The sequence below is a fragment of the Natrinema sp. LN54 genome, from assembly GCF_052439245.1.
Classification (GTDB): Archaea; Halobacteriota; Halobacteria; order Halobacteriales; family Natrialbaceae; genus Natrinema; species Natrinema versiforme_A.
The window spans coordinates 225,489-280,254 of record NZ_JBQVRP010000003.1 but is presented as its reverse complement, the minus strand read 5'-3'; the positions used below and the strand labels follow the sequence as shown (position 1 = coordinate 280,254).

Genomic DNA, 54,766 nt, shown 5'->3' with positions numbered 1-54,766 from the left:
GGCCGCCCCGTGAGACGAACGGTGAATCCCGAGCGGATCTTCGAGGAGTTTCCCGCGCCGAGTTACCGCGGGACCCAACAGCAGGCCCTCCGCGACATTCGCGACGCGTTCGCGGCCGGTAACGACGTCGTGCTCGTTCGCGCGCCGACGGGCAGCGGCAAGTCCCTGCTCGCCCGCGCCGTCGCCGGCTGCGCTCGCCGCGCGGACGAAGGCGACCCCAGCGACGCCACCGGAGCGTACTACACGACCCCGCAGGTCTCCCAGCTAGACGACGTGGCGGCCGACGACTTACTGGCCGATCTCAACGTCATCCGCGGGAAGTCGAACTACACCTGCATCCTACCGGAGGAACGCGACACGCCGGTCAATCAGGCCCCCTGCGTGCGAGAGCGGGGCTACGACTGTTCGGTCAAACACCGGTGTCCGTACTTCTCTGACCGGGCGATCGCGTCGAACCGCGAAATCGCGGCGATGACGCTGGCCTACTTCATGCAGACCGCCGGGAGCGAAGTCTTCCGCAAACGCGACGTCGTCGTCGTCGACGAGGCCCACGGCCTCGCCGAGTGGGCCGAGATGTACGCGACCATCCAGCTCGGCCCGCGGACCGTCCCCTTCTGGGACGACCTCCGCGTGCCCGAGATCGACGGCATCGAGCGCGCCGTCCGCTACGCCGAGAACCTCGCCGGCACCTGCGAGCGCCGCAAGGACGAACTGCTCGCACAGGACTCGCTGTCCCCCGGCGAGGTGCGCGAACGCGACCGCCTCCAGGAACTCATCGGCGAACTCGAGTGGTTCGTCTCCGATTACCGCGATCCCCAGAGCCCGACGACGTGGCTGGTCGACCAGTCCGAACTGCGGTCGGGGTCGCGCGATACCGATGATGAGGGCGACGAACCGCAGGGCGGCCCGCTGACGATCAAACCGATGAACCCCGAGAAGTACCTCCAGCACACCGTCTGGGACCGGGGCAACAAGTTCGCGCTCCTCTCGGCGACGATCCTCAACAAGGCCGCCTTCTGTCGACAGGTCGGGCTCGACCCCGACGATGTCGCACTGGTCGATGTCGAACACACCTTTCCCGTCGAGAACCGGCCGCTGTACGACGTGACACAGGGGAAGATGACCTACGAGGAGCGCGACGAAACGACGCCGAAGATCGCCCGCACCATCGTCCGCCTCATGCAACACCACCCCGACGAGAAGGGGTTGGTCCACGCCCACTCCTACGATATTCAGGAGCGCCTCGCCGACCTCCTCTCCGATTTCGGCGTCGGCGACCGGATTCGGCTCCACGACCGCGACGGCCGCGACGCCGCCCTCGAGGAGTGGAAAGCGAGCGACGACCCCGACGTCTTCCTCTCGGTGAAGATGGAGGAAGCGCTGGATCTCAAGGGCGATCTCTGTCGCTGGCAGGTCCTCTGTAAGGCCCCGTTCCTCAACACCGGTGACTCGCGGGTGGCCCACCGACTCGAGGAAGGCCAGTGGGCGTGGTACTACCGCACGGCGCTCAGAACCGTCATTCAGGGCTGTGGCCGGGTCGTCCGCGCGCCCGACGACTACGGGGCGACGTACCTCGCGGACTCGAGTCTGGTGGACCTGTTCGATCGCGCGAAGACGGACATGCCGGACTGGTTCGAGGCGCAGGTCGACCGCATGGAGCGGCCGGACCTGCCGGCGTTCGAGCCGCGGTCGGCGCTCGACGGGACGGCGTCGGGAACCGGCGGCCGATCCCGTTCGGGCTCCGGAACTGGAGCCACGAGCCGGGGACGAGCCGACGGCGCCGACTCCGGCGGCCGCGACGGGGGGTCGTCGTCGCGCTCGAGCCGGTCGGGATCGGGCCGCTCCTCCCGTTCGAGTCCGCTGGCGGACGTCTGGGACACGGACGAATAGCGGCGACCGGATAATCATTTTATTGATACTACGTCGGACTGCGTCGCGTCGGAGCCCGTGAGCCCGGCGGCCCGTTAGAAGATCGCCGTCGCGCCCCACGCGACCATCGAGGACACCATGAGGACCGCGAAGACGAGCGCGATGAGCTGATTCTTGTCCATAGACGACCGGATTCGCTCCGCGTGTATCAATCCCACGACCGCCGCCGCGAACCGTCGGGCCGCTTGCGACTCGCTACTCGAACCGGGCGTCGACGACGACGTGTGCGACGCCCGCGCTGTGGCTCTTCACTCGGCGCTTCTCGAGCACCTCGAGTTCGCGCCCGGCGGCGGTGCCGGCGGCCTCGAGCCGCTCGAGCGGCCGGTCCCAGAGCCGCGGCTCGGGGGTCGCCTCGTGGTAGTGGACGACGCCGCCGGGGACGAGCGCCGCGAGGGCGTCGTCGAGGAAGTCGTGCGCCTCGCCGGTTCGCGCGCCGTGGTCCGGGCTTCCGTCGTCGTCGCTCGAGCCGTCCGAACTGCCGTAGTAGCCCATGACGACCCGATCAGCTTCGATTTCCCCGGCGAGATCGCGGCAGTCGGTCATGTAGGCGTCGACCCGGTCGCCGACGTCGTTGAGCACGGCGTTCTCGAGCAGGTAGCGGAAGGCGGTCGGGTTGATCTCGGTCGCGGTCACCCGCGCGCCGGCCCGAGCCATCGGGAGGGTGAAGTAGCCGATCCCGGCGAACATGTCGAAGACGTGCTCGTCGTCGCTTCCGATGTCGCCCATCCGAGCGCGCTCGGCCTGATTCCCTGGCGAGAACATCACCGTCGCGGGGTCGAGTCCGTACCGCGTTCCGTGCTCGGTGTGGATCGTCTCCGTATCCTGCTGGCCCGCGATCAGCCGGGTCCGGGGCTCGCGGTAGGTGCCCGCCGGCCCGTCGTTCGCGATCCCCTCGTCGGCCAGCACGCTGTCGGCCTCGCCGTGGAGTTCGAGCAGGGCCTCGCCCAGTTCGGCCTCGTCGGGACAGCCCGCGGGCACCGTCACGAGGATCACCGACCCGATCACCGCCCACGATCCCGGCACCGACTCGAGGTCCTCTTCGCTCCAGCCCCGGTCGGCCAGCAGGTCTTCCAGATCGGGATTCCGCGGCTCGGGCTCGAGTTGCCGGACGACCTCGAGCACCCGCGTCTCGGTCGGCGGTTCCGTGATCGGCAGGGCGACGCTGTCGGGGTCGTCCTCACGATCACCTTCGGCTCGCGTTGCGGTGGCGTCCTCCCGGTCGCGTTCGCCTCGCGCCTCTCGGACGCGCCGCGTCTCGTCGTAGACCCCCTCGGCGCGCAGCGACTCGATGGCGGTCTCGGCCCGGTCTTTCGCGACGATCGCGGCCAGCGGGGCGTCGGCCTCCGCTCGCTCGAGGACCTCGTCGACCGCGGGCTCGAGGGCGTCGTCGGCCGACGGCTCCGGCGCGTCCTCGTCAGTCATCGCTCCCGTCGCTCTCGTCGGGCAGAATGTGCAGTCCGGCGCGGCTCTTCAGGACGGGCACGGTCTCGGCATCGGGGTCGAAGTAGTCCGGCCGCGAGACGGTCTTCGCCCGAAACGTCTCGGGGTCGAGTACCTGCACCGCGTTGTCGTCCTCGACGGTGACGACCGTCGCTTCGGCCGCGTCCTCGAGGTCGCCGAGCCTGCGCGCGTCGGGCGAATTGCCCTCTTCGTAACTCGCCTCGTAGCGCTTGCCGGTCGTCACGCGGACGCCCTTGAGGTTGCCGCGGGCGCTGCGGACGAGGACGGGGCCGCCGTCGTCGTCCGCGAGTTCGATGATCTCCCCGGGAGTGTAGGGCGGCAGGCGGACGGCGAAGGTGACCCGATAGACCTCGTTGCCGTCCTCGTCCTCCGTGACGAGGGTTTCGGCGTCGTTGACGGTGCCGCCGAACTCCTCGATCATCTTGTTCGAGATCTTCTTCCCGATCTTGTTGGTCGAGACCTTGACGTTCAGCCCGTCGTCGACCTCGCCGACCTCGGTGACGAAGGCGTTGCGGTCGCCCGTGGCCTCCATGTCCGCCACGATCTGGTTCGCGATCTCTTTGGCTCGCTCGGTCTCCTCGGTCGTCGGGGTCCGATCCTCGGCGCGGATCTGGACGATGCTGGCGTAGTAGTCGCCGGCGATCCGTCCACATCGGGTACAGGTCTGGCGGGCGATCTTGACCGGCACCGTCACCTGCTCCTCGACCGGCGTTCCCCGCACGACGCCCGTGAAGTAACAGTGCATCCGGATCGTGTTCTGGTCGACCTGCTCGGGGTCGATCTGCCACGCGACGTCCTCGACGTCGACGTGGACGGCCAGCGCCTCGCTGACCTCCTCGATCGCGATGTCCGTGTAATCCTCCGCACCGACGTCGACCCACCGGTTGCCCCGGTAGACCGCACCGCACCGGGAGCAGACGCGAACGTCGATCCGGTCCGGGGCGTCCACGAAGTCGAAGTCCTCGAAGTAACAGGCGTCACAGAGTTCGACCTCCGCACCGGGTCGCAACGGATCGTTCGCGTCGCTCGCCGACCGCTCGGGAACTGGGTCCCCGCACCGGGGACAGAACGCACGCGATTCACTCATTGGCCCCGCTTGGGGTCTCACGGAGTTAAGGAACCCGTTCTCCCGGCTCGAGCCAGTCGTCAGCACGGGCACCGTGTAGCGCAATCGCAAGCCACATATCACGTGCAGAGAGTATCACGCCGCGTAATGCAGATGCAGGACGCGACTGTCGCCCGATCGATGGCTCGCTCGAGTCGAACGCCTCGTCGTGAGGGTGAGCGCTGATCGATGGCTGACCTCGTCGCGATCTTCGGCTCCGCGGTCGGTCCGATCGTCGCCATCGCGGCCGTCGGCTACGTGCTGGCCACGGTCAAGGAGATCGATCCGGAGCCGTTGAACACGGCCGTCGTCTACGTGCTGGCACCCGCGCTGGTGTTTCACAGCCTCGCCGTCACGGAACTCGCGGCGTCGACGCTCCTGCGGGTGACGGTCGGCATCGCCGCCTTCACCGCGGCGATGTGGGGGATCGCGGAAGCCGTCGGTCGCACCGTCGGCGAGCGGGAGCCGGCGTTGAGCGGGCTCGTCCTCGTCGCTATCTTCTGTAACTCGGGGAACCTCGGCATCCCCGTCTCCGACTTCGCGTTCGGCGAGGTCGGCCGCCAGACCGCGGTCCTGTTCCTCTCGGTCCAGTCCGTGCTGATGTACACCGTCGGCGTCTACGTCGCCTCCCGGAGCAGCGGGTCGGCCGGCCTCGAGGGCGTCCGTCGGGTGTTCTACATCCCGCTGGCCTACGCCGTTATCGCGGCGCTGCTCGCGCGGGCGCTGGGTCTGGTGCCGCCCGCGGACGCGGCGGCGATGGAGACGATCCAACTCGTCGGCGACGCCTCGATCCCGCTCATGCTTTTGATTCTGGGCGTTCAGCTCGCGAGGGCCGATACCGCGTCCGCAGTCTCTCGAGCCTGGCCTGCGACGGCCCTCAAGATGGGCATCGCACCCGTCATCGGACTCGGCATCGCGCTCCTCATCGGCTTCGAGAATCCGACCGTCGCGCGCGTGTTCGTGCTCGAGACGGCGATGCCGGCCGCCGTGACGCCGCTGATTCTGGTCATCGAGTTCGCCGGCAGCGCCCGCACTGACGGGGTGCTCGTCTCCGAGTACGTCTCGACCTGCGTCTTCCTCACAACGCTGCTGGCGATTCCGGTGTTGACCGTGCTGATCGCGATCCTGCAGTCCGGGGTCGTCATCTGAGCACGTTGCGGATCCGTCCCAGATCAGAACGGAACGACCGGTCCACCGAGAGCTATTGATTCTCTCATTCGAAGACGTACTGTGTCATTCGTCGACGGCAGTACCTGTCATCCCGTGGTTATCCGTGCGATAGCCCGGTTTACCAGTAGTTGGTAAGACGGGCTCGTTATTCAGAGGTGGCCACACGACTCGCGTTCGATATAGACAAGACGTTTATCAGAGCCGAGTGACAGCTATCGTACGATGGGCAGACCGACGACGGCGTATGTCACCGCGACGATTGTCGCGGCTGTGATAGGAGTCGTTGGGGTGTGGCTCCCGTGGGTTCGAAAGCGCCCGGCCGGCTACAGAGATGGCCGACCGATCTATACCGCGGAATACGTGTCGGGCTTGGAAACCGGCCTTCGTGGTATCGACCCGTTCGTCATTGTGCTCGTCGTGGCCGTCGTCGGCGTCGCCGTACTAGCACGATACCGAACGTGGCGACCGGATATTGCACTCATCAGTGCCGGTTGTCTGTTACTCGTGGTATCCGGTAATACCCTTCGCAATTACTGGTCAGTTGAACGGTATGCGGTCGAACCGGGGCTATATCTCCTGCTTGCCAGCGGTCTCCTTTTCGTTCTCATCGGAGCAGGCGCACTGCTCAACCGGCGCGTTATACCCGGTACAGATGAGACCCCTGACCCACGAGTCGAGTAGTTCGAACACGTAGCTACCGGAAATCGAACGGCGAAAAATCGACGAAGCCGAAATCCGACTCGAGTCCGCTCCGATCAGTGACCGTCGTCGTGCGGGTTCAGCGTGGTCCCGTAGTTCTCGGCGTGGTCGGTGTACTCGATGAACCGCGGCGCGTCGGGGTCAAACGGTCGCTCGAGGCTCTCGAAGGCCTTCTTCTTGTCCCAGCCCTGCAGCTTGCCGACCGCGGACTTGTCCTCGAGGTCGTGGTAGTCGAGCTTGGGCTCGGTCAGTTCCCACGCGTCCATCCCCTGCTCGGTGCGGACGATGACGCTCGAGTACTCGTCGGAACTACCGACGGAGCCGACGGTGATGTCCGAACAGAAACCGGTGAAGTCGGCACACTCGTCACAGCCCTTGAGCGCGGCGTCGTGGAAGTTCTCGATGTCCTCCTCGACGATCATCTCGCCCTCGTGGTCGTAGACCATCATCTTGCCGTTGAGGACGTCCATCTTGCCGATTTCCGACGGCGAGATGCCGCGTTGCTCCTCGAGTTGCTCGCCCATGAGGCTGTGGTAGTTGAAGTTCTTCGTACACATCAGTGCGATGGTGTAGTCCACAGCCCGAATACCCTCGTTCTGGGCCTGATAGTCCCACTCGAAGTCCTGCAGGGCGCGGATGCCCTCGATCTCACACGGCGTGCCGACGATCGCGATGCTGAGCTCGTCCCAGGACTTGTCGGGGAGCTTGTGCTCCCACTGTCCGAGGTCGAGGTTGCCAAGTGCCATCGTCTGGTTGTAGACGGTGCCGGCGTTTGCGATGAGTTCCTCGGTCGTCGTCGCGAGGTAGCTCTCGGCCTTCCACTCCTGTTCGTCGCTCTCGGTCGCGACGAGCGCGCCGTCGATCTCGCCCTCCTCGAGCAGCGTCGAGAGGATGCCGGTGACGACGCCGCCGTCCTGGGCCTGATCGGTCCAGTCGTCCTCGACCTTCGCGGAGAACTCCGTGATCGGGTCGCCCGCGCCCTTGACGTTGTCCTCGCCGCCGGTGATCTTCCACTGGCGCTCGTAGCGCAGGCCGCCGCGGGGACAGAAGTCCCAACACATCGAACAGCCCGTACACATCTTGACCAGTTCCGGGTGGCCGTCGTCGCCGATGCCGATCGAGTCCGACGGGCAGGCGGCGACGCAGGTCCCACACTGGATACACCGGCCTTCGTCGATGACGGCCTCGTCCAGTTCCATGAACCAGGTCTTCTCGTCCGGCGTCTCGATGTCGTTCATCCGGGACCGGATCGAGTACTCCGGCGTCTCGAGTTCGACGCCGTCGGGTATCCCGACGCGTGCGTCGGGCGAGCCGTTGTCGACGTCCTGGCTGACGTTCTCGGCGGGCTCGGTGAACTCGAGGTCGCCGAGTTCGCCCATCTCGTCGACGTTCGCTGCGCCGGCGCCGTCCGTGGCGACGCGCTTGTCGCCGGTCGATTCGGCTGCGGGTTCAGCGGTCTTCTCACCGCAGGTACAGGTGTCGGGCGAGCAGCTGTCGCCCTCCGCGTTCGCGCCGCCGTCGGTCGCGATCGCGCCCTCTCGAGCGTGGTCCGTTCCCTCTCGGGAGCGAGACCCACCGCTGCCGGCTTCGGGGACCATGACCGCGTCGTCATCGTCGTCCGAGTCGGGAACGCGGGGGAAGCGACGCTCGTCCTCGCGGCTCGCGTATCGCTCCGCTCCCGCTCGCTTACTCGAGGACTCACTGCGTTCGTCCTCGCTATTAGTCCCCATGGGCAACACCTCGTGCGACCGGCGCATCGGCGTCTTGCATGATCGTCCGCAGTTCGCCGTTGTCGACGCCGCGACACCACTCGTAGAACTTCTCGCCCTCGTCGCGGTCCGCCGAGTAGGCCTCGAACAGTTGCTCGAGCGCCGGGATCACGGAATCGGCGGGGACGGCGTTCTCGACCCAATCGAGGAACTCGTTGTCGGCGCCGAGCGAGCCGCCGAGTCCGAAGTCCATGCCTTCGACGATGTTGTCGCCCTCGGCGTTGGTGGAATTCTCGTCCTCGAGTTTGACGGTCTCGCCGCGGAAGCCGATGTCCGCGATCTGCGGTTGGGCACAGGAGGCCGAGCAGCCGGACATGTGCATCCGGATGGCCTCGATGTCGTCGGGCACGTCGATGCGGTCGTCGAGTTGGCGGGCCCAGCGCTTGGTGCGCTTTTTGGTCTCGATGATGGCGTAGTTACAGAACTCGTTGCCCGTACAGCCGACCGCGCCACGGGAGAACGGCCCCGGATCGGGGCTGTACTCCTGTGCGAACGGCTCGGCCAGCAGGTCGTCGACGTTCTCGTCGGGGATGTGGGTGATCAGGAAGTTCTGATCGGTCGCCAGACGCACGGAGGCGTCTTCGGTCCCGTACTTCTTCGCGGCGCGGGCGGCCGCGGCGAACTCGTCGCCGCCCATGCGGCCGGCGATCACGTTGAAACCGACGTAGTTGAGCCCGTCCTGTTTCTGCTCGTGGACGCCGACGTGGTCGCCCTGATAGCCGACGGTCAGGTTGTCGCCGCCGGTCGGCAGGTCGATCGTACAGCGGTCGCGGACGGCCTCCTCGAACTTCTCGGGGCCCATCTGCTCGACGAGGTAGCGCATGCGGCAGACGCCGCGGTTGTTGCGGTCGCCGAGTTCCTTGAACGTCTGGGCGACGGCGCGGCAGAACTCGACGGCGTCTTCGGGTCGGATGAAGACGTCGAGTTCGGAGCCCATTCGCGGGCCGTCGGAGAGGCCGCCACCGACGCGGGCGTGGAAGCCGTAGAGGTACTCGCCGTCGATCTCTTTCTTCGCGGGGACGAGTCCGACGTCGTTGATCTGGGACTGCGCGCAGTCGTGGGCGCAGCCGGTGATCGTGATCTTGAACTTCCGCGGGAGGTTGGCGTACTCGCGGTTCTCGGTGAAGAAGTCCGAGACGGCCTCGATGACCGGCTGTGCGTTGAAACACTCGTGGTCGTCGAGTCCGGCCGCGGGGCAGCCCAGCACGTTCCGGGCCGAGTCACCGCAGCCCTGGACCGTCGTCAGGCCGACCTCGTCGTAGCGCTCCCACATCTCGGGTACGTCCTCGACGCGGATCCAGTGTTTCTGGATGTCCTGTCGGGTCGTGATGTCGAGGTAGGCGTCGCCCCAGAGTTCGTTCTGTTCCTCGCCGCCGTACTCCTCGGGGGCGACGGCGTAGTCCTCGGTGACTTCGCCGATCACTTCGGCCTGCTCCGGCGTGAGCTTCCCGCCGGGAACCTTCGTCCGGATCATGAAGTAGCCCTCCTGCTTCTGGGCGTACATGCCGGCCCACTTCAGGCGCTCCCACTCGCCGCCGCCAGCGCGCTCCTCGATCTCCTCGAAGGAAAGCTCCTCGTCGGCGTAGTCGTAGACGTCGTCGATAACGTCGAGCGGGTGCTTGTTCTGTTTGTATTGTTCCGTCGTATTCACGCGAACCACCTCGTGGTTCGTGCGGAGCCAGAAGTACCTACGCTTTCGGCATCCTGCATGCTCTTTTGAAGGACCATTGTTTAGCGGCTAATACCACCCCACACCTATACACCCCCGTAACTCGGCGAATCATGACGTTGGTCGTTTTCACCAGAAAATATTACCGCATTATCCAACCACCGACGACGGTGCCGGCGAAAAACCGCCGGCAGTACGTCGAAACGCGCCCTCGAGAACGACTGTCGGTACCATACGTGTCGGGGATACCGGCAACTGTGTCCGGTAACGGCGGAGCGCAGCGAGCGCACAAGCGCCGCTCTCGTCGGATGATTGATCGGTCTCGAGAACTGTGAGACGATATCGATCAGTCGAAACACGCGACGAGTTCGCCCCGCGTTCGCGGGTCGGGATCGAACGCCAGACCCTCGGCGACGCCGTTGTACCGCGCTCGGAGCACGACTCGTTCGTCGATATAGTAGGTGACGCGGACGCCCCACTCGTCGCGCGGAGCCACGTCAGCCGGCCGTGTCGCCATCGCCATGTTGTACTGGATCGCCACTAACACGGCGTCTCCCGTCGCGTCCGAGTCGATCGGGGCCGTTCGATACGCCGTTCGGTGAAGGTCGACGGTTCGCGCTGCGGACTGATATCGGTCGAGAAACGCGTTCCGTCGATACGCCCGTTCAAACGCCGTGACGTACCGGCTCGCACCGTACACTATCGACGAAGGGGTGTCGTCCGATGGATCACCGTCCGCATCGGTGCTCGTCTCCCACGGCGGTGACGGGTACTCCTGTGGCTCGAGCGCGTCCTCGTCGGCCGGCGGCTCCGGGTCGGGGCGATCCACATCGCTGCACTCGTATCGGTCTGCGGGGACGATTCCGTCCTCGAGATTCGTCCCGGTCGCGCCGCTCGAGTCGTACTCGAACCCGCCCGTCCCGACCGCTGCGGTCGTCGCTATCGACGCGAGAAGCGTTCGCCGAGAGCGGGGGCGGTTCATACGCTAACTTCTCAAACGGATAATAAGTGTCTTCTGAAATCGCGGACCGTTGACGGGACGACGGGCGCTAGTCCTCCTCGGCCAGCAGGCGGTCGACCATCTCGTCGGGATCGAACCGCTCTAAGTCGTCGTACCCCTGCCCGACACCGAGGAACAGAATGGGTTTCCCGGTGACGTGGGCGACCGAGATGGCCGCACCGCCGTTGGAGTCGGCGTCGGCCTTCGTCAGGATCGCGCCGTCGATCTCGGCGGCCTCGTTGAACTCGCGGGCGCGATTGACCGCGTCCTGTCCGGCGACGGCCTCGTCGACGAACAGCGTCATATCGGGGTCGACGACGCGGCCGATCTTCTCGAGTTGGTCCATCAGCCCCTCGTCGGTGTGGAGCCGCCCCGCCGTATCGCCGAGGACGACGTCGATGTCGTTGGCCTCGGCGTACTCGACGGCGTCGTACAGCACCGCCGCGGGATCGCCGCCCTGCTCGTGGCTAATACACTTCGTGTCCAGGGCGTCGGCGTGTTCTTGGATCTGCTCGTTGGCCCCGGCGCGGTAGGTGTCGCCGTTTGCCATCACCGTCGAGTAGCCCCGCTCCTCGAAGTAGCGGCTCATCTTGGCGATCGAGGTGGTCTTCCCGACGCCGTTGACGCCGGTGAAGATGATGGTGACGGGCTTGTCTTCGACGGCGATGCGCTCGTCGAAGTCGAACTGTCCGACGCTGATCACGTCGTAGATCGCGTTGTGCAGCGCCTCCTCGACGACCTCGCCGGTCGAGGTCGTGAAGGTACGGGTCTCGCCGACCAGTTCGTCGCGGATGTTGTCGAGGATCTCCTCGGCGACGCCCATCTCGACGTCGCTGGATAGCAGCGCCATCTCGAGTTCGTGCAGCGGGTCCTCGAGGTCCTCCTCCTCGATGACGAACTTCCCCTTGACGAGGGATTTGGCTTTGGCGCCGAAGCCGGTGCCGCCGTCGTCGGCTTCCTCGGTCACGTCGTCAGCCGCTGTGTCGGACGACGCCTCGTCGTCGACTGCGACATCGTCGAGTTCTCCGTCGCCAGTCGCCGAATCGACTTCCTCCGTCTCGGGAGCCGCCGCGCCGGCCGACGCGTCGTCCGGGGTCGCCGTCTCGGCGGCCGCCTCGTCGACGGCGGGCGTCTCGGCCGGCTCCTCGTCCGGAGTCTCGTCGTCCGATTCCGGCTCCGTATCGCCGGACGAACTCGAAAAGAGGGACCGCGCTCGAGCACCGAGCCCGGTCCGACCGCCATCATCGTCGTCCTCGGTCTCGTCGACTTCCTCAGCCTCGTCGGCTTCGTCGGCCGATTCGTCGTCGGGAATCGTCGGGTCGGCTTCCTCCTCGGCGGAGACCTCCGCTGCCGACGGCTCCGGTTCGTCGGACTCGAGGAAATCGGGTTCGGACTCGGCCGCCGGCTCCTGCCCGGCGGATTCGGCCGCGTCCGCGGTCGCAGAGTCGGTCGTCGTCCCCGTCTCCGATTCCGGTTCGGGCTCCGGCTCTAACTCCGCGTCCGGCTCCACGTCGGCCGATGCCGGGGCTGCCGATTCGGCGGTCTCAGCCGCCGCCGGTTCGGGGGTAGTATCGGTCGCTTCCGCGTCCGTCGAGGCCGCCGCTGCGTCCGGATCGACTGTCTCGAGATCCTCGTCCTCGAGGTCGTCCTCGTCGACTTCCTCGACGTTCTCCTCGGCGGCTTCTTCCGCGTCTTCGCGGAAGCTACCGAGCTTGTCCTTCAGGTTGTCGAACATGGGTATCGATGGGAGTCCCTACGCCGCGTTATTCGTCGGGCTGACCCTGGCCCATGCCCTGCATCTGCTGTTGCATCGCCTGCTGCTGGAGCTGCTGGGCCTGCTGCTCGAGCTCGCTGCTCTCGGTCTCGAGTTCGGCGATCTCCTCGTTGAGTTCGTCGATCTGGTCGTCGAGGTTCTCCTTCTTGTTCTCGAGGGCGTCGACGGCGTCGTCTTCCTCGAACTCCGCGGCGTAGTCGGCACCGAGATCGACGATGACCTCGTCGATGTCCTCGATCGTCGTTCGGAGGTACGCGCCGCCGCCGAGGGGCATCTGTACCGTCGAACCGGTCTCGAGCGAGCCGAGCGCCTCGATGGCCTCGTCGACTTCGGTCTTCTCCTGCTGGACGGCCTCGACGTTCGCCTGAAGGCCTTCGATCTGTTCTTCGATCTCCTGAAGCTCCTGGGACAGTTGCTGAAGTTGCTGCTGACTCATTGTTGGGTTACCTCCTCGAGTTCGATTTCGCTACGCTTGAGCCCGTGCTGGCTGCCGAGCTGGGTGTAGGTGTGTTCGCGGGCGACGTTCTCGTTTTCGGCGTCGATCGACGTCTCGAACTCCGCGAAGCCGTCGCGGCTCTTGAACCGACCACTGACCGTAAATTGACTCATGTCTGTCCTTCCGGCAGGCAGTCGGAAGAATCTTCCCTTCCCATTCGGACGGCCACAGTCCCCGCAGGACGTCGGGAGAACCGCTCCGGTCGCCGGTTTCCCGACGAGCGGAGGGTCAAGGATTTTACCGCGCCGAATCGAAGCCGCGGCCATGAGCGAACTCGAGCCCGGCGAGTTGTTGCCCAGCGATCGGATGCAGAATCAGGTCCTCGAGGGTGAGGTCACCCAGATCCACCGCGGTCACCGGTACGCCGAGGAGGGGGACACCTTCGAGATCGACGGGACGACCTTCGAGGTGACCGACGTAACCGAACGGACGCTCGGCGACCTGACTGACGAAGACGCACAGGCCGAAGGGATGGAGAATCTGGACGCATACGAGCGCCTGCTCGAGCGGGCCCACGAAAATTTCGAGTGGGACGACGATAGCGAGGTCGTGTTACACCGGTTCGAGCGTCAGTAAGCGAAGCGGCGTCGACCCCCTCAGTCGTCGAGCGCGAGGGGCGGTTGGCCCTCGTGGGACATCGAAACGGAGCGCCGAGTGCGCGGTGACGCTGCCGCCCGCGGCGAGCGGTACGCCGCGAGGAGGCCCCACATGACGCCGGTGGCGAGGAGCCCGATCGCGGCGAGATCCATCTCCATCGTCGCGAACGTCGCCGCGTAGACGGCCCCCAGCGCCATCTTGGGCAGGCTCGTCGCGACGGGGATCCGCGCAGTCGCGTCTCGGAGCGCGGGCACGAGAAAGACGACTGAGAGCAGACTACCGGCCATGAAAACCACGTCCTGCCAGATCATACACTATATACTCGGTATAGAGTAAATATAGATGCCGGTCGGAGATCGGTTCAGTGGGGTGATTTTCACGATTCCGACTGAATCTCTGGCCAGTGCCGTCACTCGAGTCGAAGTGCAGATCGCGCCGAGAAACGGCGGATGACGCCGAGAAATCGACCGTCGGCGAGTCAGTCGAGATAGCCCAGCGCGTCTTCGATCCGGCCCAGTTCGGGCCCGGTCGTGTCCTCGCCGACCACGTAGCCGGCCTCGTTGGCGATCAGGCCGGAGCCGACGAGCGGCGCGCCGTAGTTGACCGTGCCGACGTCCGCTCGGACGTCCAGCGCGTCTTCGAGGATATCGAGTTCCTCGTCGGTCGCCTTCGGATGGCAGAGCACGCCGGAATTCGTCGCCACCGCGGCGGTGCCGACGGTTCGAACGCCAGCGAGGTCGCCGCGTTCGACGGGCACCTCGAGCGTGTCCTTGACGATCTGGGTCGCCTCGCGGGGCAGGTCCGGATGGACGTAGGCCCCGTAGTCGTTCGCGAGCACGACGTTGCCGGCGGCGTTGATGTTGCCCGGTAACTCGTCGACGGGCACGTCGACCGCCTCTTCGAGGGCTTCGCGTTCGTACTCGAGGACGCGGGAACTGACGAGCAGCCCGTTCTCGTTACCCGTCGCTAGCGCGCCGACCGTCGAGGACCCGCCGACGGTCGTCTGGATGGCGGGCACCTCGAGTTCGTCGGACAGGTCGGCGGCAACGTCGTCGTCGACGTCGTGGCGAACGAGTACGCACGAGTCGGTCGCACGGGCGAAGACGCCGACGTAGGCCGACCCGGCGAAGGCGAGGCGCTGCAAGTTTAGTCTGCGACCTCGGCCTCGACGACGGCCTCACCTTCTTCGTCGAAGCGGGCCGCGCGAACGCGCAGCTTTCGCGGCGGGTTGGAGCGCCCGTTCGACCAGACCGTCTCGTTGATCGAGGGGTCCAGACGGATGGCGTCTTCCTCGACCGCGAAGTGTTTCGCGAGGTGCTCGCGGACGACTCGCATCGCGTAGTCGGCGGCCTCGTGGTTGGGTCCCTTCTTGACGTCTCGCAGGGGAACGGTGACGACGCGTTCCTCGAAATCACTTGCACTCATCGTTATTCGTCGGTGTCGTTACGCCGCCAGTTGCGTCGCTTCGGGTTCCGCTGGACTTCCATGTCCGTCTTCATCATAACCCAAGCCGGCACGCGGCTGTTCTGGTTCTCGAGTTTGGCAAGTCGCTTCTTCTTGCCCTTCGATTTCTTACCCATAGTAGCCCGACGTAGCCCGTGCTGGCTTAAAATCTTGTCCATCTTGCAGGGCAAGCGGGGCGAAACGGCGACCGATCGGGCCGAATCGCCGGCGAAATCGCGATCGGATCGCCTACGAGTGCGGTCTCAGGGCTCGAATCGCCGCTCGAGAAACCGGGTCACCCCCTCGCACGTGGCGTCGCTGAGTTCGGTCGTGTAGGTCCAGTTCTCGATACCGTCGGTGCCGTCGTGGCGAACGAACCGGCTCCGATCGCAGCAGCCGGTGCCGTGAAAGCGGGTGCCGCCGCCGATCCGGTCCGGGCCGGCGTAGGCGGTCGCGATCGGCGACACTTCCAGCGTCTCCGCGTCGGTCCGAACGGCCGTCCCGAGTTCGTGATCGCAGTACGCCTCGCCGATCGACTCGACGATAGCGTTCGAGAGAAACGTATGGATCGTCTCGTGGATCGCCATGTTCCGAGTCACCGCCCGGGAGTCCCAGACCTCGGTCGCGCCGACGTTGGCGACCGTCTGCGCGTCGCCGCCCGCCTGCTCGTCACCGCCGTCGCCGTCGGCGGCCGCGCCGGTGACTGAGTTCGGCGACAGCGTCCCCCCGTAGCCGATCCGGTAGTTCAGCGGCGACCAGCACAGGAGGACGTGGCAGGCCCGGCCAGTGAGTGCGTCGCGTTTCTGCAACCGCCCACGAAATCGGTCGAGCAGCCCCTCGAGCGAGGGAAGCACGGCGTCCGTCGACAGCGGCGTTTCCGAGGGCGGAAACCGGATCGGATCGCCGCGCTCGACGCTGATCTCGAGGGACTCGAGGCGGTCGTGCTCGCCGGCGTACGCGAGTACCTGCTCGAAGGCCGCGTCGATGGCCGAAAGCGCGTCGCGAAGCGGGGTCGGCCAGTCTCGACGCAGTTCGTCGAGTCCGTACCGCAGTCGGGCCTGCAGCGGCACGTCGCCGGGATAGACCCGGACGCGAACGGGTGCGTCGTCGCGGTCGGTCGCCGTCTTCGATGCGCCGACCGACGAGGCGAGCGCCGCGCCCCCGACCGCGGCGAGGGCTTCCCGCCGCGTAACCCGCCACCGACCGCCTGTGCGCTCGGTCGGTCGATCCTCGAGTCCGGAGACCATGCTATCGAATTCGCTACACCGAACGCCGTCTTGATACCCAGTTCTGTATTTCCTGACTATCGGCCGGAACGGCGGTCTAATGGTCAACTTCGGGAGACTGTCCCCTCGCTAGAAACGGCCGAGAATGAGAAGTACCGCTGTCACTCGAGCGGGAACGATTCGACCGTCGAGTAGACCGGCCCCTCGTCCGTGAGCGTGCTCTCGGTCAGGCGGATCTCCTCGACTCGCGTCTCGCCGACCGTCGGATCGCGCTCCCGGACGAGTTCTTGGACCAGTTCCTTCCCGCCGGCGTGTTCCATCCGCGCGAGCGTGACGTGAGGGGTGAAATCGTGATCCTCGGCGTCGAACCCCATCGCCGTCGTCCGATCCTCGATGGCTTCGTGGAGTCGCGTGAGTTCCTCGCCGCCGCGCTCGACGCCCAGCCAGACGACGCTGATGTAGTCGAGGTTCGGAAAGACGCCCAACCCTCCGTAGCGGACGGAAAAGGGGTCGATATCAGCATCCTCGACGGCGGCGGCGAGTTCCCGCTCGAGCGCGGGCAGTCGGTCCTCCTCGATGTCCCCGAGGAACTTCATCGTAATGTGGGCCTGCTCCGGGTCGGTGAAATTGAGCCCGCCGGCGTCGGCGAACTCGTCTTGCAGGTCGGCGACCGGTTCCGCGAGGTCGTCGGGCAGGTCGACGCTGACGAACAGTCGCATACGCGAGTGCTCGTGAGCGGCGTACTCAAGCGTGACGGGAGATGGTTCGTCTCCGACGAGGGTAATCGGAACTCGGTTCGTGGTTAGGGACGCCCGTTATCTCCGTGGCGCGCAGAGAGCAGTCAATGACCGACGTTGTCGTCCTCGGCGGCGGGATCGGCGGCCTCTCCGCGGCCCACGAACTCGCCGAACGCGGATTCAACGTAACCGTCTTCGAGGCGAACGACCGCTTCGGCGGGAAGGCCCGATCGATGCCGATCGCGGACGAGCCGGACGCGTTACACGGCGAACACGGCTTCCGGTTCTTCCCGGCGTTCTACCGGCACGTTATCGACACGATGGAGCGAATTCCGGACGGGACTGGGACCGTCGCGGACAACCTCGTCGAGACCGAGGCGACGCTGATCGCGAGTTCGACGGGGCCGAGCCGGATCGCCGAGACGCGCACGCCCGACACGGTGCGGGGCTGGCTCGAGGCGCTTCGGCCCGCGTTCGCCGAGGACCTGCCCCGGGAGGACGTTCGCTTCCTGCTCGAGCGACTCCTCTACCTGCTGACCGCCTGCGAGGACCGCCGTGAGGGCGAACTCGACGACGTCTCGTGGTGGGCGTTCATCGACGCCGAGCACCGCTCGCAGGAATTCCGCGACCGACTCGCCTACGCCACGCAGGCCCTCGTCGCGCTCCGGCCGCAGGTCGGCAGCGCCCGCACGGTCGGCGCGATCTACCTGCAGTTGCTGTTCGGCCAGCTCGATCCCGCGTCGCCGACCGAGCGCGTCCTGAACGCGCCGACGACCGAGGCGTGGATCGAGCCGTGGGTCGACCACCTCGAGCGCCTCGGCGTCGAGTTTCGGCCGAACACCCCAGCACGGGGGCTCGAGTTCGACGGCCGGCGGGTTACCGGGGCCGCGCTGGCCGACGGGCGGACGGTGGCCGCGGACGACTACGTCCTCGCGGTGCCGGTCGAGGTCGCCCCCGAGTTCGTCACGCCGGAACTGGGCCGGGCCGCGCCCGAACTGGCCCGGATCGACCGGCTCGAGACGGCGTGGATGAACGGGATCCAGTTCTATCTCACCGAGGACGTCGAACTGACCCGCGGCCATCAGGTCTACACCGACTCCCCGTGGGCGCTGACCTCGATCTCGCAGCGGCAGTTCTGGACGGGCTACGACCTCGAGAATCGCGGTCCCGACGCGGTGGAGGGCGTCCTCTCCGTGATCGCCTCGGACTGGGACACGCCGGGAATTCATCACGAGAAGCCGGCTCGAGCGTGTACGCGCGAGGAGATCGCCGAGGAGATCTGGGCGCAACTGACGGTCCACCTGAACGGGCCCGACGACCGATTGACCGACGACATGCTCGTCGAGTGGTTCCTCGACCCGTCGATCATCGAAACGGCGGCCGGCGTCGAAAACCGCTCGCCGCTGCTGATCAACACCGTGGGCTCGTTGCGCAACCGCCCGCCGGCCGACGTCGGCGTGCGGAATCTCGCGCTGGCGAGCGACTACGTGCGAACGAACTCGGATCTGGCCTCGATGGAGTCGGCCGCGGAGGCCGGCCGGCGCGCGGCGAACGCCGTCTTCGAGCGCCACGGGGTTCGGGACCGAGCGGCGATCTGGGACCTCGAGGAGCCCGCGGTGTTCGAGCCGCTCAAGCGGCAGGATCGGCTCCGATACCGACTCGGGCTCCCCCACCCGGCGGAAGTGACCCAGTCGTTGCGGGGCGTCACCAGACGACTCGGCGGACGGGTGTGAGTCGTCTCGGCCGCAATCCGAACGGCGACACAATGCGGTGCTACCCGGGTCGCAGGCCTTAACAGTCGTCACCGCCACATTCGGGTAATGACCGACCGAGACGACGACCGCGACCATCGCTTCTCCGAAGGAGAGGGGTTCGGCGATCCGTACGACGATTTCGATCTGGATCCGCCGGAGCTCGGCGTCGACCCGTCGAAGGTCGACCCCGTCGACTCCCGCGTCGTCACCGACACGCTCGACCAGCACAACATCGATCAGGACGCCGTCGACGCCAGTGAACTGCTCGATGTCGGCCTGAACTACATGCAAATCAACCGCTACGAGCAGGCCACCGACGCCTTCGAGCGGACCGCCCGCTACGCCGAGGACGAGAAACTCGAGCAAGAGGCGTGGGTGAACAAGGGCGTCGCCCACGGCGAACTCGAGGAGTGGGACGAGGCCATCGGGGCCCACCGCGAGGCACTGCGGATCGACGACTCCAGCGAACACGCCGCCACCGCCGAGACGAATCTCGCCTACGCCCTCTGGGAGTTCGGCGAGACGACTGAGGCCCTAGAGCATGCCGAGAAGGCCATCGAGATCGACGAGCGCTTCGCCGCGGGCTGGTTCAACCGCGCCTTCTTCCTCTCGGAGCGGGGCCTCTCCGAGGAGGCGCTGAACTGCGTCGACAACGCGATCCGGCTGGGGCTGCGCAACGCCAAGGTCCTCGAGACGAAAGCCGAGATCCTCGAGGAGCTCGGCGAGTTCGATCAGGCCGAAGAGATCGCCGACGAGGCAAACGAGATGCGCGAGCGGGCCGAACAGGAGATGATGGACGACCGCGAGGAGATGTACGGCCAAGGGCAGGGCGGTGCGGGTGCCGGCCGCGGTGGCGCTGGCGCTGGACGCGGCGGTGCGGGTGCCGGAGCCGGACGCGGCGGCCGCGGCATGGGCGGCCAGTCGCCGCCTCGAGGGGGTGACATCGGCTTGGACGACCTCGGTGTCGCCGACCTCGGCATCGAAACCGCCGACGACGAGGACGAGAGCGAGCGGGAACGCGAGTAATCGGATGATCGTCAACGAACGCGAGACACAGGAAGGGCTGCTGGTCGCCGTCTGCGACGAGGCCGTCCTCGGCGAGACCTTCGAGGAGGGCGAGCTCTCCCTGACCGTCACCGAGGAGTTCTACGGCGGCGATACGGTCGACGAGGACGCGGTGGTCGAGAGCCTCTCGCGGGCGGCCGTCGCCAACATCGTCGGCACCCGCGCCGTCGAACTCGCCGTCGAGGAGGGGTTCATCGACGAGGCGAACGTCCTCGAGGTGGGCCAGACGCTACACGCACAGTTGCTGCGGATGGCCTGAGCGGTCGACCACACCGCGAGCGCCGCGATCGATTTTCTGCGCTCGGCTCGAGCGGCCTACAGGTCCGTTCGCTGGAACCGGTAGTAGCCGATCGCGACGGGCACGACGAGCCAGCACAGCAGGACGACGACCCCGAACCAGTCCTGGAGGTAAAACGGCGCGTCGCCCGGATAGCGCTCGGCCGGGGTCATCCCGTAGGCCTCCATCGACTGCAGGCCGTACTGGAACTGGAAGGGGAAGATCGAGCCCTCGACGATGGCACTGGCGAGATTGGTGTAGGCGAAGATCGGATTGAACTGCTCGAGAACGAGATACCACGTTTCGGCCTCGACCGGCACTGACTCGTCGTAGATCAGGTAGTACGGCCCGGCGGTGAGCAGTTCCCACAGCGCGATGAGCACCATGTAGAGTCCGACGACGATGGCCATCGACTTGCCCCGCGTGGCGACGCCGGCGGAGACGCCGACGGCCAGCCCGACGAAGGTCGTTCCGAAGAGCAGCGACACCGCGGCGAAGCCGAGCCAGTCGAGGAACGGGACCGAGCCGAAGAAAACGGCCCCGAGGACGAGCGAGACGAGGAAGGCGAGGCCGACGGCGAGCCCGACGACGACCGTGCGGCCGAGCAGTTTGCCGAAGACGACGTCGGTCCGGTTCGGTGGGAGCCCCAACAGGAGCTTGATGCTCCCCGAGCGCCGTTCCCCGACGACGGCCATGTAGCCGGCGATCAGCGCGGCGACCGGGAGGATCACCTGCAGCGGCGTTCCGAGGAAACTCAACACTTCGGCCGCGGTCACGTCGTCGACCGTGTACCAGATCGCGACGTAGCCGACGACGACGAGGCCGACGAGCAGGCCGATCAGCCCCCAGAGGAGCTTCGACCGGCCGGCGTCGTCGAACTCCTTGCGGGCGACGGTCGGGATGTGCGAGGTCATCGCGCCGTCTCCGTCTCGGCCGTCAGAGCGGTCCCATCGGCCGTTTCCGTCTCATCCACGTCGCCGTCGGTCAACGCGGTAAACAGCGACTCGAGCGACACCTCCTCGATCCGCAGGTCCTCGATCGTCGCCCCCGCGCCTGCGAGCGCGGTCACGACCTCGGCTTTCGCCGCCGGATCGGTGATCGTACACTCGAGGGTGCGACCGGACGCGGTGACTTCGGTGACGCCCGGCACCGAGCCGGCTATCTCGCGCGCCTCGCCCGTCCCGTCCGCGAGCGCGAGGGTCATCGTCGCGCCGCCGCCGATCTCCTCGCGGAGGCCTTCGATCGTGTCGACGGCGACGAGTCGGCCCTCGTTCAACACGCCGACGCGGTCACAGACCGCCTCGACGTGCTCCAAGATGTGACTCGAGAAGAAGACGGTCGTGCCGCGTTCGGCCTCGCTGCGGACGAGGTCCTGCATCTCGCGGATGCCGTGGGGGTCGAGCCCGGTCGAGGGCTCGTCCATGATGAGCAGGTCGGGGTCGCCGACCAGCGCCATGCCGGTCGCGAGCCGCTGGCGCATCCCCTTGGAGTAGTCGCCGGCCGGGCGGTCGGCGTCGTCGGCAGAGAGCCCGACTCGCCGCAGGATCTCGTCGGGATCGTTGCTGGCGTCTTTCGTCTCGATTGCGAACTCGATATGCCGCCGACCGGACAGCCGCGGGTAGATGTCGAACCCCTCCGGGAGCACGCCGACTCGCGGGCTGATCGCGTCCGGTTCCGCCTGTGTATCGTAGCCGAGTACCGTCGCCGACCCCGCCGTCGGACGGGTGAAATCCAGCAGCATGTTGATCGTGGTCGACTTCCCCGCGCCGTTCGGGCCGAGAAAGCCGAACACCTCGCCGTCGGCGACGGTCAGATCGAGGTCGTCGACGGCCGTGAGATCGCCGTACTCCTTCGTTAACCCGGATATCTCGATTGCGGACATCTCGAGCACTGCTTCACCGGCCTGCTGTATAATCCACTGGCCAAGATTTCACCATCGGAAAATGTGGGGGGATTCACACTTTTCAGCAGACGAACGACGCGATGACCGACGATGAGAACCGAGCGGTGCCCGCTGCTCGAGGACGAGTATGCGCGTCGCACCCTCATCGCCGCCAGCGAGGGACCGCTGTACGTCGACCGACTCACCGAGCGCTGTGACGCCTCGCCGCCGTTCTACCGGCGGATCGAACGGCTCGCAGACCGGGGGCTCCCCGACGAGTATCAGGGTCACGTCTCGATGACGCGAGACCGCTCGCGTCTCACTTGTAGCGGCCATCACTTATTTGACCATCAATTCGGTGGATACCAAAATTGTTTGGAGATACTGGTTTCCCTGACACACTCCAATGAACAGTTGCGGCAGGGCACCCACCAGGGTACCCCCACCACTCCCCCTGCCGTTCACCTCCCGAAACCCCGTCCCCATCCTCCCCTCCCCACCTCCCCCCTTTCCGTTCTCACGCTCGAGCAGCCGTCGCTATTCGACTCGCCGCTCGCGGACCGGGATCGCCGCGACTCGGCAAGACAGTCCGGTTCGACGCGGTTCCGGAAAAATCGGCCACGTCCGGACCGAAGGAGTGTTTTGTGTGCGGTCCCTGGTAGCCACCAATGAGTCACCAGGACCTCGAGGCGCTCGACGTCGGAGCGATCCGAGAGGAGTTTCCGATCCTCCAGCGGGAGTTCGACGGCGAGCAACTCGTCTATCTCGACAACGCGGCGACGACGCAGACGCCCGATCCGGTTATCGACGCGATGAGCGACTACTACCGCGAGTCGAACGCCAACGTCCATCGGGGGATCCACCACCTGAGCCAGGAGGCCTCGATCGCCTACGAGGACGCCCACGACCGCGTCGCCGAGTTCATCGGCGCGAGCGGCGGCCGCGAGGAGGTCATCTTCACGAAGAACACGACCGAAGCGGAGAATCTGGTCGCCTACTCGTGGGGCCTGAACGAACTCGGCCCCGGCGACGAGGTCGTCCTCACGGAGATGGAACACCACGCCTCGCTGGTCACGTGGCAACAGATCGGCAAGCGAACCGGCGCCGACGTGAAGTACATCCGGGTCGACGAGGACGGCCGCCTCGACATGGACCACGCCCGCGAGCTCATCACGGACGACACGGCGATGCTCTCGGCGGTCCACGTCTCCAACACGCTCGGCACCGTCAACCCCGTCTCCGAACTGGTCGATATCGCCCACGACCGCGACGCGCTGGCCTTCATCGACGGCGCGCAGGCCGTCCCCAACCGGCCCGTCGACGTCGAGGCAATCGACGCCGACTTCTACGCCTTCTCCGGGCACAAGATGGCCGGCCCCACCGGCATCGGTGCCCTCTACGGCAAGAAAGCGCTCCTCGAGGAGATGCAGCCCTATCTTTACGGGGGCGGCATGATCCGCAAGGTCACCTTCGAGGACTCGACGTGGGACGACCTGCCGTGGAAGTTCGAGCCCGGGACGCCCCAGATCGCCGAGGCCGTCGGCCTCGTCGCCGCCATCGACTGGCTCGAGGAGATCGGCATGGACCGAGTTCAGGCCCACGAGGAGGAGATCGCCCGCTACGCCTACGACCGGCTGACCGCGGAACCGGACGTCGAGGTCTACGGCCCCGAACCGGGGCCGGAACGCGGCGGCCTCGTCGGGTTCAATCTCGAGAGCGTCCACGCCCACGACCTCGCCTCGATCATGAACGACCACGCGGTCGCGATCCGCGCCGGCGACCACTGTACCCAGCCGCTGCACGACAAGCTCGGGGTCGCAGCCTCCGCTCGAGCGTCCTTCTACGTCTACAACACGAAAGAGGAGGTCGACAAACTGGTCGACGCCATCGACGACGCACGGCAGCTCTTTAGCTGACGTGCGAGGGACGTCTTGGCGAGCAATGCGAGCCAAGGCTCGAAGCGGCGAAGCCGCTTCGTAGACGCACGTCAGTTGTTCGCGTGAGCGAACACTGACTGCGAGGAGATGTCGACGATATCGCAGTTTACCCCTAGAAAACGGACTGTTCACTGGGGCTTACCTCGATGTTTTATCCACGGATACGATAACTGGTTCAGATGACTACGGAAGACGAGCAGGTGAACGAGCCGATCGACATCCTTCTGGTCGAGCCAAATCCCGGCGACAGTCGACTCTTCGAAGAGAAGTTCACGGACGCGAAACTCCTGAATACCATCCACACCGTCTCCGACGGCGAGGCCGCGCTCGATTTCGTCCACCAGCGAAACGACCACGCGGACAAACCGCGCCCGGATATCATCCTCCTCGAGCCACAGCTCCCCGGTAAGAGCGGGATCGACGTCCTCTCGGAGCTGAAAAACGAGCCGGTGCTCGACGAGATTCCGGTCGTCGTGCTCACGAGTTCCGATGCCGGCGAGAAGGTCGTTCAGTCCCACGGGCTCGAGGCGGACACCTACATTCAGAAACCGGTCGAACCCGAGGACTTCGTCGAGTTCGTGCAGTCGATCGAGGACTTCTGGTTCGCGATCGTTCAGAAGCCGGCGTAGTACCCCTGTTCGGCTCGTCTTCCGTACTCGCTCGGACGCCGCTCGGCCGAACCGATTCTGTCTGCCATTCGTTCCCAGCTGCGTGATCGGGCTGTCGAATCTCGGCTCGCGTCTCCTCGGAAGAAACAAAAAACTAGAAAAGAGTTTTTAGCGTCGCGCTCCTACCGGCGTCCGCCGAGGTGAGAACGCATGTACGAGAACCGAACCGACCATCCCGGACGCGATCCGTTCGCGGCCCTGGCCGACGTTCTCACCGCGGCGAGCCGGTACGATCTCCTGTTAGGGGTCGTGCCGCTCGCGTTCGCGGTTGCGCTGGTCGCCGCGACCGTGCTGGGCGTGTCGGTGGTGCAGGCGCTGTCAGTCGCGGCGGGCGTCGGTGCGTTCGCCGTCATCGACGCCTGCTACCTGAACCCGCCCGTCGACCGCGGTTCAGCGTAGCGCCACCGATTTCTCCCCGTTCGCGAACGCGGCGGTCCCGCTGCACCGACACACCAGTAGCGGAGCACCGACCGGAGCGATTTTTGATGCAACCCGAGAACCGGCCGCAAGTCCGTCGAAGACGGACATGATCGCCGTGTCGCCCCCCGGAACCCTTTTACAACTCACTCACTTATCCGTATCCAACGATGGGACTGGGCTCCGATATGTACCGACAGCAGATCCTCGACCACTACAAGAACCCCCGTAACTACGGGGAACTCGAGGATCCAACGTTCACTCACATCGGCGAGAACCCGATGTGCGGCGACGAGATTCGCATGGACATCGTCCTCGACGACGACGAGGAGACGATCGAACGGGTCGCGTTCAAGGGCGACGGCTGTGCGATCAGTCAAGCCTCCGCTAGCATGCTCTCGGGCAAGCTCGCCGGCAAGACCCTCGACGAACTCCACGAGATGGACCGCGACGACGTGATCGACATGCTCGGCGTCGATATCTCGCCGATGCGGGTCAAGTGTGCCGTTCTGGCCGAGAAGGTGGCACAGGACGGCGCGGAGATCTATCAGGGCGACCTCGACGTGGAGAAGACGACGACCGAGGACGACTGACGCCGCTTCGTCTCCGACGGAAACCGAAATCGAGAGCCGCGTTCTCTTTTCCCGATCGTCGCCGTCGATCTCGGAACGTGTCGCTGGTGTCGTTACCGCTCAGGATCGACCTCGTACAGCGGGTTCGGAACGGTGCCGTGCTCGACCGCGTGGGGGCGCTCGGGGCGGTCGCCGTAACCGATGTCGACGATCCGGTTGCGGTTCAGCGTCAGCTTCGGGACCGTCGGCTCGAGCAGGTCGAACAGTTCGAACCGCTCCTCGAGGTCGGGGAACCGCGCGTGGTAGTCCTCGACGGCGGCCCGAACCTGCCCCCAGAAGCGCTCCTCCGCGTAGTCGTGGTGGCGGGCCAGCAGGTCAGCGAGGTATCGATAGACGCCGACGAACAGGCCGTAGACGACGAACAGGCGCAGTTCTTCCGGCGGCACGGACAGCAGAACATCCGCGAGGTCCTCGGGGAGGTCCTGCAGTTCCTCGAGGGGCGCCTCGGCCACGTTGACGTCGTCGACGAAGTCCTTGACGGCGAGCCGCGACGGGCGGTCGTCCTCGAGGACGAGGATCGTGTTCTCGCCGTGGGGCGAGAAGGCGGTTCCGTAGCGGTAGAGGTAGTGCAACAGCGGCGGGAGCATCGTGGCGAACAGTTCGTCGAGCCACTCGGAGAGCTCGAGGTCGGAGCGTTCGACCAGTTTCGAGATCACGGGTTCGCCGTCCTCGACGTGTAGCAGGGCGGAGAGGGTCATCGCCCGCTCGCCCTCGTCGATCAGGTCCGTGACGCTCTCGCGCCAGACACACCCCAGCAGTTCGTTGTACTGGTAGGCCGGGGCCTCGAGCGCGTCGAACGTCGGGTGATCGAAGTTCACCCCCGCGATTTCGCCGGGGAGGACGACCTCGCACTCGTCGCGCAGGAACGGGTCCGAGTCCCGCACGTCCTTGACGTACTCCGTGACCAGCGGCGCGGCTTCGGTCCGCTCGCCGGGGAGCCCGCGCCAGACGAGCGTGTTGATGATCTGCATCGGGAGCTTGACGTTGTGCTTCGTCGGCTCGTCGGCGTTGACGAAGGTCCGGACCGACTGCATGGGCAGGTAGTCGTCCGGCCCCTCGCCCAGCGGGACGATGTCGTTCGTCGCGAGCTGTCTGCCGAACAGCGGGACGATGGCGTTCTCCCACTGCCAGTCGTGAACCGGCAGGAAGAGATACTCGTCGGGGTCGAGTCTCCGGTCCTCGAGTTCCGCGCGGAACCGCCCGTAGCGGCTCCCGAGTTCCGACTCGAGCAATGCCTCGCGGTCGAGCCCCTCGACGCTCACGAAGGTCGCCACCTCGCGCGAGACGGCACACCACGAGAGCCGGATCGGCTCGGCGCGCTCGGGCGCGTAGTCGCGGTAGTCGTCGTACCCCCAACCGACCCGGCCCTTGTTGAACGTGAGCCACGGGTGGCCGGTCATCTCGCCCTCGATTTCGGCGTAGGACATGTCGATGACCGATTTGTCCCTCCCGGCCGCGCCGCCGTTGCCGTCGCCGTCGTCATCGATGTGCGCGTCCGCGAGCAGCGTGTTCGTGTACTCGCGGACGAGGTGGCTGGCCGTGATCGAGTCCATGTCGATCGTCGGCTCGAGGTCGACGACGAACTGCAGCGGGTCGTCGGCGGGCTCGAACCCGTCGCCCGCGTCGCGTTCGATCGAGTCGACGCGAACGCTGAGGCTGTCCCAGAACCGCTCGACGGCCTCGAAGCGGTAGCGCGTTCCCTCGAGGTCGACCTCGTAGGTGCTCCAGTCCGTCGAGTCGGCATCCGGATCGTTCGAGTCGTCCGCGACCCGTTCCGGCTCGAGGATGTCCTCGTAGGTGAACTCCCGAAGGATCTTGGCGAGCAGGTCCCGCCCGGCGTCGGCCCAGCGGTCCGCGGTCAGCACGTCGTCTAGCGTGTCGATGCCGTCGAGTCCGTACTCGATCTCGTCCTGATCGATGTTGCGTGGTGTGTTCTGCATGAATTACTCCGTATCGAGCGATCGCGGTCGCGCCCCGTCCGTGCGAACCGGCGCGTGGTCGGCGAACTGTTCGACGTCGAAATGCTGGAAGACGGTGTCGCGGTCGATCGGGTACACCTCGCGGCCGGCGAGCCGATCGATGATGACCGCGTTCCGGTAACAGCCCAGCCCGAGGTCCGGCGTGCCGACGCCGTGGGTGTGCAGCTCGGCGTTCTGGACGAACACGCGACCGCCGCCGTCGTCCGCCCCGCCGAGGTCCCCCTCGAGGCGGTAGTCCTCGCTCACGCGGAACCGGCCCCGGTCGTCGAACGCGATCCGGTCGGCGATCGGCTCGAGGAACGTCGGCGTCGGCCGCTGGTAGCCCGTCCCGAAGATCACGGCGTCGGTCTCGAGGGCGAACTGCTGTTCTTGCTGTCGTTGCTCGCACTCGAGCCAGTAGCTGCCCTCGATGCGCTCGAGGTCGCGGACCGCGGTCGTCGCGAGCATGCCGAAGTCGGGGTCGCGGTCGCCGATCGAGCGCTCGTAGAGGGTGTCGTAGATCCGCTCGCTGGTCTCGGGATCGATCCCCTTGTACAGCAGGTCCTGGTCGGCCAGCAGGTCGTCTTTCCGCGACTGGGGCAGGTCGTAGAAGTACGCCGCGTACTCGGGCGTGAAGTGCTGGAGCCCGAGTTTCGAGTACTCCATCGGGAAGAAACCGTCCGAACGGGTGAGCCAATCGAGCCGGTAGCCGCCGGTGGACTGGCGCTCGAGCAGGTCGAGGACGACCTCGGCGGCGCTCTGCCCGGAGCCGACGACGGTGATCGAGTCGGCCGCGAGGGCGTCCGCGCGGCGTTCGAGATAGTCGGCGGTGTGGAACACCCGATCGTCTCCCGGCGCGTCGGCGTACTCGCGGGCGAACTCGGGCACTGCGGGCCGGGAGCCGACGCCCATCACGAGGTCGTCGGCGCGGTAGCGGTAGCGCTGGCCCGTCTCGGGAGCGACGGCCTCGACGATGAACATCCCGTTGTCGTTGTCATCCGTTTCATCATTGCCCATCTCGTCGGACTCGCCACGCCCGCCGCTCGCGTCCGCCTCGGCGTACTCGACATGCGTCACCTCCCGTCCGAACTGGGTCGTCGGCACGGTCTCGGCCACCCAGCGCAGGTACTCGTCGTACTCCCGGCGCGGGAGCTGGAACGTCTCGTAGAAGTAGAACTCGTAGATTCGATCGCGCTCGCGGACGTAGTTGAGGAAGCTGTAGGGGTTCGTGGGATCGGCCATCGTCACCAGATCCGCGAGGAACGGCACCTCGAGCGTGACGCCCTCGATCAGCATCCCCTCGTGCCACGCGAACTCGGGGTCGCGCTCTAAGAAGATCGCGTCGAGGTCGAGGGCCGGCTCCGCGCCGTCGAGCAGCGCCGCGAGGCCGAGGTTGAACGGGCCGAGGCCGACGCCGAGCACGTCGTAGCGCCCGCGGTCGATGACGGTATCGGAGTCGCCTCGGTCGACGGCGTCCCTGCCGTCTCGAGCGCCGTCGACGACGGTGATGGACTCGCCCCGCTCAGTCATCGCCGCTCACCTCGGCGCGGTCCGTCGGTTCGTCGTCGGCGGTCGGCGGCCAGATCTCGCGTTCGAACCGCTCGCGCGGACAGACGATCAGATTCGCCGTCTTCGATTCCTCGGGGAACGCGAACTCCCCGCGGGACTCGAAGCCACAGCGCTTCGCGGTCGCGAAGACCGCGTCGTTGCGGGCGTCGGGCTCGCCGACGACTCGACCGGTCTCGGGATGACTGAACTGGAAGGCCACCATTGCGCGGAGGAGGGCCACCCCGTATCCCTCGCCGACGTACTCCGGCGGACCGAACAGGAGGTGAACTCCCTGATCGGTCGGTTCGGCGTCGTAGTACGCCGCCAGATCGTCCTCGGCGGCCCAGTAGCGCTCCCAGTAGCTCATCGGGACGTGATCCAGACAGCCGACGTACAGCGTCTGGTGGTCGTCCGCGAGCTTCCCGCGGAGCGTCTCGCGGAACTCGGGCAGCGGCTCGTCGAGATCCCACGAGGGCTTGACGTGGTCGGAGCCGAGCCACGCGTGCAGCCGGCCGAGATCGCGCTCGAGCGAGACCGGCCGAAAGCCGATGTGGCGATCGATCGTCTCGTCGTAGTACTCGAAGTCGTACTCCGAGACGACCGTGGCGTGCGGGCCGCGGGACGGCTCTCGCCCCGTCATCGACTCACCTCCGACCCGGCGTCGTCGGCCGAACCGTGTGACTCCGCCGCTTCCGGCGCGTCCGCGTCGACGAGCGGGTTCCGTACGCCGGTGTAGACCGACTGCTCGTCGAGCGACGGCGCGTCGAGTTCGTCTAACCCCCGGAAGCGGGTCAGCAGGTTCGCCTTGCACGGCACCGTTTCGGACTCGAGCAGCGGGTCCAGAATCGACGTGCCGGGCCGGTCGAACTCCCGGAGCGACTCGAGTTCCGCCCGGAGGACGGCGAGCAGCCGGTGTTCGTCGACCAGTCCCGCGGTTCCGAAGGCGTTGATCACCCCGAGCGCGTTGTTGAGGACGACGTAGTAGCGAATCCGCTCGTCGGCGACCGCGTCGGGACAGACGCTGCCGGCCCGCTCGCCGACGCCGGGCAGCAGGGACTCGAGGCGCTCGTAAGCGCTCTCGGGGAAGTAGTAGCCCTGATTGTCCCGGTAGCGGAACTCGTCGGGGTAGCCCGCCTCGTCCAGCGTGAGCACGCTGTTTTGCTGGTGGGCCTCGAGGCCGATCCCCCGCTCGAGGTAGAGCCACAGTAGCGGCCGCACCGAGATCGAGAGGTAGCGCCGGAACCACTCCTCGCTCACCGCGGCGGCGTCGCGGCCCTCGCGGTCGGCGATGGCGCGGACGACGCGGCCGAGCCGCGAGTCGCTGTCACCGATCCCGTCCTGACAGAGCGCGACGACCGGCGTCGCCCGCCGGGCGTCCGCACCGCGGAAGGGATTCTCCCGGAGGACGACCTCGAAGCCCGATTCGTCGCCCTCGAGGCCCAGCGCGTCCGGATCGATCGTCAGGTAGGCCGGGTCCCGGACCACGTCGAACCCGGGGTATCGCTCGCGCAGGTCGTCCCCGAGGTCGGTCGCCAGCAGGTCCGAAATCGCGACCCCGCGCTCGAGTTCCGGTCGCTTGTTCGTCCGCAGCGAGTTGGTGATCTCGACGGCGAGCGAGCCCTTGACCATGAACGGCGAGTCGGGCGCGTACAGCGTTCGCACGGACGTCGTCGGGTGGAACTCCCGGCCCAGTTCCCCCAGCGACTCGAGTTTTCCTGCGGCGACCAGCTCCCGTACCGCGGAGCGCTCGAACAGCCGCTCGGCCTGCCACGGATGGACCGGCAGGAGGACGTCGTCCTCGGCGAGGTACCCCTCGAGAACGGACTCGGCGACGGCTGGATCCTCTCGCAGCGCCTCGCGGACCCACTCGGCCGCGGAGTCCTCGCGGGCGGACTCGCTCTCGACGATCTCGGGGTCAGCGCGGACGTAGTGCAGTCGGAACGACCCCTCGAGTTCCGGTGCGTAGCGTTCGGCGTCGCGCTCCATCCCCCGGCGGCTCTTCGGCGTCGGGTGCCGGAGGTGGCCGAAGACCAGCGACTGCTCGGCCTCGCGGAAGGTGAAGTCGGTGCCGTACAGTACATCTTCGTCGCCCGCACGGGCGTCGACGTACCGCTCGATACGCCGGCAGGACCGCACGACTCGCTCGAGGAGGTCGTCGCGGCTCCCGTCCGCGCCGCGTTCGATCTCGAGTTCCTTCGTCGCGAGCGCCGCGAGCGTGGCGTAGTCGAGTTCGATCGTCTCACCGTCGCCTCCGGCCCGATAGGACGCGGGCAGCTCGAACAGGTGGCGGCCGGTCGGGGAGCGGTACGCCACGGGAACGAAGCACTCGATCCCCTGATTCGGCAGCGGACACCGCAGGACGAGCCCGCTCGCCGGCTGGCGGTCGATCGGGGCGTCCGCGGCGGCGACGAACTCGCCGCCACCGGTCTCGTGGCAGTAGCAGTTCAGGAAGCTGTGCACCGTCGCCTCGCGGGCGGCCCGCGCCGCGTCGACATCGCGCTCGTCGGTCGCGGTCGTCGGTGTTGGTGAGTGTGGTTGTGTCATGCGGAATCGATCACCTCGCGTTCGAGAGCCTCGCCGCGGTCGGTGATCGCCGCGAGGGCCTCGCGGAGGTCGGAAACGGTCGTCTTCGGATTCAGAAGGGTGAACTTCAGCGCGGCGGTGCCGTCGATTTCGGTGCGGGCGAGGACGACCTCGCCGTCGGCCAACAGTTCGTCGCGGATCGCGCGGTTCACGCGGTCGACGGGGTCGTCGGCGTCGGCGGCCGCGGTGGCGGTATCGTCCCGCGCGTCTCCCTCGCTCGCTCGAGTCAGTCGATCCGAACGGTACCGGAAGACCACCGCGCTCAGTTCGGGGTCACAGCACAGTTCCAGCGCCGGCTCGGCCCGGATGTCGGCGGCGACCGCGTCGGCCAGTTCGCAGACGTACTCGACGCAGTCGGCCACGCCGGTCCGGCCCAGCGCGTTGAACGTCACGAACGGCTTCAGCGCGTCGAACCGGCGCGTCGTCTGCGTCGATTTCGAGACGAGGTTCGGTACCCCCGCTGCGTCGTCGCGCTCGGGGTTGAGGTAGGCCGCATTGCGCTCGAGGAACCGATACTCGTCGCCGTCGCGCAACAGAAACGCGCCGCAGCTGATCGGCTGATAGAACAGCTTGTGGAAGTCGACGGCGATCGAGTCGGCGCGGTCGATCCCCGCGAGCTTCGGCCGGAGGCGGTCGCTGATCGCACACGCCCCGCCGTACGCGGCGTCGACGTGGAACCACAGGTCCCGATCGGCGGCCCGATCCGCGAGCGCGCGGAGCGGATCGATACTGCCGAAGTCGGTCGTGCCGGCGGTGCCGATGAGCGCGAAGGGATGCCGGCCCGCGGCCTCGAGTCGTTCGAGCGTCTCGTCGAGCGCCGCGAGATCGATGCGACGGTCGCCGTCGGTCGGCACCGTGACGACCGCGTCCTCGCCGAGCCCGAGGTGGTGGGCGGCCTGCTCGGCCGTGAAGTGGGCGGCGTCCGAACAGAGCACGCGAAGGTCCGAGGCCTCGGGCGGCAGCCCGGCGGTCTGGACGGTCCGATCGAACGCCGTCTCGCAGTACCAGTCCCGGGCCAGCAGGAGTCCGAGGAAGTTCGACGCCGTGCCCCCGCCCGTAAAGACGCCGTCCGCGCCGGCGGGATACCCGAACAGCGCACAGCAGGCGTCGACGACGCGCTCCTCGAGGACCGACGCCGCGGGCGCCTGATCGAACGAGTCCATCGACTGGTTCGTCCCCGAGAGCAACAGCTCTGCGGCCAGCGCCGGGATCGCCGGCGGGCAGTGGAGGTGGGCGACACAGCCGGGGTCGTGGACTCGAACCGAGTCCGCGAGCACCTCGTCGGCGACCGTCTCGAGGACGTTCTCGAGCGAGTCGCCCTCGTCGGGGAACACCGCGAGGTCGTCGATCTGCTCGCGCAGCGTCTCGTGGTCGGTCCCCTCGTAGGGGTCCGTCACGGTCGCGAACGACTCGACGAGACGCTCGCGCGCCCGGTCGATCGCGTCCTCGTAAGCGGCGTTGCCCGCTTCGTCGCCGAGGAACGCGCTCGCGGCGTCCGGCGGCGTCGGCTCGTCGGGGTCCGAACGGACCCGGCCTGCAAACTCGTTGCCCGTCATGCGGGTGCCTCCGCCCGGTGTCGCTCGCCTTCGACCGCTGCACGAACGCTCTCGTGAACGATTTCGCCGACCTCGTCGATCCGCGCCGCCGAGATCGTCAGCGGCGGGAGGAACCGAACGACGCTCCCGCGACGACCCCCCGTCTCGATCACGAGCCCGCGATCGAACGCTTCCGACTGGACGGCCGACGCGAGGTCGCCGTCCGCGGGGAAGTGATCCAACGAGTCCGGGTCCCCGGCGGGATCGACGATTTCCATCCCGAGCAACAATCCGCGCCCGCGAACGTCGCCGACCGCCTCGAACGTCGCGGCCGTCTCCTCGAGGTGAGCCCGGAGCCGGTCGCCCATCGCCGCCGCGTGGTCCGCGAGGTCGTGCTCGAGGACGTGTTCGATCGTCGCGGTCCCGGCGGCCATCCCGAGTTGGTTGCCCCGGAACGTCCCGGCGTGTGCGCCGGGTTCCCAGACGTCGAGCGACTCGTCGTAGACGACGACCGACAGCGGGAGCCCGCCGCCGATCGCCTTCGAGAGCGTCACCACGTCCGGGACGATATCGGCGTGCTCGAACCCGTACAGTTCGCCAGTGCGCCCGAGCCCGGTCTGGATCTCGTCGACGATCAGCGGCACGTCCCGCTCGCGGGTCACCCGGCGCATCTCCCGGAGCCACTCGGCGGGTGCCGGAATCGCGCCGCCCTCGCCCTGCACGGGCTCGAGGATCATCCCTGCGGGATCGACGATCCCGCCGTCGGGATTCGACAGCGTGCGGTCGACGTATTCCGCGCTCGTCCGCCAGCAGTCCTCCCCGCCGAGCCCGAACGGACAGCGGTACTCGTAGGGGTAGGGCAGGTGGTGGACGTCCGGCATCAGCCCCGGAACCGGCTCCTTCGCCGCCGTATCGCCCATCAGGCTGAGCGCACCGTTCGTCATCCCGTGGTAGCCGCCCTGAAACGCCAGCATCGATCGGTTCCCCGTCGCCGTCTTGACGAGTTTCAGCGCGGCCTCGACGGCGTCGGTCCCGGCCGGGCTACAGAACTGTACCCTCGCGGTCTCGGCGAACTCGTCGGGCAGACTCTCGAGCAGTCGGTCGACGAACCGCTCCTTGACCGGGGTCGTCAGATCGAGCGTGTGGACGGCCCGATCGCGCTCGAGCAGGTCCTCCATTCGCTCGACGACCGCGGGGTGGTTGTGGCCGAGCGCGAGCGTTCCCGCGCCCGCCAGACAGTCGACGTACTCGTTCCCGTCGACGTCCTCGAGGATGGCCCCCTCGGCGCGGTCGATCGCGAGCGGCAGCGAGCGCGGATAGGTCCGCGCGTTCGACTCCCGCCGCGCCTGCTGTGCGAGGAGCCCCTCGGCCGACGAACCGTCGTCGGTCACGGCGACTCACCGCCGTCCGGCCGCCGATCACTGGTTCGGTCCAATGGTAATTGTCTCTGCGACATGCGGTTTTTAGGCTAGCCTAAACAAATAAAAGCGTGTCGGATTTTAGGCTAACCTAAAACTTATGTCTGCGGCGCGGAGCGGGTCGAATTCCGCGTGTAGCGACGCGGTACGGCCGCCTCGATCGTGCTCGAAGGGGAACTCGGTCATCGACGGATCGGGTACTGACGGATCGACATCACCGCCGGCACCGGGACGAACAGGCGTCGATGCGCGGAAAACGACCGTAATGGGGGGCCGAAACGAACGACGTATGGACTGACAGAACTACCCATGCGACGGGGATTCGTTTAACTCGCCAGCATCGCGAGCGGCGTCGACGCAGGAGAGCTGTACTCGGATCAATAGCTACCGCTCGCGGGAGTTATACTCTCGAGTAGAAAAACGAAATCGGGAATCCGCCGCGACGGGTCGCGGTTTATTCGGGCTTCAGACCTTCGTCCTGGACGCGCATGACGGCTTCGCCGTCGGCGAGGTTCGGCGCGTCGACCAGTCGGACGATCCGCTTGTCGCCCTTGGACTTGCGCAGGTAGATTCGGAAGGTGGACTTGTGGCCGAGGATGTTGCCACCGATCGGCTGGGTCGGGTCGCCGAAGTAGGAGTCGGGGTTCGAGGCGACCTGATTGGTGACGATGACGGCGGCGTTGTAGAGGTTGCCGACCTTGTCTAAGTCGTGGAGGTGCTTGTTGAGTTTCTGCTGTCGGTCCGCGAGTTCGCCACGACCGACGTACTCCGCGCGGAAGTGGGCGGTCAGCGAGTCGACACAGAGCAGGCGGACGGGGTACTCCGAGTCCTCGTGTTCGCCCGCGAGTTCCTTCGCCTTCTCGGCGAGCAGCATCTGGTGGTTGGAGTTGAACGCCTTCGCGACGTGGATCTTCTCGAGGACGTCCTCGACGAGCGCGTCGACCGCGTCCTCGTCGTCGGCCGACCCCTCGATTTCGCGGTCCTCGAGCGTCGCGTTGATCGCGTCGTCGGGCAGTCCGCGGACCATGTCGTCGATCCGCTCGGGTCGGAAGGTGTCCTCGCTGTCCATGAAGATGGCGCTGCCGTGGAGCCCGCCGACCTCCTGTGGGAGCTGGACGTTGACGGCCATCTGGTGGGTGACCTGGGACTTCCCGGCACCGAACTCGCCGTATACTTCGGTGATCGACTGCGTTTCGATGCCGCCGCCGAGCAGGTCGTCGACCTCGCCGATGTGCCAGCTCAGCTTGCCGATTTCGTTCCGTCGCTCGAGCACGGTCGAGCCGGTTTCGAAGCCGCCGATGTCGGCGGCACCGCGGGCGGCGCGAACGATATCGGCGGCCGTAGACTCGCCGACGTCGGCCGTGTTCGACAGTTCCGACGGGGCGGCGACGGCGAGGCTCTGATAGGAGTCGAAGCCTGCATCGTGGAGTTTGTCTGCGGTCGCCGGTCCGACGCCGGGGAGTTCCTCGAGATCTGATTCGGGCATACTCCCTGCTTGTGCCGGACCCCCCATAAACCCTCGTTAACAGGGAAGTGAAAGTGAAAGTGCCGGAAAGCGGTGGGGTGAACTGAGACGGCAGCAACGGATTTAGGAGGAAAGGTGCGTGTCGGCGGCACGAATTGGTACCGCTCACTCAGTACGGCGGAGTGTGGCGACCTCGCGTCGGACCGCGGATCGCCGGCGGCTCAGTGGAGTTGCTCGTCGGCGTCCCACTCGAGACAGTAGAGTCGTTCGTCGTCGCTGCCAACGTAGAGCCGCTCCGGGGCGACCGCGGGCGTTCCCCTGATAGCGCCGTCGGCGGCGAAGTGCCAGTAGGGGCCGGGATCGGTGACGTCGATGCCGTAGAGCGACCCGCTCGCGTCGCCGACACAGAGCACGTCACCCGCGACGACGGGACAGGAACTGGCCGCTCCGTCGAGTTCGATTCCCTTGCGCGAGAACAGCCAGCCGCGCAGTTTGCGCCGGCCGACGGTCGTATCGGTGACGTGGAGATAGCCGTCCGCGGCTCCGATAACGGTCGTCTCCGCGGCCGGGAGCACGGTCGCGGAGGTGGTAAAGCCGTCGCGGATCTCGTAGGTGAACCACGTCTGGCCGGTGGCGGCGTCCAGCGCGACCATCGTCCCCTCGTCGTCGCCGACGTAGACCCGGCCGTCGGCGATCGTCGGCCCGGCCGCGACCGTGCCGCCGACCGGTGCCGTCCAGACTTCCTCGCCGGTCTCCGCCTCGAGCGACACCACCGTTCCGTCCGCGGTCCCGACGAAGGCTCGCTCCGCCGTCGTCGCCCACCGCCGATCGGGCTCCTCCCCGCGCTCCGCCGCGAGCAGATCCGAATCCATCGACTCGAGCAACTCCTCGCCCGGCTCTCCCTCCAGCGCCGATCGCCGTTGCTCCCCCTCCCGTCCGTCGGCGATCGCGGGCGAGCCGACGACGGCCGACTCGGTCTCGTGGGTCCACAGTTCGGTTCCGGTCTCGGCCTCGAGCGCGGAGAGACCGGCCGCGTGGCCGGCGTAGAGCCGCCCCTCGGAGAGCGCGAGCGGGGACTCGAGCGCGCCCGGTAGCTCTACGTGCCACTCCGCCTCGCCGGTACTGACATCGAGCGCGCGGACAGTGCCGTCCGCCGTCCCATAGTACAGCCGATCACGGTCGACGACCGGTGCCGCGTCGGTCGCGGCCTGCGTCTCGAACACCCACCGACGGCGACCGGTTCCCCGCTCGAGTGCGTAGCAGTTGCCCCGCGCCGTGCCGACGTAGACGGTGTCGCGGTCGAGTACCGGCGAGCCGACCGGGCCGACGAGGTCGGCCGTCCACGCCGCCTCGATCCGAGCCGGTCCCTCGATGTCGCGCCCGAGCCCCGAGTTTCGCGAATCGCCCTTGTACTGATTCCACTCCGTCACTGGCCGGGAGTACCGACCGAACCGGCATAATGGATGTGGAACGGCGACCGTGCTGACGGTCGGACGGGTGGCTGCTCGGGCAGAAGACTCGAGACGAAGCCGTCAGGCGGCGTGTGCCGCCGAGTCGGCCGCCTCGACGCCGGAGAACTCGAAACGGGCACCGCCGTCGGCGCTCTCGCCGACCGAGACGTCCCACCCGTGGGCGTCGGCGATGCTCCGGACGATATTGAGGCCGAACCCGGTTCCGTCGTCGTTCGTCGTATACCCCATCTCGAACACCGTCTGTCGCTCCTCGGGCGGGACTCCGGGCCCGTCGTCCTCGACGACGAACCCCGTGTCCGTTCGGCGGACAGTGACGGTCGCGCCCGGCCCCGCGTGTTCGATACTGTTTCGAAACAGGTTCTCGAGCAGTTGTCGAAGCCGTTTCCGGTCGCAGGATATCGTACCGAGGTCGCCGTCGACGTGAAGCCGTGCTTCCGAGGACTCGATCGTCGACCACGCCCTGTCGACGGCGGTTTGGAGCGAGACGGGACGGGATTCGTCGACAGTCTTCCCCTGTCTCGAGAGTGTCAACAGATCCCGAATGAGGTCTTCCATGCGGTCTAAGGCCGCCGCGACCCGGGACAGATTCTCGTCCACTCGATCGCCGTCCCCGTCACCGCCTCGCTGTTCGCGCGCGAGGTCGAGATGTCCCGTCGCGACGTTCAGCGGGTTCCGGAGGTCGTGGGAGACGACGCCAGCGAACGCGTCCAACCGCTCGTTCTGTCGGGCGAGTTCGCGCTCGTGGTCCGCCAGCCGTCGCCGGGCTTCGATCGATGCGACGGCGTGGCCGATCGTCTCGCCGAGTTCCGTCAGCACTTCCTGTTCGTATTCGTCGAACACGTTCCATCGGTCCGCGTAGATACTGAAGAAGCCGTAGACGGTCTCGTCGTGGACGATCGGGACGACCGCCAGCGACTGTACGCCGCGGCTCTCGAACAGGTCCCACCACGGTTCCATCGTCGGGTCCGCGAAGACGTCCGGGACGCACTGTATCTCTCCCGTCTCGATGGCGCGACCGCCGGCACCACCACCGGTCGGACTGTCGTCGACGGTGACGGTAATCGACTCGACGTACTCGTCGTCCAAGCCGGCCCACGCCACGGGACGAACCCGCTCCATACCGTCCTCGTACCGTCCGATCCAGACGCCTTCGTAGGGTTCGGACTCGCTCAACCGGTTACAGACGGCCTGCTCGAGGTCGGCTCGGTCGGTCTTGTTCACCACTTCTTGGGTCGCGATTCGGATCGTATCGTTGATGCGGTTCAATCGCTCGATGGACTGCTGTCGTTCCAGCCCTCGCACGTCGTAGACGCCGACCAGCAGGCCGACGAGGGCACCGAACGTCGCGACGTTGAGCATCGGGACGAACGGGTTGACCAGCGAGAATCCGATCACGACGACCGTCCCGAGCAGCCACGCACCCAACGCCGAGACCGCCAGCACGCCGGCACCCGCCCACGCCAGCATCCGGCCGACGAACTGGTTCGAGACCAACCGATCTCGAGCGAGCAACGCGCCGACGACCGTCACGACCATCGAGAGGGCAATCGGGGCGCCGTCGATGAGTACCTGCGCGAGCGTCGTCTCGAATCGGATGACGTTGACGAGATGTAAAAGAGAGAGGAGGACGCCGATCACGGTGATCAGCCGGCCGACGAACCGATTGGAAGTGACCCTCATCGAACTCCTCAGTAGTTAGTCGGACATGTGGCGCCGCGAGTATAGGCTCTCCGGCCTGCTGTCAAGCGAGCGGAACGAACGCGCGACTCACCGCTCCCAGACTGGGAGCGGCGAATCTGCCCGAGTCCGGGACTGGTCGGAATTGAGAGGGCGGCAGGAAAAGGGAGCAACTGGTGTATGGCGCAGTTGTGATGATGTGGTTTTGATGTGGCTTCCTGCCGCGTACTTCCCCGTATGCGAGGTACCGCAATACCAGTGACTCCTACACGATTTGGGAGTCCGCCGACCGGACGCACGAAACCGAGAGACGGGACGCTATCGGAGCCACTGAACCGATTTCCACACTGATCGCACGGTCGTCCGGTGATCCGATGCGTAGTGAGTTTCCGTGGCTACGATAGTCGTGTCCGGTCCGAATACTCACTTCGAATCGCGAGCCGTCACTCCCACGGATGAGTCCCGCCCTCGCTGGGCCAGAGCGGGTACCAGTAGTCCTTCTCGCGCTCGATCTCGAGTTCGCCGTCTAACGCCGACTCGAGGGTGAACTCGGCGCTCGAGTCCCGCTCTCGGCCGGATTTCGGGACGAAGGGGTAGAAGCGCCCGCGACGGAAGGAGTAGATCCAGTACGCCGACTCGCCCGCGCCGGCGGCCTCGCCGCCGCCTCGGTTGCCCAACGCGCCGCCGCGCTTTTCGTACGCGAAAACGGCCGCCAACAACCGCGAGCCGTAGCCGTGCTCGATGAACGTGTCCGCCGCGAAGTGCATGCTCGTGATCAGGTCCTCCGGATCGTCGTCCGCGAGGACGACCCAGTGGTAACCGTGGTCGTCCGCGGTGACCGAAAACTCCGTGCCCGTCTCCTCGCGACCGGCCTCGAGGATCGCTTCGACCTCGTCGACGGCCTCCCGGAAGTCGCTCGAGTCGACGCCGGAAAAGCAGAGCGCGCCCACGTCGAGCGACTCGTAGCCGAGATCGGCCTCCATCGTGAGGTAGGCGGTGCTCATCCCGAAGAGGTCGTCCGGGTCGGCGTCGCGTCCGGCGTCGGTCTCGGCGCGCGACCCGAGGATGGCGCGGAGTCCGTCGAGTAGTCCCATATCTCGAGTAGCGACGGCCACCCCTTAGAAGGTCTGCATTTCGCGCTCGATCGACTCCGCGATCGGGTGCGGCCCGCGATAGGCTATCTCGACTTGACGACGACCGTTGCGATCGTGCTCACCACGACACCACTACTGAACGCGAGTGCGAACCCGATTACGAGCGGCGTCGCGGCTCCGTCCGCGCCGAAAATAAGCCCCAGCAGGGCGAAGACCGCGAGGCCGGCGATGACCCAGTACCCCCGCTCGAGTGCGCGATTGAGGGGATCGATATCATCCGCAACGCCCGCGACGAGGCCCAGACCGGCACTGAGTACGAGAACGAGACTGGACATCGATTCCGGACCAGTGCTCGTCTCGAGTGCGGCCGCGATACCGACCCCGCCGAGTACGATCCCCGCGAGTAATTTTATAGCATTCGGAGGCACGTACTGACTATTGCTGTTCGCAGACATCCGGATGATTTCATCTACTACTTGTTGGTATAAAAACACCTAGTTCGACGGAGTGGTTCTACTCGCGGACTGGCTGACCACCGACCCCTGACCCGCCAGCTGTCGTCTACCGCCGATTCGAGGAACGATCCACACTCGAGTGGCAAGAGCCGACCCTTAGACGGCCTGCATTTCGCGCTCGAGGCTCCGGAGCTGTTCGACGCGCTTCTCCGTCGGTGGATGCGTCGAGAAGAGGCGACCGATGACGCCGGACTTGATCGGGATGATGAAGAAGGCGTTCATCTCGGCTTCCTCGCGCATGTCGTCTTTCGGGACCTTGTCCATCTCGCCCGAAATCTTCAGGAGTGCGGAGGCGAGCGCGGACGGATTGCCAGTGATCGCGGCCGCGCCGCGGTCGGCGGCGTACTCGCGGTACCGCGAGAGCGCCCGGATGAGCAGGTAGCTGATGATCCAGACGACCAGCGAGACGAGGATGGCGACGACGATGCCGCCGCCCCCGCCCTGCCGACCGCGGCCGTGGCCGCCGCCGAAGAACGCGCCCCAGCGGACCATCATGAACGCGATGGTCGAGAGGAACGAGGCGATGGTCATCACCATCATGTCGCGGTTCTTGACGTGGGCCAGTTCGTGGGCGAGGACGCCGTCGAGTTCCTCTTGGTCGAGCGTGTTCAGGATCCCGGTCGTCACGCAGACGGCCGCGTTGCGCTGGTTGCGCCCGGTCGCGAAGGCGTTCGGGACCTTCGAGTCGACGACCGCGACCTTCGGCTTCGGGAGGTCGGCCTGCTGCGAGAGCCGTTCGATCGAGCCGTGCAGTTGCGGGTACTCGTCGGCCGAGACCGTCTTCGCGCCCATACTCCGGAGCGTGAGCGTGTCGCTGAAGTAGTACTGCACGAGCGAGAACCCGCCGAAGAACAGCCCGAAGAGCAACAGTCCGCCGCCGACGTAGAGCGTGATCACGCCGGCGAAGACGATGTACAGCGCGAACAGCAGAAACATCGTCACGAACATTCGAAGCCGCAGTCCCCAGTCCGCCTGCCAGTTCATACCTAGACGAACGGGCTCCGGAGAAATAAGTACCCTGACGATACGCTCTCGACTACCCTCGAGCGCGGTCGGCTTCCGAATTCAATTTATCCTGACTTTCTCCACAGTCCCGCGAAAGAAAGACATTCGACGAGTGCCAACCCCCGCGTGCGGTTTCCGGGAGCCGTGGCGTCCCTGGCGGTTGGGGGCTCGCCCGGGACGCTTTTTCGTATACTGGCCGGTCAGACAGCGGGTCGACGACTGACGGAACGGCTTCACCGATCGTCCCCGAGTTATATTTGTGTTGACTGGTTCCGTCGAAACGACGAATGTCCTCCCCCGATTCGGTACTCCTCGAGGAGTGCACGTGGCCGGAAGTCGAAACGGCGTTCGAGAACGGAACGCGGACGGTGATCGTGGCGGTCGGCTCGATCGAGCAACACGGGCCGCACCTGCCGCTGAACATGGATACCCTCGACGGCGACGAACTCTCGCGACGGATTGCCGCGGAACTCGGTGATGCACTGGCAGCGCCGACGATTCGGCCCGGGTGCTCGGGTCACCACATGGAATTCCCGGGAACGATCACGATGCCACCGGAGACGCTGATGGACGTGATCCGCGCCTACTGCCGGTCGCTGGACGAGCACGGGTTCGAGCACGTCGTCCTCGTCCCGACCCACGGCGGGAATTTCGCGCCGGTCTCGACCGTCGCGCCCGAAATCGCTCGCGAGATCGATGCGTCCGTGATCGCCCTCGCGGACCTCGACGACCACATGGAACTGCTCAACGAGGGGCTCCGCGAGGCCGGCGTGGAGTACCAACAGGACGTGATCCACGCCGGGGCCGCCGAAACGGCCATGATCCTCGCGATCGAGAATGAGCTTGTCCGGACGGATCGACTCGAGGCGGGGCCGGAGGGGTCGATCTCCACCGCTCGACTCCTCAGTGAGGGGTTCGAATCGATCACTGAGAATGGCGTGTTGGGCGATCCCAGTGAAGCCACCGCCGACGCCGGCGAGGCGATTTTCGACGCCGTCACCGAGGCGTACGTCGAACGGATCGAAGCCGAGCGCGAGGCGGTCCGAGAGGAGACGGTGTATGACGCCAGTCCATGACAGCTCACCCTCGTGGAGATCCGAACACACCCGCTCGCAACCGATCTCGTGAACCCCTTCGTTTCGGATGGAGACCCCGTGACGTGGTCACGTCTGACGACGGCGCAGCGGCGTGATTCTGACACAGGCCCGACGACTCTTCCAGACACCCCGCCGTTTTGCGTAGCGCGGCGTGACTGTTCCGAAACGGAGCCGATCGCGGGCTGTGGAAGGTGTCGCAGTCGACTCGAGTCCGATCTCGTCTCGCCCACGCCACCGCTCGTTCTTTAAGTGCCTCTGGTCACAAGGTGGAGCTATGACGGGAAGTCGTCGTTTTCGAGGGGGCCTCACAGATTCCGCAGTTACAACGCTCTATCTCTCAGCCGGCACGTCCGCGCTCCCCGCGATCGTCCTTTAAGTGTCTCTGGTCACAAGGTGAAGATACGACGGACGAGCGCCCTTCTCGAGGCAGTTACGATCCACCAGCGACCAGTAGTGCGTTCGTTGCTATCCTCCAGTGCCGACTCTCCACGGTCCTCGAGCCGGCTTCAGCGAACTTATCTTCCGCGCACGGGAACCGGCGACCATGGAGTCCGACACGCGGATTCGCGTCGCGACCGCGGCGGACGCGGCCGCCGTCCGAGACATCTACGCCCCGTTCTGCGAGTCGACGGCGGTCACGTTCGAGGAGGCACCGCCCGACGAGGCCGAACTGGCCGATCGAATCGAATCGACCCTCGAGGACCACCCGTGGCTGGTCTGCGAGATCGACGGCGAGGTCGTCGGCTACACCTACGCAGGACCGCTGCGCAAGCGCCGTGCCTACCAGTGGGTCGTCGAACTGTCGGTCTACGTCGCCGAGTCGGCTCGCCAGTCCGGGGTGGGTCGCGCGCTCTACGAATCACTGTTCGCCGTCCTCGAGCGCCAGGGGATTCGGGACGCCTACGCCGTGACCACGGTTCCGAACCCCGAAACGGAGCGCTTCCACGAGCGGATGGGGTTCGAACGACTGGTCGATTTCCCCCGGATCGGCTACACGCAAGACGACTGGCAGGACGTGGCGTGGTGGCGACGACCCCTCGCCGAGAAGTCCGACGCGCCCGACCGGCCGCGCCCGTTTCCGGCGGTCTGCGAGGATGAGGACTGGGACTCGCTCGTGCGAACGGGTATCGAGTCCCTCGAGCGATCGTAGCGTGACTCTCTGGGCGAGCGATGCGTCCGGCTCTCTCGACCGAAGCCGCTTAGTGTGACCACCGACTGGTATCGGGCGTGAATCCCTCGAACTGGCGGACCTACCTCGTGACGCAGGCGTCGCTGTCGGCCGACCGGTCGACGCCCGACATCGTCCGCGCGGCCATCGACGGCGGTATCGACGCCGTCCAACTGCGCGAGAAGGATACGAGCGCCCGTTCCCGGTACGAACTCGGCCTGGAGGTGCGCGAGCTCACGGCTGAGGCGGGCGTCGAGCTGATCGTCAACGACCGCGTCGACATCGCGCGGGCGATCGACGCCGACGGGGTCCACGTCGGCCAGTCCGACCTGTCGGTCGCGGTCGCCCGCGATCTGCTGGGGCCGGACGCGATCGTCGGCTGTTCGGCGTCGACGGTCGCGGACGCCCGGGACGCGGAAGCCGAGGGGGCGGACTACCTCGGCGTCGGCGCGGTCTACGGAACCGCCTCGAAGGACGTCGATCCGGACGAGGACGGGATCGGGCCGGAACGGATCGCCGACATCGCCGACGCGGTCTCGATCCCGATCGTCGGGATCGGGGGCATCACGGCCGACAACGCCGCCCCGGTCGTCGAAGCGGGTGCGGCGGGCGTCGCCGTCATCTCCGAGATCACGGCGGCCGCGGACCCGCGAGCCGCGACCGAATCGCTTGCTCGAGCCGCCGAAACGACGAAGGCGGTCGACGCCGGAGGCAACGGACGATGAGCGTTACAGACACAGCCGCCGCCGACCTCGCGGAGTCGGTCCGAGCGGTCCGGGAGACGGAGCCGCTCGTCCAGCACCTGACCAACACGGTGACGATCAACGACGTGGCGAACCTGACCCTGCACTGGGGCGGGCTCCCCGTGATGGCCGACTCCTTCGGGGACGCCGGCGAGATGGCCGAACTCGCGCGCGCGATCACGATCAACATCGGACAGGTCCCCGACGCCCGCGTCGAGGCCATGCACGAGGCCGCCCGGAAAGCCAACGAGCGCGGGATTCCGGTCGTCCTCGACCCCGTCGGCGTCGGCTCGACGCCCTCGCGCGAGGCGGTCGCCGAGAGCCTCCTCTCGGAGATCGATTTCACCGTCATCAAGGGCAACTACGGCGAGATCAGCGCGCTCGCCGGCGTCGAGGCCGACGTGAAAGGCGTCGAATCCGTCGGCGACTACGAGGAGATCGAGAAGACGGCGCAATCCCTCGCGGAATCGACCGGCGCGATCGTCGTCGCCTCGGGCGTCACGGACGTCGTCGCGGACGCCGACGGCGCGGTTCGAGTCGCCGCCGGCCACGAGACGCTCGGCGAGGTCGTCGGCACCGGCTGCATGCTCGGCGCGACCGTCGCGACCTTCTGTGGCGCGCTCGAGGACGACCGCGAAGCCGCCGTCCACGCCACGCTCGCGTTCGGCATCGCCGGTGAGCGCGCCGCCGAGATGGACCACGCGGGCCCGGGAAGCTACCGAACGAACTTCCGCGACGCGGTCGCCGGCGTCACCGGCGAGGTCGTCGCTGACCTCGAGCTCGAGGATCGGCTCGAAGAGATCCTCTGAAACGGGGTCGAGTGGACCGTCTGTCCAGCCGGAACTTCCAGTTCCCGGGATCGTACTGAAACCGTTTTAATACCGCCGCGTGAACTGTCGACTATGGCTCGAGACGAACTCGAGAACGCGGCCGAGTCGATCGAGGAGGCGGCGACGGCCGCGTCCGACGACGAGGCACGGGATCGGCTCCAGAACCAAGCGGCGAAGTTCGAGGATTACGCCACGGCCGATAGCGGCCCGGACCACGGCCAACTCGCGCGCCACGAACACATCCTGAAAGACATCGCCGACGACGAGGGCGGCGACGCCGCGGCGTCGATCGACGACGCGCTCGAGGCGATCACGGAGTTCCGTTCGACGCTCGAAGGCGTTTGAGGGCGCGAGAAGGGCGTTTTTTGCGGGTCGGGAAATCGCAGATACCGAGCGACGGTATCGGAACTCGAACTGCGACTCGCGACGCTGCGCTCCGAATCGAGGTGTCTGCGCTGGAGTACATCCGATACCAGCGAGCGGCCCGCTTTCTACGCTCGCGGATGGAAACGCACTACTCTCGCGTTAGCAGACCGGCTTCGGGTTCGCGCCCATCCCCTCGAGCGTCTCGACGTACTCGTCGTAGGCGGCCTGAATCGCACCCGTCGCGGCCTCCCGTGCGCGCTCCCAGTCCTCGTCGCCCTCACAGACAGTCTCGAGAAGGGCGGTCGCGCGCTCGAGTTGGTCGTCTAAGTCCTCGCCGAAGCCGCGGAACAGGCTGGCGGTCTGAGGGTCGGCGTCGCCGACGAAATAGCCGACGACCTGCTCTTTCGAGCGCTGGCTCGCGAGGATGCGGCCGACGAGCGCGCCGACACGGGAAACGGTGTCTTCCTGCTCGCGGAGGAACTCGTGGAGCTGCGGGGTGTCGGTCGGTTCGTACTCGTCGTCGAGTTTCCCGTCGACGGTCTCGTAGTGGTCCTGCTCCTCGTCGGCCGTGGCCTCGAAGGCCTCGCGGGCCTCGTCTACGGCCTCGTCGTCGGCCCACGCGAGGAACGTCTGCCACGCGGCGTACTCGGCGTCGGCAGTCGCCTCGAGGACGGGTTCGGTGTCGATCTCGCCGCCGGTGTCGGCGTACAGCGACTTCGAGGAGCCGAGTCGCGAGAGCGCGGTCTGGTTGTCTTCGCTGACGGTCTCGACGAACGTATCCGAATCGCTCATACGGTAGGTTTCGGGCGGCCACGGGTTAGGTTTATCGTGACGGCTCCGCGGGTCCGGCCGTCGTCTCGGGCGTCGATATGGGCCGGTTACTGTTCGACCGTTGAACCCCAACGCCAGCATAACAATTACCGTACTCGGATTTTCCTCGATCGGAATGAAACGACGAGCGTATCTCGTGACGGCCGCCGCAGCGACGCTCGGTGGCTGTTCCGCCCTGAGCGATTCGGAAACATCGGACGACCCCGACGACGAGGACGAGACCGACTCCTCCGACTCCTCGGACACGATCGACGAGGAGCCCGGGTCGTTCGATCAGTTCGACGACCTCTCGATGTGGGAGGTGATGGAAGGCTCGCTCGAACTCGACGACGAGCGGGCGTACGTCGGCGACCAGTCCGGCCGCATGACGGCCGACGAATCCGAAGAGCGGGTCATGATCAAACGCCGGTTCGACTCGCTGCGGGATCTCTCCGACGAGTTCCCCGCGCTGGCGTTCGCGACCGAGGACGACGTCGATCCGGTCGTCCAACTCTCCGATACCGACGGGAATCGGCTGCTCCTCCAGTGCAACGTCGAGCCCGGACTCCCGTTCGCACACCACGACCTCGGAGTCATCGACACCGTCGGCGATCCCGACCTGAGCGCGATCAAGCACATCAAGATCTCCGTGTGGACGAGCGAGGACCAATCGGCCACGCTCTGGGTCGACGACCTCCAGTTCGTCTCCCGACCGGAGACGGGGAAGGTCCTCATCCAGTTCGACGGCGGCACCGAAACGGCCTACACGCAGGCCCGCTCGACGCTGTCGGAGTACGACTACCCAGCGACGGCCTTCGTCCCCACCGACCGCGTGGGCGCGAGCGGCTATCTCGATCAGGACCAGCTCGAGACCCTCCAGAGCGACGGCTGGACGATTGGCAGTCAGGCGACGACCGGCAGCGGGCTCGCCGGCGACAGCGAGTCCGCCCAGCGCGACCAGATCGAGGGCGCCGTCGAGTGGCTCGAGGACAACGGCTTCGAGGACGGTGCCGATTACTTCTCGTATCCGCTCAACCGCTACGACGAGACGACCCTGGGCATCGTCGAGGAGACCCACGACGTCGGCTTCGTCGGCGGCTACGCCGGCCACGGAAGCCTGCTGAACCCGGCACTCGCCCCGCGAACGGTCAGCCCGTCCGCCGACGAGGCACAGCAACTCCTCGAGTGGACGGCCCAGTTCCGGACGATCACGACGCTCACCTACACCGATCTCTCCGGCGACTCGGCGGCGGCGTTCGAGGGGATGGTGTCGGCGCTCGACGACCTCGAGTCGGCCGGCGACCTCGAGGTCATCACGCCGGACGACCTCGCCTCGGACTACATCCAAGAGGAGTAGTCGGCCGACAGACGGTCTGGGTTGAGAACGCGGTCCGTTTCGGATTGACCGACCTCTATTTTATGCGAGTCCGTTGCCAGCAAATAGCGCAAGCGCTTCTTCTCTGTTAGTCGCCACAGTGGGCGAAGATGACTCTTTGCGGGCTCTCCGCTCGAGTGCAGCAGAAACGGGAATCGGTGCCGCTTCACTCCGCTCGCTCACGGCGTCCGCCGTTCGCGCAAACCGAGGTCTCCCTGCGGTCGACCTCGCGTCAGTCGTCCGCTTCGCCCGTTCCGCGGTTCGCCTGACGGCTCACCGCTCCACTACGAGGCTTTGACTTCGCTACGCTCAGTCGTCAGCCTCGCCCTGCTCCACGGCTCACTTCGTTCGCCGTTCCGCTACGAAGCGGACTTCTTCACTTCGTTCAGTCGTCCGCTTCGCCCGTCTCGATCGGCGCGTTGACGAGATTACCCCACTCGGTCCAGGACCCGTCGTAGTTGACGGTGTCATCGTAGCCGAGCAGTTCGTGAAGTGCGAACCATGCGACGGACGAGCGCTCGCCGATGCGGCAGTAGGCGACGGTCGTCTCGTCGCCGTCGATGCCTTCCTCGGCGTAGAGCTCCTCGAGCTCGTCGCGGTCCTTGAAGGTGCCGTCGTCGTTGGTCACGGCGGCCCACGAGATGTTCTGTGCGCCGGGGATGTGGCCGCCGCGCTGGGCGGTCTCCTGCAGGCCGGAGGGCGCGAGGATCTCGCCTTTGAACTCCTCGGGCGAGCGAACGTCGACCAGCGGCACGCCGCGGTCGATCGCGTTCTCGACGTCCTCTCGGTACGCGCGGATGCTCTCGCGCGGGCCGGCGGCGTCGTACTCGGTCGCCGAGAAGTCGGGCTCCTCGTCCGTGGTCGGGTAGTCGTTCTCGAGCCAGTATTCGCGGCCGCCGTCGAGCAGGTAGACCTCGTCGTGACCGTAGTACTTGAACTGCCAGTAGGTGTAGGCAGCGAACCAGTTGGAGTTGTCACCGTAGAGGACGACCGTGTCGTCCTCGCTGATACCGTGACTGCCGAGGAGGTCCTCGAAGTCCTCCTTGTCGAGGATGTCTCGCTGGGTCTGGTCCTGAAGCTGGGTTTCCCAGTTGAACCCGACCGCGCCGGGCGCGTGTTCGTCCTCGTAGGCTTCCGTGTCGACGTCGACCTCGACCAGTCGGAGGTCGGAATCGTCGTCCTGGAAGTCGTCGAGTCGGTCGGCGACCCAATCGGCCGTGACGAGTACGTCGTTGGCGTAGTCGTTTGCCATACCCGTGCCTTCGACGCCGACACACAAAGGGACTACTTAACCGGTCAATTCGGACACCGATCGACTCTGACGGAAACACTTGCCGCATCCATCAAAGCCGATCACAATCACCGTTCGTACAGGGGCTGTATTCGTCGGATTCGCGCGGTATTCGATATATAGGACGCTACACAGGTCAGATCCCCCACCAAAAACAAGCAAGAGTTGCCACTGTCCCGGTAACCGAAACCGGGACGAAACCGGTGCGTACTCGAGTCTCCGTTCCGAACGACGGCCTAATGGACGACTCCGTCGTCGTTTCCCCCGACTGGCTCGCATCGCGTCTGGACGATCCGCAGGTCCGCGTCGTCGACGTCAGAGACGCCTGGGAGTTCGACGGGATCGGGCACCTGCCCGGCGCGGTGAATATCCCGTTCGACAGCTACCGCGACGAGAGCGACGTCGACCGCGGGACGCTGCCGGGCGCCGAGGCCTTCGCGGACCTGCTCGGCGACGCGGGGATCAGCGAGGATGACACGATCGTCGCCTACGACGACACCCACGGCGTCTTCGCCGCCCGGTTCGTGCTCACCGCCCTCGAGTACGGCCACGACGACGTGCGCCTGTTAGACGGCGACTACAGCGCGTGGAACCAGTCCCACGAGACGACCAGCGAGACTCCCGAGATCGAACCGACCGACTACAAGGCCGACCCGCTCTCGCCCGAGGAGAGTCCGCTGGTCGGCTACGACGCCGTCGCGGACGCCCTCGAGCGCGACGCCGTGTTCGTGGACACGCGCGAGCAGGCGGAGTTCGAGGAGGCCCGCTTGCCGGGCGCGGTGCTGTTCGACTGGCGCGAAGTCGTCGACGACGAGACGCGGCGACTGAAGCCCGAGGCCGAACTCGAGGAACTACTGGCCGACCACGGGATCACGCCGGACCGCGAGATCGTGCTCTACTGCAACACCGCGCGCCGGATCAGCCACACCTACGTCGTCCTCAGAGCGCTCGGCTACGAGAACGTCCGCTTCTACGAGGGGAGTCTCACGGAGTGGCTCGCCAACGACGGCGAGGTCGAGAGCGGCCCGGTCGCGTCCGAGTGAGCCCCGAATCGGTAGCGGGAATCCGTGCGGGTGATCGGAAGACCCATCCACCGGTATCGAGTACGCCGCACCGATGGCCCGCGATTCTTTGCCGAGCATCGGCCTCGGCACCTATTCCGAGGACGACCGCGAGCAGTGGCGCGACACCGTCGAGACGGCGCTGAACGTCGGCTACCGCCACGTCGATACGGCACAGGTGTACGAGAACGAACGGTACGTCGGCGAGGCGCTTCGGTCCGCGTCCGTCGACCGCGAGGACGTCTTCCTCTCGACGAAGACGGTCCACCACGACGTCCCGCCCGAACCCGCGGTCGTTCCCGACGCGATCGACGGCTGCCTCGAGCGCCTCGGCGTCGAGACCGTCGACCTCCTGTACGTTCACTGGCCCTCCGGCATCTACGACCACGAGGCGGTCCTGCCCGCCTACGACGAGGCCTATCAGGCGGGGAAGACTCGCCGCGTCGGACTCTCGAACTTCACGCCCGACCTGCTCGACGAGGCGCTCGAGGTCCTCGACGCGCCGCTGTTCGCCCATCAGGCCGAGATGCATCCCCTGCTGCCACAGGAGGAACTGGTCGCTCACGCACAGGACCACGACTACCGGTTCGTCGCCTACTCGCCGCTGGCCAACGGCGAGATACTCGACGTGCCCGAAATTCAGCGGGTCGCCGAGAAACACGACGCGACGCCGGCGCAGGTGTCCCTCGCGTGGCTCCTCGATCACGACAACGTCGCCGCGATCCCGAAAGCGAGCAGTCGCGAGCATCTCGAGCAGAACCTGGCTGCGCGAGCGCTCGAACTCGACGACGACGACATCGAACTGATCGACTCGATCGATCGTCGACAGCGCGTGATCGACCCCGATCACGGGCCGTGGAACTGGTGAACCGCGGCGACTCCCAAGGAGACGGAGCCGTCAGCGGCCGCCCTCGGATCGCCCTCCGTCGGGGCGATCACGAGACGTCTCGCCAGTCCGGTGCCGTCGAGTACGCCGCGTCCGAGAGGTCGTCGAACGCCGCGTAGACCACCTCGTTCAGCGCGGGATGGACGTGAACCGGCTCAGCCACGTCGTCGACGGTGCCGCCGCCGTCCATCGCGACCACCACCTCGTGGAGCAGCGTCGCGGCCTGCGGGCCGACGATGTGACAGCCCAGAATCTCGCCGTCCGGTGCGGTGATGGCCTTCACGAACCCCTCGTCGGCCTCGAGGATCATCCCCATCGGCGCGGTCTCGTAGGGAACCGTTACGGCGTCGTAGTCGCGACCTTCGGCCTCGAGTTCGCCCTCCGTTCGGCCCACGCTGGCGACCCGCGGGTCGGTGAAGATCGCGTGGGGCACCGCCTCGTAGTCGACCGTTCGCCCGGCGTCGTCGAGGACGTTCGCCGCGACGGTTTTCGCCTCGTAGTCGGCCGCGTGCTTGTACGGCTGCTCGCCGAGTACGTCGCCCAGCGCCCAGACGCCGTCGGCGGTCGTCGCGAGCGTCTCGTCGGTCTCGACGTACCCCTTGTCGTCGCTCTCGACGCCCGCGGCCTCGAGGTCGAGCGTGTCAGTGTTGGGTCGCCGACCGGTCGCGAGCAGGAGTTCGTCGGCGGTGAGTTCGACCGTCTCGCCCCCGTCACCGTCGTCGCCAGTATCGCCATCGCTATCGCCGTCGCTCGGCTCCGCGGTCACGACGACCGCGTCGTCGCTCTCTTCGACCGCGGCCGCCTCGTAGCCGGTGTAGACGTTGCAGTAGGTCTCGAGTGACTCGGTCACGGCCGCGCTGACATCGTTGTCCTCCCGCGGAACGAGTCGGTCGCTGCGGCCGACGATCGACACGTCGGTGCCGAGCGCGCCGAAGAAATAGCCCAGTTCGGCGCCGATGTAGCCGCCGCCGACGATCACGAGTTCGTCGGGTTGCTCCTCGAGGAAGAGCGCGTCGTCGCTCGTACGGAAATCCACGTCCTCGAGGCCGTCGATCGGCGGGACCATCGGGCGGCCGCCGACGGCGATGACGACGGTGTCGCCGCGGATTCGATCGTCCTCTCCCTCGCCGTCCGCTGCATCGATTTCGACCGTGCGATCGTCGACGAACCGGCCCTCGCCGCGGTAGAGGGTAACGTTCTCGCTGTCCTGTAGGCTCGATTCTTGGTTCTCTGCCTTCTCGTAGACAGTGTCGTGGATCGAGGCCGTGATCTCGCCGTACTCGGCGTCGTTTAACGCCGCGGGGATGCCGAAGTTCTCGGCCCCTCGAACCTCCTCCATGATATCCGCGCGGTGGATGAGCGCCTTCGAGGGCACGCAGCCGCGAGTGATACAGGCACCGCCGAGCGGCCCGGGTTCGACGACGGCCGCCTCGAGGCCCCGGTCGGCGGCCGCGGTCGCGACCTGACTGCCCGAGCCGCCGCCGAGCACGACGATATCGTACGCGTCCATACCCCACCCGACCACGGACGGCCGCCTAAAACGAGCGCCTGCTATGCCCGACACCCTCCTCGTTCGCCAGTGGGGGCGACGGGCAGCGCTACCTGCTTCGTCGACCGACGATGGTTATGGGCGCAGTGCCGGCGTATCCGTGGCTCCCGTCGTCGCTGCGTTCCCATTCGAGTCGTCCCATCGATTCGTCACCGTCGAATCCCGTCTCGTCGGTCCGGAAGTGCAGGAGACGATCCTCCCGACCGTCGCCGGTCACGTCAGCGACCGTGTCGTGGACCGGTCGCGCACCGCCGCCGTCGGCGACGATGTCGGGTGCGCCGAACCGGTACCGAACGGCCTCACTCGTCGGGTCGAACTCGTCAGTCTGTACGACCGCGACGGGGACCATGCCGCAGCTGTCGGGATTGATCGGTGCCGTGTCGCTGCCCGGCCTGATCTCGATCTCGAGTTCCGGCGGGAAGTGTGCGGCCGCCTGGCCGCCGAGCGTCGCGATTCCGAGACCCGTTGCTATAAGCCCCGTTCCCGCTCGAAGGACGCGTCGACGAGCGACCGAGGACGCAGTTCGTTCCGTCGAAGCCTGTCGTGAGTCGTCCATACGTCGGGCTATCGTTCGCCCCAGTATCCGATAGTCACTCTGGTCCAATCGTAGAAAACACGGCTCGTTAGCCGTCTTACAGCCAGTCGTCGCCCGTATCGTCCGCCGATGCCTCCCGGTAGGACTCGACCGCCGCCGCGAGGTTCTCGAGGGCGTCTTCCGGCGTCTGGCCCTGACTCGAGACGCCGGTGTCCTCGTCGTCGGCGATGTGGAGGCCGTGGTCGTTTTGTCGCATGGTCACGTCCGCATCGGCGAGGGCCTCGTACTCCGAGGGGTCGACGTCTGCATCGGAACTCATGGGCGGGGATTGGCCCGCTCGAGTGAAATACGCATCGACGACGCACGCGGTCCGCCGTGTCTCGGTCCCGTTCGAACCGGATCGTTCGTGTCGGTCGTAGAAAAAGCCTTTAACGCCATCGCCACGTATACCGAGCAAATGGTACTCGACGATCTCGGGACGTCTCTGCGGGGGACCTTGGACAAGCTCCGCGGGAAGTCGCGACTCAGCGAAGAAGACATCGAGGAGATCGTCAAGGAGATCCAGCGATCGCTGCTCTCCGCCGACGTCGACGTCTCGCTCGTGATGGAGCTGTCGGACAACATCGAGGAGCGCGCCTTAGAGGAGGAACCGCCCGCCGGCACCCCGGCGCGGGACTTCGTGCTCCGCATCGTCTACGAGGAACTGGTCGATCTCATCGGCGACTCGACCGAGTTGCCCCTCGAGGAACAGACGATCCTCCTTGCGGGCCTGCAGGGGTCGGGGAAGACGACCTCCGCCGCGAAGATGGCATGGTGGTTCTCCACGAAGGGGCTGCGCCCGGCGGTCATCCAGACGGACACCTTCCGACCCGGCGCGTACGATCAGGCCGAGGAGATGGCCGAGCGCGCCGAGGTCGACTTCTATGGCAACCCGGACAACGACGACCCGGTCGAGATCGCCCGGAAGGGACTCGAGGAGACGAGCGACGCCGATGTCCACATCGTGGACACGGCCGGTCGCCACGCGCTCGAGGACGACCTGATCGACGAGATCGAGCAGATCGAGGGCGTCGTCGAC

General features: G+C 66.5%; 54 protein-coding genes (1 of these 54 running past the window's edge). 20 read left to right on the top strand and 34 right to left on the bottom strand.

Annotated features, from left to right (window positions below; translation table 11 throughout):
• Nucleotides 1-21 precede the first annotated feature (21 nt).
• On the top strand, nucleotides 22-1,890 hold the full coding sequence (locus tag ACT4ML_RS10680) for a helicase C-terminal domain-containing protein (RefSeq protein WP_444720853.1): 1,869 nt from the start codon (nucleotides 22-24) through the stop codon (nucleotides 1,888-1,890).
• A 74-nt stretch (nucleotides 1,891-1,964) separates the two neighbouring features.
• Here ACT4ML_RS10680 and ACT4ML_RS10675 read toward each other — a convergent pair whose 3' ends face one another.
• The 3 genes from ACT4ML_RS10675 to ACT4ML_RS10665 are packed head-to-tail and all read right to left on the bottom strand — an operon-like array spanning nucleotide 1,965 to nucleotide 4,477.
• Nucleotides 1,965-2,087 (bottom strand): hypothetical protein, encoded by a 123-nt coding sequence (locus ACT4ML_RS10675; RefSeq protein ID WP_444720852.1) that lies wholly within the window; start codon nucleotides 2,085-2,087, stop codon nucleotides 1,965-1,967.
• Nucleotides 2,088-2,124: 37 nt separating this feature from the next.
• Nucleotides 2,125-3,351, bottom strand: coding sequence for a class I SAM-dependent methyltransferase (locus ACT4ML_RS10670; protein ID WP_444720851.1), 1,227 nt, complete (start codon nucleotides 3,349-3,351; stop codon nucleotides 2,125-2,127).
• The gene (locus tag ACT4ML_RS10665; RefSeq protein WP_444720850.1) at nucleotides 3,344-4,477 is read right to left on the bottom strand and encodes a 60S ribosomal export protein NMD3; all 1,134 of its coding nucleotides are present in this window, start codon (nucleotides 4,475-4,477) and stop codon (nucleotides 3,344-3,346) included. Before ACT4ML_RS10665 ends, ACT4ML_RS10670 begins: the two co-directional genes overlap by 8 nt.
• 207 nt (nucleotides 4,478-4,684) lie before the next feature.
• Here ACT4ML_RS10665 and ACT4ML_RS10660 point away from each other — a divergent pair, with 207 nt between their 5' ends.
• Both ACT4ML_RS10660 and ACT4ML_RS10655 read left to right on the top strand, forming a co-directional pair.
• On the top strand, nucleotides 4,685-5,644 hold the full coding sequence (locus ACT4ML_RS10660; RefSeq protein WP_444720849.1) for an AEC family transporter: 960 nt from the start codon (nucleotides 4,685-4,687) through the stop codon (nucleotides 5,642-5,644).
• Between the two features lie 243 nt (nucleotides 5,645-5,887).
• Complete coding sequence (locus tag ACT4ML_RS10655) at nucleotides 5,888-6,346, top strand: hypothetical protein (RefSeq protein ID WP_444720848.1); 459 nt, start codon at nucleotides 5,888-5,890, stop codon at nucleotides 6,344-6,346.
• A gap of 74 nt (nucleotides 6,347-6,420) precedes the next feature.
• On the opposite strand, the gene ACT4ML_RS10650 is transcribed toward ACT4ML_RS10655, so the two are convergent.
• The 6 genes from ACT4ML_RS10650 to rpl18a form a co-directional block, all read right to left on the bottom strand.
• Complete coding sequence (locus ACT4ML_RS10650) at nucleotides 6,421-8,094, bottom strand: Coenzyme F420 hydrogenase/dehydrogenase, beta subunit C-terminal domain (RefSeq protein WP_444720847.1); 1,674 nt, start codon at nucleotides 8,092-8,094, stop codon at nucleotides 6,421-6,423.
• On the bottom strand, nucleotides 8,084-9,784 hold the full coding sequence (locus tag ACT4ML_RS10645) for a nitrite/sulfite reductase (RefSeq protein ID WP_444720846.1): 1,701 nt from the start codon (nucleotides 9,782-9,784) through the stop codon (nucleotides 8,084-8,086). Before ACT4ML_RS10645 ends, ACT4ML_RS10650 begins: the two co-directional genes overlap by 11 nt.
• Before the next feature lie 364 nt (nucleotides 9,785-10,148).
• Complete coding sequence (locus tag ACT4ML_RS10640; RefSeq protein WP_444720845.1) at nucleotides 10,149-10,784, bottom strand: hypothetical protein; 636 nt, start codon at nucleotides 10,782-10,784, stop codon at nucleotides 10,149-10,151.
• Between the two features lie 67 nt (nucleotides 10,785-10,851).
• Nucleotides 10,852-12,537, bottom strand: coding sequence for a signal recognition particle-docking protein FtsY (gene ftsY / locus ACT4ML_RS10635; protein ID WP_444720844.1), 1,686 nt, complete (start codon nucleotides 12,535-12,537; stop codon nucleotides 10,852-10,854).
• 28 nt (nucleotides 12,538-12,565) lie between these two features.
• Entirely contained in the window at nucleotides 12,566-13,012 is a 447-nt protein-coding gene (gene pfdA, locus ACT4ML_RS10630; protein WP_444720843.1) for a prefoldin subunit alpha, read from the bottom strand.
• Nucleotides 13,009-13,185, bottom strand: coding sequence for a 50S ribosomal protein L18Ae (rpl18a, locus tag ACT4ML_RS10625; protein ID WP_444720842.1), 177 nt, complete (start codon nucleotides 13,183-13,185; stop codon nucleotides 13,009-13,011). Before rpl18a ends, pfdA begins: the two co-directional genes overlap by 4 nt.
• Before the next feature lie 151 nt (nucleotides 13,186-13,336).
• Between rpl18a and ACT4ML_RS10620 the strand changes: the two genes are divergently transcribed.
• Nucleotides 13,337-13,648: an ASCH domain-containing protein gene (locus tag ACT4ML_RS10620; protein ID WP_444720841.1), complete on the top strand. Its 312-nt coding sequence runs from the start codon at nucleotides 13,337-13,339 to the stop codon at nucleotides 13,646-13,648.
• A 20-nt stretch (nucleotides 13,649-13,668) separates the two neighbouring features.
• Here the strand turns inward: ACT4ML_RS10620 and ACT4ML_RS10615 are convergent, their stop codons facing one another.
• From ACT4ML_RS10615 to thpR, 6 genes are all read right to left on the bottom strand, one after another.
• A complete protein-coding gene (locus ACT4ML_RS10615) occupies nucleotides 13,669-13,980 on the bottom strand; it encodes a hypothetical protein (protein ID WP_444720840.1) in 312 nt (103 codons plus the stop codon).
• A 167-nt stretch (nucleotides 13,981-14,147) separates the two neighbouring features.
• Nucleotides 14,148-14,813: a translation initiation factor IF-6 gene (locus tag ACT4ML_RS10610; RefSeq protein WP_444720839.1), complete on the bottom strand. Its 666-nt coding sequence runs from the start codon at nucleotides 14,811-14,813 to the stop codon at nucleotides 14,148-14,150.
• A 2-nt stretch (nucleotides 14,814-14,815) separates the two neighbouring features.
• Complete coding sequence (locus tag ACT4ML_RS10605; RefSeq protein ID WP_444720838.1) at nucleotides 14,816-15,094, bottom strand: 50S ribosomal protein L31e; 279 nt, start codon at nucleotides 15,092-15,094, stop codon at nucleotides 14,816-14,818.
• A gap of 2 nt (nucleotides 15,095-15,096) precedes the next feature.
• Entirely contained in the window at nucleotides 15,097-15,249 is a 153-nt protein-coding gene (locus tag ACT4ML_RS10600; protein WP_004267621.1) for a 50S ribosomal protein L39e, read from the bottom strand.
• A 126-nt stretch (nucleotides 15,250-15,375) separates the two neighbouring features.
• Entirely contained in the window at nucleotides 15,376-16,359 is a 984-nt protein-coding gene (locus ACT4ML_RS10595) for a hypothetical protein (protein WP_444720837.1), read from the bottom strand.
• Between the two features lie 140 nt (nucleotides 16,360-16,499).
• A complete protein-coding gene (thpR, locus tag ACT4ML_RS10590; protein WP_444720836.1) occupies nucleotides 16,500-17,057 on the bottom strand; it encodes an RNA 2',3'-cyclic phosphodiesterase in 558 nt (185 codons plus the stop codon).
• A gap of 125 nt (nucleotides 17,058-17,182) precedes the next feature.
• Between thpR and ACT4ML_RS10585 the strand changes: the two genes are divergently transcribed.
• The 3 genes from ACT4ML_RS10585 to ACT4ML_RS10575 all read left to right on the top strand — a co-directional run bounded on the left by ACT4ML_RS10585 (nucleotide 17,183) and on the right by ACT4ML_RS10575 (nucleotide 20,153).
• Entirely contained in the window at nucleotides 17,183-18,808 is a 1,626-nt protein-coding gene (locus tag ACT4ML_RS10585; protein ID WP_444720835.1) for a hydroxysqualene dehydroxylase, read from the top strand.
• Between the two features lie 87 nt (nucleotides 18,809-18,895).
• Entirely contained in the window at nucleotides 18,896-19,855 is a 960-nt protein-coding gene (locus ACT4ML_RS10580) for a tetratricopeptide repeat protein (RefSeq protein WP_444720834.1), read from the top strand.
• A gap of 4 nt (nucleotides 19,856-19,859) precedes the next feature.
• Complete coding sequence (locus tag ACT4ML_RS10575; protein ID WP_444720833.1) at nucleotides 19,860-20,153, top strand: DUF424 domain-containing protein; 294 nt, start codon at nucleotides 19,860-19,862, stop codon at nucleotides 20,151-20,153.
• A 56-nt stretch (nucleotides 20,154-20,209) separates the two neighbouring features.
• Here the strand turns inward: ACT4ML_RS10575 and ACT4ML_RS10570 are convergent, their stop codons facing one another.
• Nucleotides 20,210-21,085 carry an ABC transporter permease subunit gene (locus ACT4ML_RS10570; RefSeq protein ID WP_444720832.1) on the bottom strand — a complete coding sequence of 292 codons (876 nt, stop codon included), beginning with the start codon at nucleotides 21,083-21,085 and terminating at the stop codon, nucleotides 20,210-20,212.
• The gene (locus ACT4ML_RS10565) at nucleotides 21,082-22,053 is read right to left on the bottom strand and encodes an ABC transporter ATP-binding protein (RefSeq protein ID WP_444720831.1); all 972 of its coding nucleotides are present in this window, start codon (nucleotides 22,051-22,053) and stop codon (nucleotides 21,082-21,084) included. Before ACT4ML_RS10565 ends, ACT4ML_RS10570 begins: the two co-directional genes overlap by 4 nt.
• A gap of 668 nt (nucleotides 22,054-22,721) precedes the next feature.
• On the opposite strand from ACT4ML_RS10565, the gene ACT4ML_RS10560 reads away from it, so the two are divergent.
• The 4 genes from ACT4ML_RS10560 to sufU all read left to right on the top strand — a co-directional run bounded on the left by ACT4ML_RS10560 (nucleotide 22,722) and on the right by sufU (nucleotide 25,668).
• On the top strand, nucleotides 22,722-23,969 hold the full coding sequence (locus tag ACT4ML_RS10560) for an aminotransferase class V-fold PLP-dependent enzyme (protein ID WP_444720830.1): 1,248 nt from the start codon (nucleotides 22,722-22,724) through the stop codon (nucleotides 23,967-23,969).
• A 200-nt stretch (nucleotides 23,970-24,169) separates the two neighbouring features.
• Nucleotides 24,170-24,619, top strand: a complete 450-nt coding sequence (locus ACT4ML_RS10555) for a response regulator (protein WP_444720829.1) — start codon at nucleotides 24,170-24,172, stop codon at nucleotides 24,617-24,619.
• Nucleotides 24,620-24,808: 189 nt separating this feature from the next.
• Nucleotides 24,809-25,057 carry a hypothetical protein gene (locus tag ACT4ML_RS10550; protein ID WP_444720828.1) on the top strand — a complete coding sequence of 83 codons (249 nt, stop codon included), beginning with the start codon at nucleotides 24,809-24,811 and terminating at the stop codon, nucleotides 25,055-25,057.
• A gap of 188 nt (nucleotides 25,058-25,245) precedes the next feature.
• A complete protein-coding gene (gene sufU, locus ACT4ML_RS10545; RefSeq protein WP_444720827.1) occupies nucleotides 25,246-25,668 on the top strand; it encodes a Fe-S cluster assembly sulfur transfer protein SufU in 423 nt (140 codons plus the stop codon).
• A 92-nt stretch (nucleotides 25,669-25,760) separates the two neighbouring features.
• Here the strand turns inward: sufU and ACT4ML_RS10540 are convergent, their stop codons facing one another.
• The 12 genes from ACT4ML_RS10540 to htpX all read right to left on the bottom strand — a co-directional run bounded on the left by ACT4ML_RS10540 (nucleotide 25,761) and on the right by htpX (nucleotide 41,956).
• Nucleotides 25,761-27,647 carry an IucA/IucC family protein gene (locus ACT4ML_RS10540; RefSeq protein ID WP_444720826.1) on the bottom strand — a complete coding sequence of 629 codons (1,887 nt, stop codon included), beginning with the start codon at nucleotides 27,645-27,647 and terminating at the stop codon, nucleotides 25,761-25,763.
• A gap of 3 nt (nucleotides 27,648-27,650) precedes the next feature.
• Nucleotides 27,651-29,195: a lysine N(6)-hydroxylase/L-ornithine N(5)-oxygenase family protein gene (locus ACT4ML_RS10535; RefSeq protein ID WP_444720825.1), complete on the bottom strand. Its 1,545-nt coding sequence runs from the start codon at nucleotides 29,193-29,195 to the stop codon at nucleotides 27,651-27,653.
• Nucleotides 29,188-29,853 (bottom strand): GNAT family N-acetyltransferase, encoded by a 666-nt coding sequence (locus ACT4ML_RS10530; RefSeq protein WP_444720824.1) that lies wholly within the window; start codon nucleotides 29,851-29,853, stop codon nucleotides 29,188-29,190. The genes ACT4ML_RS10535 and ACT4ML_RS10530 overlap by 8 nt, the downstream gene beginning before the upstream one ends.
• Nucleotides 29,850-31,757, bottom strand: a complete 1,908-nt coding sequence (locus tag ACT4ML_RS10525; protein WP_444720823.1) for an IucA/IucC family protein — start codon at nucleotides 31,755-31,757, stop codon at nucleotides 29,850-29,852. Before ACT4ML_RS10525 ends, ACT4ML_RS10530 begins: the two co-directional genes overlap by 4 nt.
• Nucleotides 31,754-33,352, bottom strand: a complete 1,599-nt coding sequence (locus ACT4ML_RS10520) for a pyridoxal phosphate-dependent decarboxylase family protein (protein WP_444720822.1) — start codon at nucleotides 33,350-33,352, stop codon at nucleotides 31,754-31,756. Before ACT4ML_RS10520 ends, ACT4ML_RS10525 begins: the two co-directional genes overlap by 4 nt.
• Nucleotides 33,349-34,722 carry a diaminobutyrate--2-oxoglutarate transaminase gene (locus ACT4ML_RS10515; RefSeq protein WP_444720821.1) on the bottom strand — a complete coding sequence of 458 codons (1,374 nt, stop codon included), beginning with the start codon at nucleotides 34,720-34,722 and terminating at the stop codon, nucleotides 33,349-33,351. The genes ACT4ML_RS10520 and ACT4ML_RS10515 overlap by 4 nt, the downstream gene beginning before the upstream one ends.
• A gap of 481 nt (nucleotides 34,723-35,203) precedes the next feature.
• Nucleotides 35,204-36,235 (bottom strand): DNA repair and recombination protein RadA, encoded by a 1,032-nt coding sequence (radA, locus tag ACT4ML_RS10510; protein WP_444720820.1) that lies wholly within the window; start codon nucleotides 36,233-36,235, stop codon nucleotides 35,204-35,206.
• Between the two features lie 200 nt (nucleotides 36,236-36,435).
• Complete coding sequence (locus tag ACT4ML_RS10505) at nucleotides 36,436-37,644, bottom strand: outer membrane protein assembly factor BamB family protein (protein ID WP_444720819.1); 1,209 nt, start codon at nucleotides 37,642-37,644, stop codon at nucleotides 36,436-36,438.
• Nucleotides 37,645-37,746: 102 nt separating this feature from the next.
• Complete coding sequence (locus ACT4ML_RS10500; RefSeq protein WP_444720818.1) at nucleotides 37,747-39,366, bottom strand: ATP-binding protein; 1,620 nt, start codon at nucleotides 39,364-39,366, stop codon at nucleotides 37,747-37,749.
• A gap of 440 nt (nucleotides 39,367-39,806) precedes the next feature.
• Nucleotides 39,807-40,457, bottom strand: a complete 651-nt coding sequence (gene pspAB / locus ACT4ML_RS10495; RefSeq protein ID WP_444720817.1) for a PspA-associated protein PspAB — start codon at nucleotides 40,455-40,457, stop codon at nucleotides 39,807-39,809.
• Nucleotides 40,458-40,540: 83 nt separating this feature from the next.
• Nucleotides 40,541-40,792: a hypothetical protein gene (locus ACT4ML_RS10490; RefSeq protein ID WP_444720816.1), complete on the bottom strand. Its 252-nt coding sequence runs from the start codon at nucleotides 40,790-40,792 to the stop codon at nucleotides 40,541-40,543.
• Nucleotides 40,793-41,068: 276 nt separating this feature from the next.
• Nucleotides 41,069-41,956 carry a zinc metalloprotease HtpX gene (gene htpX, locus ACT4ML_RS10485; RefSeq protein WP_444720815.1) on the bottom strand — a complete coding sequence of 296 codons (888 nt, stop codon included), beginning with the start codon at nucleotides 41,954-41,956 and terminating at the stop codon, nucleotides 41,069-41,071.
• A 308-nt stretch (nucleotides 41,957-42,264) separates the two neighbouring features.
• Here htpX and ACT4ML_RS10480 point away from each other — a divergent pair, with 308 nt between their 5' ends.
• The 5 genes from ACT4ML_RS10480 (at nucleotide 42,265) to ACT4ML_RS10460 (ending at nucleotide 46,160) form a co-directional block, all read left to right on the top strand.
• Complete coding sequence (locus ACT4ML_RS10480; RefSeq protein WP_444720814.1) at nucleotides 42,265-43,053, top strand: creatininase family protein; 789 nt, start codon at nucleotides 42,265-42,267, stop codon at nucleotides 43,051-43,053.
• A gap of 565 nt (nucleotides 43,054-43,618) precedes the next feature.
• A complete protein-coding gene (locus tag ACT4ML_RS10475; protein WP_444720813.1) occupies nucleotides 43,619-44,224 on the top strand; it encodes a GNAT family N-acetyltransferase in 606 nt (201 codons plus the stop codon).
• Nucleotides 44,225-44,301: 77 nt separating this feature from the next.
• The gene (thiE, locus tag ACT4ML_RS10470) at nucleotides 44,302-44,967 is read left to right on the top strand and encodes a thiamine phosphate synthase (protein WP_444720812.1); all 666 of its coding nucleotides are present in this window, start codon (nucleotides 44,302-44,304) and stop codon (nucleotides 44,965-44,967) included.
• Nucleotides 44,964-45,794 (top strand): hydroxyethylthiazole kinase, encoded by an 831-nt coding sequence (gene thiM / locus ACT4ML_RS10465; RefSeq protein WP_444720811.1) that lies wholly within the window; start codon nucleotides 44,964-44,966, stop codon nucleotides 45,792-45,794. Before thiE ends, thiM begins: the two co-directional genes overlap by 4 nt.
• Nucleotides 45,795-45,887: 93 nt before the next feature.
• Entirely contained in the window at nucleotides 45,888-46,160 is a 273-nt protein-coding gene (locus ACT4ML_RS10460; protein WP_444720810.1) for a DUF7553 family protein, read from the top strand.
• A gap of 180 nt (nucleotides 46,161-46,340) precedes the next feature.
• Here the strand turns inward: ACT4ML_RS10460 and ACT4ML_RS10455 are convergent, their stop codons facing one another.
• Entirely contained in the window at nucleotides 46,341-46,973 is a 633-nt protein-coding gene (locus tag ACT4ML_RS10455) for a rubrerythrin family protein (RefSeq protein ID WP_444720809.1), read from the bottom strand.
• Nucleotides 46,974-47,127: 154 nt separating this feature from the next.
• On the opposite strand from ACT4ML_RS10455, the gene ACT4ML_RS10450 reads away from it, so the two are divergent.
• Nucleotides 47,128-48,348, top strand: a complete 1,221-nt coding sequence (locus tag ACT4ML_RS10450; protein ID WP_444720808.1) for a polysaccharide deacetylase family protein — start codon at nucleotides 47,128-47,130, stop codon at nucleotides 48,346-48,348.
• 403 nt (nucleotides 48,349-48,751) lie between these two features.
• Here ACT4ML_RS10450 and ACT4ML_RS10445 read toward each other — a convergent pair whose 3' ends face one another.
• Nucleotides 48,752-49,618 carry a sulfurtransferase gene (locus ACT4ML_RS10445; RefSeq protein ID WP_138246557.1) on the bottom strand — a complete coding sequence of 289 codons (867 nt, stop codon included), beginning with the start codon at nucleotides 49,616-49,618 and terminating at the stop codon, nucleotides 48,752-48,754.
• 278 nt (nucleotides 49,619-49,896) lie between these two features.
• On the opposite strand from ACT4ML_RS10445, the gene ACT4ML_RS10440 reads away from it, so the two are divergent.
• Both ACT4ML_RS10440 and ACT4ML_RS10435 read left to right on the top strand, forming a co-directional pair.
• Nucleotides 49,897-50,700 (top strand): sulfurtransferase, encoded by an 804-nt coding sequence (locus ACT4ML_RS10440; protein WP_444720807.1) that lies wholly within the window; start codon nucleotides 49,897-49,899, stop codon nucleotides 50,698-50,700.
• 73 nt (nucleotides 50,701-50,773) lie between these two features.
• A complete protein-coding gene (locus ACT4ML_RS10435) occupies nucleotides 50,774-51,586 on the top strand; it encodes an aldo/keto reductase (protein ID WP_444720806.1) in 813 nt (270 codons plus the stop codon).
• A 67-nt stretch (nucleotides 51,587-51,653) separates the two neighbouring features.
• Here the strand turns inward: ACT4ML_RS10435 and ACT4ML_RS10430 are convergent, their stop codons facing one another.
• The 3 genes from ACT4ML_RS10430 to ACT4ML_RS10420 form a co-directional block, all read right to left on the bottom strand.
• Nucleotides 51,654-53,114 (bottom strand): dihydrolipoyl dehydrogenase, encoded by a 1,461-nt coding sequence (locus ACT4ML_RS10430; protein ID WP_444720805.1) that lies wholly within the window; start codon nucleotides 53,112-53,114, stop codon nucleotides 51,654-51,656.
• Nucleotides 53,115-53,202: 88 nt separating this feature from the next.
• Nucleotides 53,203-53,709 carry a hypothetical protein gene (locus ACT4ML_RS10425; protein WP_444720804.1) on the bottom strand — a complete coding sequence of 169 codons (507 nt, stop codon included), beginning with the start codon at nucleotides 53,707-53,709 and terminating at the stop codon, nucleotides 53,203-53,205.
• 76 nt (nucleotides 53,710-53,785) lie between these two features.
• Nucleotides 53,786-54,007 carry a type II toxin-antitoxin system HicB family antitoxin gene (locus ACT4ML_RS10420; protein WP_444720803.1) on the bottom strand — a complete coding sequence of 74 codons (222 nt, stop codon included), beginning with the start codon at nucleotides 54,005-54,007 and terminating at the stop codon, nucleotides 53,786-53,788.
• A gap of 138 nt (nucleotides 54,008-54,145) precedes the next feature.
• Between ACT4ML_RS10420 and ACT4ML_RS10415 the strand changes: the two genes are divergently transcribed.
• Nucleotides 54,146-54,766: the beginning of a signal recognition particle protein Srp54 gene (locus ACT4ML_RS10415; RefSeq protein ID WP_444720802.1), read on the top strand. Its footprint extends 774 nt past the window's final position; only the first 621 of its 1,395 coding nucleotides appear in the window; the start codon lies at nucleotides 54,146-54,148; the stop codon falls past the right edge of the window.

What these genes read in the sequence shown, in the direction of transcription:
- ACT4ML_RS10430 (WP_444720805.1), bottom strand. Translation starts at nt 53,114, where the DNA reads ATGGACGCGTACGATATCGTCGTGCTCGGCGGCGGCTCGGGCAGTCAG.
- ACT4ML_RS10460 (WP_444720810.1), top strand. Translation starts at nt 45,888, where the DNA reads ATGGCTCGAGACGAACTCGAGAACGCGGCCGAGTCGATCGAGGAGGCG.
- ACT4ML_RS10520 (WP_444720822.1), bottom strand. Translation starts at nt 33,352, where the DNA reads ATGACGGGCAACGAGTTTGCAGGCCGGGTCCGTTCGGACCCCGACGAG.
- ACT4ML_RS10425 (WP_444720804.1), bottom strand. Translation starts at nt 53,709, where the DNA reads ATGGACGACTCACGACAGGCTTCGACGGAACGAACTGCGTCCTCGGTC.
- ACT4ML_RS10500 (WP_444720818.1), bottom strand. Translation starts at nt 39,366, where the DNA reads ATGAGGGTCACTTCCAATCGGTTCGTCGGCCGGCTGATCACCGTGATC.
- ACT4ML_RS10650 (WP_444720847.1), bottom strand. Translation starts at nt 8,094, where the DNA reads ATGGGGACTAATAGCGAGGACGAACGCAGTGAGTCCTCGAGTAAGCGA.
- ACT4ML_RS10595 (WP_444720837.1), bottom strand. Translation starts at nt 16,359, where the DNA reads ATGGTCTCCGGACTCGAGGATCGACCGACCGAGCGCACAGGCGGTCGG.
- ACT4ML_RS10665 (WP_444720850.1), bottom strand. Translation starts at nt 4,477, where the DNA reads ATGAGTGAATCGCGTGCGTTCTGTCCCCGGTGCGGGGACCCAGTTCCC.
- ACT4ML_RS10615 (WP_444720840.1), bottom strand. Translation starts at nt 13,980, where the DNA reads ATGATCTGGCAGGACGTGGTTTTCATGGCCGGTAGTCTGCTCTCAGTC.
- ACT4ML_RS10435 (WP_444720806.1), top strand. Translation starts at nt 50,774, where the DNA reads ATGGCCCGCGATTCTTTGCCGAGCATCGGCCTCGGCACCTATTCCGAG.
- ACT4ML_RS10655 (WP_444720848.1), top strand. Translation starts at nt 5,888, where the DNA reads ATGGGCAGACCGACGACGGCGTATGTCACCGCGACGATTGTCGCGGCT.
- ACT4ML_RS10440 (WP_444720807.1), top strand. Translation starts at nt 49,897, where the DNA reads ATGGACGACTCCGTCGTCGTTTCCCCCGACTGGCTCGCATCGCGTCTG.
- ftsY (WP_444720844.1), bottom strand. Translation starts at nt 12,537, where the DNA reads ATGTTCGACAACCTGAAGGACAAGCTCGGTAGCTTCCGCGAAGACGCG.
- ACT4ML_RS10640 (WP_444720845.1), bottom strand. Translation starts at nt 10,784, where the DNA reads ATGAACCGCCCCCGCTCTCGGCGAACGCTTCTCGCGTCGATAGCGACG.
- ACT4ML_RS10530 (WP_444720824.1), bottom strand. Translation starts at nt 29,853, where the DNA reads ATGACGGGGCGAGAGCCGTCCCGCGGCCCGCACGCCACGGTCGTCTCG.
- ACT4ML_RS10480 (WP_444720814.1), top strand. Translation starts at nt 42,265, where the DNA reads ATGTCCTCCCCCGATTCGGTACTCCTCGAGGAGTGCACGTGGCCGGAA.
- ACT4ML_RS10600 (WP_004267621.1), bottom strand. Translation starts at nt 15,249, where the DNA reads ATGGGTAAGAAATCGAAGGGCAAGAAGAAGCGACTTGCCAAACTCGAG.
- ACT4ML_RS10445 (WP_138246557.1), bottom strand. Translation starts at nt 49,618, where the DNA reads ATGGCAAACGACTACGCCAACGACGTACTCGTCACGGCCGATTGGGTC.
- ACT4ML_RS10585 (WP_444720835.1), top strand. Translation starts at nt 17,183, where the DNA reads ATGACCGACGTTGTCGTCCTCGGCGGCGGGATCGGCGGCCTCTCCGCG.
- ACT4ML_RS10475 (WP_444720813.1), top strand. Translation starts at nt 43,619, where the DNA reads ATGGAGTCCGACACGCGGATTCGCGTCGCGACCGCGGCGGACGCGGCC.
- ACT4ML_RS10540 (WP_444720826.1), bottom strand. Translation starts at nt 27,647, where the DNA reads ATGCAGAACACACCACGCAACATCGATCAGGACGAGATCGAGTACGGA.
- ACT4ML_RS10450 (WP_444720808.1), top strand. Translation starts at nt 47,128, where the DNA reads ATGAAACGACGAGCGTATCTCGTGACGGCCGCCGCAGCGACGCTCGGT.
- ACT4ML_RS10670 (WP_444720851.1), bottom strand. Translation starts at nt 3,351, where the DNA reads ATGACTGACGAGGACGCGCCGGAGCCGTCGGCCGACGACGCCCTCGAG.
- ACT4ML_RS10565 (WP_444720831.1), bottom strand. Translation starts at nt 22,053, where the DNA reads ATGTCCGCAATCGAGATATCCGGGTTAACGAAGGAGTACGGCGATCTC.
- ACT4ML_RS10660 (WP_444720849.1), top strand. Translation starts at nt 4,685, where the DNA reads ATGGCTGACCTCGTCGCGATCTTCGGCTCCGCGGTCGGTCCGATCGTC.
- ACT4ML_RS10570 (WP_444720832.1), bottom strand. Translation starts at nt 21,085, where the DNA reads ATGACCTCGCACATCCCGACCGTCGCCCGCAAGGAGTTCGACGACGCC.
- ACT4ML_RS10525 (WP_444720823.1), bottom strand. Translation starts at nt 31,757, where the DNA reads ATGACACAACCACACTCACCAACACCGACGACCGCGACCGACGAGCGC.
- radA (WP_444720820.1), bottom strand. Translation starts at nt 36,235, where the DNA reads ATGCCCGAATCAGATCTCGAGGAACTCCCCGGCGTCGGACCGGCGACC.
- ACT4ML_RS10560 (WP_444720830.1), top strand. Translation starts at nt 22,722, where the DNA reads ATGAGTCACCAGGACCTCGAGGCGCTCGACGTCGGAGCGATCCGAGAG.
- sufU (WP_444720827.1), top strand. Translation starts at nt 25,246, where the DNA reads ATGGGACTGGGCTCCGATATGTACCGACAGCAGATCCTCGACCACTAC.
- ACT4ML_RS10535 (WP_444720825.1), bottom strand. Translation starts at nt 29,195, where the DNA reads ATGACTGAGCGGGGCGAGTCCATCACCGTCGTCGACGGCGCTCGAGAC.
- ACT4ML_RS10620 (WP_444720841.1), top strand. Translation starts at nt 13,337, where the DNA reads ATGAGCGAACTCGAGCCCGGCGAGTTGTTGCCCAGCGATCGGATGCAG.
- ACT4ML_RS10490 (WP_444720816.1), bottom strand. Translation starts at nt 40,792, where the DNA reads ATGTCCAGTCTCGTTCTCGTACTCAGTGCCGGTCTGGGCCTCGTCGCG.
- ACT4ML_RS10605 (WP_444720838.1), bottom strand. Translation starts at nt 15,094, where the DNA reads ATGAGTGCAAGTGATTTCGAGGAACGCGTCGTCACCGTTCCCCTGCGA.
- thiM (WP_444720811.1), top strand. Translation starts at nt 44,964, where the DNA reads ATGAGCGTTACAGACACAGCCGCCGCCGACCTCGCGGAGTCGGTCCGA.
- ACT4ML_RS10420 (WP_444720803.1), bottom strand. Translation starts at nt 54,007, where the DNA reads ATGAGTTCCGATGCAGACGTCGACCCCTCGGAGTACGAGGCCCTCGCC.
- ACT4ML_RS10580 (WP_444720834.1), top strand. Translation starts at nt 18,896, where the DNA reads ATGACCGACCGAGACGACGACCGCGACCATCGCTTCTCCGAAGGAGAG.
- htpX (WP_444720815.1), bottom strand. Translation starts at nt 41,956, where the DNA reads ATGAACTGGCAGGCGGACTGGGGACTGCGGCTTCGAATGTTCGTGACG.
- pfdA (WP_444720843.1), bottom strand. Translation starts at nt 13,012, where the DNA reads ATGAGTCAGCAGCAACTTCAGCAACTGTCCCAGGAGCTTCAGGAGATC.
- ACT4ML_RS10575 (WP_444720833.1), top strand. Translation starts at nt 19,860, where the DNA reads ATGATCGTCAACGAACGCGAGACACAGGAAGGGCTGCTGGTCGCCGTC.
- thpR (WP_444720836.1), bottom strand. Translation starts at nt 17,057, where the DNA reads ATGCGACTGTTCGTCAGCGTCGACCTGCCCGACGACCTCGCGGAACCG.
- pspAB (WP_444720817.1), bottom strand. Translation starts at nt 40,457, where the DNA reads ATGGGACTACTCGACGGACTCCGCGCCATCCTCGGGTCGCGCGCCGAG.
- ACT4ML_RS10550 (WP_444720828.1), top strand. Translation starts at nt 24,809, where the DNA reads ATGTACGAGAACCGAACCGACCATCCCGGACGCGATCCGTTCGCGGCC.
- ACT4ML_RS10555 (WP_444720829.1), top strand. Translation starts at nt 24,170, where the DNA reads ATGACTACGGAAGACGAGCAGGTGAACGAGCCGATCGACATCCTTCTG.
- rpl18a (WP_444720842.1), bottom strand. Translation starts at nt 13,185, where the DNA reads ATGAGTCAATTTACGGTCAGTGGTCGGTTCAAGAGCCGCGACGGCTTC.
- ACT4ML_RS10455 (WP_444720809.1), bottom strand. Translation starts at nt 46,973, where the DNA reads ATGAGCGATTCGGATACGTTCGTCGAGACCGTCAGCGAAGACAACCAG.